Source organism: Pseudomonas sp. GM80, from assembly GCF_000282515.1.
Taxonomy (GTDB): Bacteria; Pseudomonadota; Gammaproteobacteria; order Pseudomonadales; family Pseudomonadaceae; genus Aquipseudomonas.
On sequence record NZ_AKJD01000042.1, the window covers coordinates 113,575 to 171,245 of the forward strand.

A 57,671-nucleotide genomic window follows, 5' to 3' on the forward strand; every position below is an offset into this window, starting at 1 on the left:
TGCAACTGCCGCTGCTCGCGCTGCAAAACAAGATCCGTGGCGAAGGCGGCATTGATGAGCAGGGTTATCGTTACGTCGTCGCGGTGATGAGTACCGACGGTGAAAGTCGCCGCGTCGACGATCAGGAAATCGTCATCCGGCCACTGTCGTTCGTCCTTGACCAACAGGCCGATGACGGCGCTGATTCCGTCATCAACATGTTCGTGATCGGCCCGCGTGACCCGACTAGAGGCCCGTGCCTGCTCTACCGGCCACTGCTGGATAACGCACTGACTCAGTACCCGACACCGGCGAGTCTGATCTACGCCATCAAGCATTCGAAAAAGATCCGCGAATCGGTACTCGCCTGGTTGCCGGATCGAGTGCGCGCCACTTATTCAAACTACATTTTCCACGGCGACTTGCCCGACCTCGCGGTGCTCGCCGAGCTGCTGACCAATCCGCTGCTTAACGTCAACCTCAATAGACCGGTGAGGCTGGGCGGCGACGTACTGGCCGGTGATTACCTGCCTGCTTTGTTCAAGGCCAATGCCCACGCGCTGATCGATCTCGCCGACCGGCAATCGGTATCAAACGCCGAAAGTCATTGGGCGACGCTGAAACTGGGTGCGTGGAAACTGTTTAACGCGGTGCTGCCATTTCTCAATCCGACTTTCGGCGCGGCGGTGTGGATCTGGCAGATTTTCGATGACCTGCAGCAAACACTTGAAGCTGCACAAAACGACGACCACGAACTGGCTGCCCACGCCCTCACTGACCTGCTTCTGCAATTGGCCATGGTGCTGGCCCATCGCGCGGCCACGCGGGGCAGGCCGACTCGCCGGATCGGCGAAACCGAAGCGCAGGTCAAAAACACAGTCGTTGAAACACCTGTGCACCCGGCGAAAATCCAGATGAAACAGCTCGCGGACATTTCATCCGTCGACTTGCCGGCCAGCCATCAATTGGCAATCCATAGCGATGGCGCGCTCAATCGCACGCCCGTCAGCCTTGGTCAGGCTCTGGAACGCTTTGCCATCAGCAAGCCGCCCGAGTTGGGACAACCCATCAATGAGGGCCCGCAACAACACCTCTATGCCAGCGACGACAAGCTCTACGCCAATGTCGGATCGCGCTGGTTCGAGGTTCAACTCAACGACCAGCACGATGTACAGATCATCGACTCCCGCCACCAGCCACCACGCCCGGGGCCCCTGCTGGTACATAACCTTCAGGGGCGCTGGTTCATCGATACGCGCCTGCGGTTGCGCGGTGGCGGGCTCAAAAGCCGCAGAGCCGAAGTGCTGCGCAAGAATGCACAGCGGGTCGACGAACTGCGCCAGCAACTTAAACAATTCGACAACCAGCTGGGGCCGACGAAGGCGGCGTTGGTCGCTGCGCGCAAGGCGATGCTCAGTGCGCCGGATGCGACCTATCCCGCCCACGAAACGGTATTTCTGCAAAAGCTTGAAGCACAGATCCGCGCCTACGACGGCGCCATCAGCTCGGTCAAAGAGCTGAACCGCTTCGATGCCGTTCCGCGTTACCGCGCCTCGATGATCGAGATGCTCAGAACCCAGCTGTTTTTCAATCAGTCGTGGATCGATCAGATCGAAACGGCATTCAAGTCGTCGCTGAACGAGACATTGAGGCTGCTGGCCGGTGAGGAGCTAGGGATCAAGCCGGCTGATCTGGGCCCTTACAAAGAGATGCTCAGACTGACCACCCTGATGATCCAGCGTACAGAAATGGCTCAAGCGAGTTTTCTCGAACTGAACATTCTCGGCAAAGAAGCCGCGCAAGTTGCCAGTGATTTCAAGAGAAAACTGCCGGAGTACGAAGTACCGGACATGAAAGCGCTACGGGTAACGCTGACGCGTCCGTTCTGCGTCAAAGAAGGCAACAGCGCCAGGCTGGACGCTGTTCGGGAAAACCTCGAACGTCTGGTCGACGAAGCCGATCTGGCGATTCAGAACTCGCTGGATCTGCAACGTGAGGATCATGTCCTCAGCGATAGCCAACGTATCGAGCCGCTCAATGCATTGGTCGATCAGTTCGCCATCATCGACTCGCGATTACGCGATCTTGCGCTGCAGTCAGCCGCAGAGCTGATACCCGATCAGCTTGAGCAATTGCAATTACACATCAGCGAATTCAGCCAGCAAAGCACCCACCAACTGACTCAACTGTTGCGTGACCGTGGACCTCAGCAGCCACAGCCCGGCCCGTCACGCGCGCCGGTAAAGAAAGCCATCAAAACGCGCTTCAAAGGCACTCAGCTCGCGGTGCCACGCAAAGAAGCCGAGGGTCACGTGCAATTGGCGGATGTCAAAGCCAGCCTGACCGGCAGAGTACTGGCAACCTTTCACAAAAAGGAACCGGGCGTTTGGGTGCAACGCCTGCGCAGCAAACCTCCGAAAATCCTGCCACCGATAAGTTTGAGCAGCCTGATGAACTCGGGGCAATCCTTGCTGGATGCGCTGCCGGGCTTTATCGAACGGCAAAAAAGCCTCGCTCATGAAGCGAACCGGCTGCCGATCGAAGTCGAAGAATCGCTGAACCACCACGCCAATCAGTTGCACGATACCGCCAGGGCCATCGAACAGGCGTTGCGTTCTGCGCCCTCTTCAAATGCCCAGGCGAACACCGCGACCCTGCTCAAAGAAAACCTCGACGCGGCGGTGAAGCAGCTCAAAACCGAGGGGCATTCACTGCGCGTGAGCATGACCAAACGCCAGTTGCCCACAGCGCCGCGCGTCGAATGGCTGGTGGCGCAGCAAGAGGTGACGATCGCAGTGATTGCCGGTCGGCGTCGGCTCAAAGGCCCAAGGAAAGACTTTCTGCAGGAATATGAAATTCGCGACCGCAAAACCAACGCCGTGCTGTGGTACGCGCACTTTCATTACGAGCGCGCCGACACGGTTGCCGAGTTGTTCAGCGCCGCCCACCTCAAGACCCGAGACCAGCGCCTGTTGGGCGGAGCCTACAACCTGAGCAGTGCATCCAGCACACAGGATGTGATTGCCATCTACCGCAGCGAGATCGGCGTGCAACTGGCAAAAAACCTGTTCTTTGCTGTTACCACACCTTCCACATCGCAGGCTCACGCATGAATCCGGTCATCACATTGGCTTCCAGCCCGTCCACGCCATTGCTCGATAAAAGCCGTCTGGTCAACCTGACCAGCCATGGTCCGACGCTGGCAGGTGTCGCTACGCAAATGCTCAGCGAAGCCTTGAACGGGTTATATCCCGAGCTCGCGCTGAATCCTGACAAGTGCATGATCGGTACACCGCAATGGCGTGAACAAGACCATCAGATCGTTGCCGACACCACTCGTTTTGAATCCCTGAGCCACGCGTTGGTACGCCTGAATTTGTACGGCGCCTCAGCCAACTTTCTTGCCGCTGAACACTTCCTGACCACAGAACCCGACGCGCCAACGCCGACGCATCTGGCCGTCGACATCGAAGAGATCGGCCGCCTGCTTAATGAGTACGCGCCGCTGTTGTTCGTCGAGTATCAGGAGCGCCAACTGGATTTCTGGAACAGCAGCAGCCGCTCCGAACCGCATTGGCAAGCACTTGCCGACTCTTTGCGCACAGCCCTGGACGTCAACCAGGTGCAGGGCTGGAACACCGAAGAATGTGCCTTGGCCCGGCTGATTTTCACCACGCCGGACAAGAACATTCGATTGGCAACTCAGGGTGACTTCAGCGACATTCAGGCCGGGCTGATTGATATCGACATTCTCGAAAGCGCTGGCGCAACTCATCTGTTGCTCGGTGGCGCGCTGGTCATTCGCGCTCTTCACGAAGGGCACGAGCGGGTGTTGATGTACACCATCGAGAGCGGCTACGAGTCGTTTGCGTCGATGGATGCGCTGGGGGCGTCGTTGCCCTCGCGCCTCTCCGAACAGCTGGACGGGCATCCGATGCAGTGGCGGTTGTTCGAGCCTGACGGCAACATCTTTGATCACATGGCCTGGGCATTGGTGGCTTCGCAGCTCGACGCCATTGTCGCGATCAGCGCCAGTGACAGCGACAACCCCTCCGCTGCGGCCACCCTGACGGAGTCGGTGATGCCTGTCGACGAGCAGGCCCGACTCGATCAACTCGACGCAGCAATTCCGGATTGGCTGCACAACGCCTCCGCCAAAGACCTCGCCGCTTACAGTCGATACATCACCGGCCTGGGCAAGCTGTACCGCGACCCGCGGGTCAAAATCAGCAGAGATCTGATCGAACCTATCGACCGTTTTGCCCAGCGGCTGATGCACGAAGCGATTGTTCGCGACAAACACGCCGAAGGCGCCGCCGCCCTGCCGCTGGATGATCTCGAGATCAGCATCACCAACAGCTTTACCGCCGGTGATCTGACGTTGCCCAACGTGCTCGACACCTATTCGCGCTCCCTGGGCGAATTCGCCCTGGAAAACACCACGCCTTATCAGGCCAGTCTGCGTTTCAAACACGGCGAGCCTGTGCCGGCCTGGCTGACAGTCGATCTGTTGGTGCGGCTGTCAAAGCAAGTGGATATCGGTCAGGTCTACCCGCAGTTGATCAAGCGCAGGTTACTCGACGACCCACAGGAGTCGGCGCGTCAGGCAGCGCTATATCACCAGCAGTTGCGCCTGTTGCTGCCCCTTGCCGCGCTGGAAAACAAGGTTCGCGCGCAGAACGGTTTTGATGAAACCGGTTTTGCCTACATTCGCCAATTGGTCGGCGAACCCGTTGTGTCTTCACAGCGGATTTCCATCTGCCCACTGACGTTGATCCCGCAGCATCGACTGGTCAGCGCCGCGGACACGGTCACCAACATGTTCATCATCGGCCCGGGCGATCCGGACAATGGTCCGTGCATTCTGTACCGCCCGCTGTTTGAGCCGACCTTGAGGCAATTCCCGTCGCGACAGAATCTACTGTACGCCTTGCATCAACCGGGCGAACTCAGGGATTCGGTACTGGCCTGGCTGCCCGATCGCAACCTGAGTTTCGAATACGCCCAGTACGTATTCCCCGTAGGATTGCCGTCGCCCTGGCTGATCACTCAACAGCTCTCCGATCCCAACCTGCGTCTGGGCGGGCTCGGTCACGTGAGTTTCGGCCATGTCGAAATCAACGGAGACCGGCTGCAGACGCTTTTTGAAAACAACGCTCGGGCCATTGTCGAACTGGCGGATCGTCAATCGCTGTCCAACGCCGATCAGCGCTGGCTGTTGCTGCAGGAAAGCAGCTGGAGCCTGTTCAATGTCGCGTCGAATTTTCTCAGCGGCGCCCTCGGGACAGCCGTTTGGGTGTGGCAAAGCATTGAGGAAATCCAGCAGGCGCTCGACGCGCATGAGCGCGGTAATCGCCTCGGCGAGTGGACTTCACTGGGCAATGTGCTGTTGACGCTGGGGATCATTCTGACCCACCACGCCGTGCGGCAACGACGTCGGATTTCGGGCACGGCAGGCACCCCACGAACGGTCATTGAAGTCCCGCGCAAAATCGAGGTCGCCCCGGTGAGCTCACGTTTTCAGCCAATGCCTTTGCTCAATGAACTGCCGCCTGAACACAGTTCATCGCTTGAAGTCGGCGGCTCAGTGCCACGACGCAACTCCGCCGAACTGGGGCGCTATCTGGATTCGCTAAAAGTGACACCGCCCGACCTGAAGCACGAAGCGTTGATCACGCTCAACGTAGAGCCGCCTCACCTCTACCAGCTCGGGGACAAGACCTACGCGCAGGTGCGCGAACGCTGGTTTGAAGTGCGTCTGGATCCCGAGGATCAAGTCACCCTGTGTGTGCCGGGCGATCCGACGCGCAGTGGCCCGCTGTTAACCCACGGTCTGCAGGGATTGTGGTACATCGACACCCGTTTGCGCCTGCGCGGGGGTGGCCGCAAAAGTCGTCTGCAGCATTTCAAGCACGCCAACGAACACCGAAAACAACAACTTGAAGACGCATTGAAGGCGTTCAAGGAGCGTGAAAAGATCCTCCAGGCCGAGCTGGACACGACGTTCAACGAAAAGCTCAGGGCAGCTCCAGAGGCAAGCTCAGCCGCCACGCGCGCTTACGGGCAAAAAGTGGAAACGGCCATCAACGAGTACGCGACGGCGCTGGATCAACTGCGCGAATGGCGCACCAAGGGCGGCACGGTCGGTTATGTGTACGACATGGTGCGCATGACCACAGAACTGCACAAAAACATCTCGGCCTGGTTTTTAATCAACAGGAATGCCTACGATGCAGCCACGCATGCAATGGCCTTCAACGTACCCGCCGATCAACCGATCCCCCGCCAGATCTACGTCGACACCATCACCCGTTCGATCCATCTGGGCCAGCAACTGGAAGAGAAACTGACCCTGGCTCGTACCTCCCTTGAGCAGCTCAAGGCGCTTGGTAAAACCGGCATCATCACAGCGACAAAACTTGAAAACCTCATGCCCCGTGCTACCGCGCTGGATTTCAAAGCCAATGAAATCGGCATGTCCAACGAGCTGTGTCTGGAAGACCGCGGTGGCCCGCTCATGGGTCAGGCTCGCGAAGATGTCAGTAGCATTATCATCAGTGCGGCGAGAGCAGCGCATGAGCTGGCTGTGCAGATCAATCCCGGAACACCCTCAGCGACACCCGCTGCGGAGCTGGAACGGATGAACCACTTCCTCGAAACCTTCAACGATGCCGACGAGCGCTTGCTCGAGCTGCCCGATACTCACCCGGGACTGGTCAAGCGCGCCGCGGTGATGCATCTGCGCACGGTGATCGAAGAATTTCGGCAAGTGGCGCAGACCCGTCTCGACTCTCTGCTGCTCAATGAAGAATCCCTGCAGATCACCGAGACGTCACAATCCGAGCGCCCCGGTCCATCGCGGGCGATGATCAAGGTGCACAAGTCCCGACCACGCGATCCAGCCCCCGCAGCCCCTGCGCAAAAACCCGCTGAAGCAGTGAACAAAATACTGCCAAAATCATCTTTGCCACCGACGCCGGCTCGCGACGATATCGACACCATAAACAATGCCCTGGATCTCACTCTCGATTACCCCAACTTTCTCAAGCGTACCCGCAAGGATGCGCTGCGGCCCTCACGTATTCCTGCCGACATGCAGGACATCCATGATCAGTACGCGCTGAAACTGGAGCGCAGTGCTGACGAGGTCGAACAAGCGCTGAAAAACTTGCGAGAAGCCAAAAAAGAGCAGCCTCCAGTGGCAGAGCTGAGTGCTGAACTGCGTGAAGCAGCCCGACATGTCAGGCAGGAAGGCGTGAATATCCGCGCCAGCCTGTACAAACTGCGCAAGCCGACACAAACCGCCTTCAATTGGATGTACGAGCAAGCGCAGGTCAATCTCGTACGTGATGAGCGCGGACGGATTGCAACGAAACAGTTCGGCGATTACTTTCAGGAATTCCGGATTCTGGACAAAGCCAATCACGATCGCCCGCTGTGGGTTGCCCACTTCCACTACAAAACGCTGCAGACACCGTCCGACCAACCGACGACGGCTCACCTGAAAGTCGCCGACGGCTACCTGGAAACGCTCACCGTGGATCAGCAAAAATCATTGAATGCGTTCGATCGGGTCAACGGTGTTTTGCGCAAACTGACTGATCCGGCACTGCGCAAACTGTTCCTCGATCTGCCTGTGCTGGAGGAGTCTGCCGTCGAAGAAAACCCTTGAGCTCAGCCCCGCCAAACCTTTCGTAAACGCCCGAGTGCCGCAGTGATCGCGGCCTCGGGCACGGCGGCAAAACCCAGCACCAGGCCGGCGCGCTGATCCGCCGGCAAGGTTGAATCCGGCAGCCAATAACTGCTTAAACCGTTGATCTCGACATCGACGCTGGCGGCCAGAGCAATCAACTGTTGCTCACAGGCCAATGTGTCCACGGGAATGGTCAGATGCAGACCGGCCGCGACACTCGGCAGGCTGCCAACGCCGGGGATATCGCTCGGCCAACCGGCCAGCAGCGTATTGCGCCGGCTCAACGCGGCACGACGCATGCGCCGGATGTGCCGCTGAAAATGCCCGGCCGCCATGAACTCCGCCATCACGGCCTGGGTGCTCACTTCCGAGTGGCGCACGTCCACCGCGCGGCGCTGGGAAAAGGCGTCCACCAGCGCTGGCGGCAACACCAGATAACCCAGACGCAACGCCGGGAATGCGACTTTGCCGAAGGTGCCGACGTACAACACGCGGCCCTGTCGATCGAGCGCGGCCAATGGCGCCAGCGGTGCGCCGGTGTAACGGTACTCGCCGTCGTAATCGTCCTCGACGATCCAGCCTTGCGTGCGCTCGGCCCACGCCAGCAATTCCAGACGTCGCGCCAGACTCATCACCACGCCGGTCGGGTATTGATGAGACGGCGTCACATACGCCACTCGGCAATCCGTCGCCGCCGCCAATGCCGCGCAATCAATGCCCTCCTCATCCACCGCAATCCCACGCAATCGCGCACCCGCAACGGCGAACGCGTGACCAGCGGCGCGATACCCCGGATTTTCGATTCCGACGCCATCGCCCGGCTCCACCAGCAACTGTGCACAAAGGCTAATACCCTGCTGCGCGCCACTGGTGATCACAATTTGTTCAGCGCTGCACTGCATGCCGCGCGAACTGCGCAGATAGGCGGCGATCATCGCGCGCAAACGCGCATCACCGGCCGGGTCGCCGTAACACAGCTGCTGCAAATCCGGTTTGCGCCAGAAAGCCGCGTTCAGCTTGGCCCACACCTCAAAAGGGAACAGGTCGAAAGCTGGTACACCGACGCGAAATGCGCGCGGCGGACCACTCGGCGGCTTTGCCAAATGGTTGTATTCAATACGCGAAAAAGTAGCGCTGTGGATAACTTTACTGGATGGAAGCACAGGTAAATCCAGCCAATTTGTGGATAAGGCTGTGGGTAAGCCTGTTGAAAACCCTGTGGATACTTTTGTGGATAGTTTTTTCGCCGAGGGCGGCGGCGCCGACAATTGCGCGACGTAAGTACCGTCGCCGACGCGGCCTTCGATAAACCCTTCGGCATACAACTGATCGTAAGCGCGCACCACGCTGTTACGCGAAATCGCCAATGCCGCCGCCAGATCGCGACTGGCCGGCAGCCGCGTGCCGCTGGCGAGGCGTCCATCGAGCACGCGCAAACGCAGCGCCTGATACAGCTGGCGGCTCAAACCCTGGCGCCGATCCAACTCGATACCGGCGGGATTGAAGGGCATGGACAGCGATGGTGAGTCAGGCATGGCAATGGACCTATGAAATTGGTCGGCAATGGCTCTTACAACAGACCAATAGCCTGCCTAGGATGCAGGCATTCGCCAAGGAAAATCTGTCCATGTACACGCCCCGCGCCTTTGCCATCGAAGAACTGTCCCAACTGCACGAACTGATCCTCGCCACCCGCCTCGCCATTCTGGTCACCCACGGCGAAAACGGTCTGCAAGCCAGCCACGTGCCGGTGCTGCTGCATTGTGAACAAGGCGAGTACGGCACGCTGTACGGGCACCTGGCCCGCGCCAACCCGCAATGGAAAGACCTGCGCGACGGCGCCGAAGCCATGCTGATTTTCGCCGGTGCCGACGCCTACGTCAGCCCGGGCTTTTACCCGAGCAAAGCCGAGCACGGCAAAGTCGTACCGACCTGGAATTACATCGCCGTGCACGCCTACGGCCACGCCGAAACCTTCAGCGATGGCGGACGCCTGCTCGACATCGTCAGCACCCTCACCGACCGTCATGAAGCCGGCCGTGCCCAGCCTTGGTCAGTCGCCGATGCGCCCGCCGATTACATCGACGGCATGCTCAAGGCGATTGTCGGTTTTGCCATTCCCATCGACCGTCTCGAGGGCAAGCGCAAACTCAGTCAGAACCGCAGCGCCGCAGACATTGCCGGCGTGCGTGAAGGCCTGGCCGCCAGCCCCGAAATCAACGATCAAACCCTCGCCCGATTGATGCGCTAAGGAAATCACCATGAGTCAGATCGACATTCGCCAGGTCAGCGCCGCCGACCGCGCCGCGTGGCTGCCGTTGTGGCAGGCCTACCTGCGTTTCTACAACACCGAACTGCCGGACGCCGTCACCGACAGCACCTGGCAGCGTTTCCTCGACCCGAGCGAACCGACCCACGCGGCGTTGGCCTGGGCCGATGGCAAAGCAGTCGGCATGGTGCATTACATCTACCATCGCTCGAACTGGAGCATTGAAAACTCCTGCTACTTGCAGGATTTGCTGGTGACCGAGGAAACACGCGGTACCGGCGTCGGCCGCCTGCTGATCGAACACGTTTACGCCACCGCCAAGGCTGACGGTTGCTGCAAAGTGCACTGGCTGACCCACGAATCCAACGCCACCGCGATCCAGCTCTACGAGCGCATCGCCGAGCGCCCGGGCTTCATCCAGTTTCGCAAAGCCATTTAAGGAGAGGCACCCATGATCATTTCACCGGCTGACTGGACAGGCGTCCCCGCCCCCACCGCCACGTTGCTCGAAGGCCGCTTCATTCGCCTCGAACGCCTCGACCCGGCGCGCCACGGCGAACAACTGTTCGCCGCACTCGAAGGCCCGGGCGCCGACCCGAAACTCTGGGATTATTTGCCCTACGGGCCGTTCCCGGAACGCAGCGTTTTCGACGCCTGGCTGAACAACCATGCGGCCGCCAGCGATCCGTATTTCTTCGCGGTCATCGACCGTGCGAACAATCAGGTGCAAGGCATCCTCAGCCTGATGTCGATCGTCCCGGCGCAGGGCCGCATCGAGATCGGCCACGTCACCTTCGGCGCGCCAATGCAGCGCTCGCCGAAAAGCACCGAGGCGGTATATCTGCTGGCCAAACATTCCTTCGACCTCGGCTACCGCCGCCTCGAATGGAAATGCAACAACGGCAACGCCCGCTCCAAATACGCCGCCGAACGTCTGGGCTTCAGCTTCGAAGGCGTGTTCCGCCAGCACATGGTGGTCAAAGGCCAGAACCGCGACACCGCGTGGTACTCGATTGTGGATTCGGAATGGCCTGCGATTGGCGCTGGGTTCGAGCGTTGGTTGAGCGATGAAAACCAGACGCCGGATGGCCAGGTGAAAGGCTTGGTTGAGTGCCGTAGCTGAGGCGCAAAGCAAAAGATCGTCCGCACGCGGCCCGAGCCTTCGGACGATCTTTTGATCTGTTTTTCACCCCAGCTTTTGCGCCAGCACCGCAATGTGCTCGGGGCCGATCCCGCAGCAACCGCCCAAATGGCTGGCACCGCGCTGCTGCCAATCTATCGCCCAGTGCAAGTAACCCGGCGGATCAAGATCCTCGCGCAACGGATCAAGCCCATCATTGGCCGTTGCCTCTTCTGGCTGCGGCGGAAACGCATTGGCGTAAGCGCCGATATGAATGTTCACCCCCAGGCGTTCGAAGGTTTCACGCGCCGCGTCAATCGCGGCACCGATCACTTCCGGCTGACTGCAATTGAACAGCAACGTCTCGACGCCCAACTCAGCCGCCACTGCTGCCGCTTCGGCAACCGGCTCGCCAGAGCGCAAGCGCGGTACTTCATCGATGTCTTCGTCCTTCAAGGTGAACGACAGCCAGAACGGCTTGCCGTCCTGCGGTAAACCATTGTGGATGGCTCGCGCCTCAATGATCGAGCTCTGGGTTTCCGCCAGCCACAGATCAACATGCGGCGCCAGGCCGTCGACCAGCGGCGCCAGCAACCCGGGCGCGCGTGCGGCTTCGAACAAGTCCGGTCGATAGGAGCCGAACAGCGGTGGCAACGAGCCGGCCACGCGCACGGTTTTTCCCGACGCCTGCACCGCCCGCCGCGCCAATTCACCCGCCAATGCCGCCAGCGCCTGCCCTTCAGCGGCGAAGCGCTCTGCGCCGATATGAAATGGCACCACCGCATAACTGTTGGTGGTAATTACATTGGCACCGCTGGCGATATACGCCGCGTGTACGGCCTCAACCGCTTGCGGCGCTTCGCTCAGGGCCAGCGCCGACCACTCCGGCTGCCGAAATGGCGCCCCGGCGCGCTGTAACTCACGGCCCATACCGCCATCGAGAATAATCGTGCTGCCTGCGCCCATATGCTTTTCACTCATATGCTTATGAAAATAACTCACTATCAGAGTCGTTCTTATAACTATTTAATACGCACCATTCGGTTAATAACAACCTCTTTTTTACTCAGGGATCGACTGTGAAATTTCAACCGCTACTGGCCCTGGGCCTGACGATTCTGGTCGCCTCCACGCAAGCCTTTGCGGGCACCACGCTGGACCGTGTCGAGCAGAAAAAGCAACTGGTCGGCGTGCTGATGGAGAGTTATCCACCGTTCTCGTTTCTCAACGATCAGAACCAGCTCGACGGCTTCGATGTCGATGTCGCCAAAGCCGTAGCCGACAAACTCGGGGTCAAGCTGCGCCTCGAAACGCCGTCCTGGGATGTCATCGCCGCCGGTCGCTGGAGCGGCCGTTACGACATCTGCATCTGCTCGATGACACCGAGCAAGGCGCGCGCCGAAGTGTTCGATTTCCCGGTCGAGTATTACGCCTCGCCGGCCGTGATCGTGGTCAATGCCAAGGATGACCGGATCCACCAAGCCAAGGATCTGAGCGGCAAGAAAGTCGGCCTCACCAGTGCCTCCAGCTACGAGAGCTATCTGAACAAGAACCTGGTGATCGAAGGCGCTGAAGACACGCAGTTGCAGTACCCGTTCGAGGACGTGCAGATCGCGCCGTACGATACCGACAACGTCGCGTTCCAGGACCTGGGGCTTGGCGCAGGGGTGCGGCTGGATGCGATTCTCACCAATCTCGTCACCGCGCAACCACGCCTGAACCAGGACAAACGCTTCAAACTGGCTGGCGCGCCGCTGTACTCGGAGCCGAACTCGGTCGCCATCGAGAAGGGCGACGCACAATGGGCTGCCAAAGTGCGCGAAGTGTTCGCGCAGCTCAAACAGGACGGCACCCTGAGCAAACTTTCGCAAAAATGGATCGGCGCCGATATCAGCCAATGACCTCTTTCCCTACACCTCCACAGCCACCGCAGCGGGTGGCTGAATCACGTCTGCAACGACTCTTCGGTTTTCGCACGCGGCTGTACCTGACGTGGGCGGCGATGGTCTGCCTGTTCGGCGGATTTTTCCTCAGCTTCGACCTGAAGTTCTCGATCATCCTCGACAAACTGCCCAATCTGGTCGGCCTGCATCTGGCCCCCAACGGCTTTCTGCAGGGCGCTGCGCTGACGCTTTTCCTGTGTGTCTGCTCGATTGTCGCCTCGTCACTGCTGGGCTTTGTCACCGCGCTGGCACGCCTGTCGAAAAGTGCCGTGGCGTTCGGCATCGCCAGTTTCTACGCGTCGTTCTTTCGCGGCACGCCGCTGCTCATCCAGATCCTGCTGATCTATCTCGGGCTGCCGCAACTGGGCATCGTGCCCGGCGCCATTGTCGCGGGCATCATCGCCCTGTCATTGAATTACGGTGCCTATCTCAGCGAGATTTTCCGCGCCGGTATCCTCGGCATTCCCTATGGCCAACGCGAAGCGTCACTGGCGCTGGGCATGCGCGAATCGGTGATTTTCTGGCGCATCACCCTGCCCCAAGCCATGCGCACGATCATCCCGCCGACGACTAACCAGTTCATCTCGATGCTCAAGGATTCGTCGCTGATCTCGGTGATGGGGGTCTGGGAAGTGATGTTTCTGGCGCAGTCGTATGGGCGCTCCAGCTATCGCTACATCGAAATGCTCACCACTGCGGCGATCATTTACTGGGTGATGTCGATCGGTCTGGAGTTGATTCAGGCGCGAATGGAGCGGCATTACGGCAAGGCGTACGAACGCCGGACGTGAGGTGTGCTGCAACAAGGCCGTCCACTTAACAGCCGTAATCAAAGGCTGATCGGACAGAGGCAGACGAGTTTTTGAGTTTGCCAGCGGGTTACATCTGTATTCGCTGTAGGAAAACACGCCGCAACGGCGGGGTAAAACCAGCCGTTCTCACGGTCGCGGAAATTTTCCACAGAGGAAACTGATAGAAGCCGCAAACCTGTGGGAAGCAGCTGACATCGCCCCCACAGTCCTTCCACATAGAGTTTGGCCTCCTGTCAAAAGAGGCCTTACTTGATGCCCGCTCAACACATATTTCGACCGAAACAACTGGCCTTGGCCATCACCCTCGCAGTGGGTTGCGCGCAATTTGCGCAGGCACAAGAACCGCCGGCTCCGATGCCGACGCCTGAGGAGCTGATCGGTCTGCTCGACCAATTCACCAGCGATCCGGCGACTCATAAAACATCCGTCAGTACAAAGGGCTACTCAGAGCCATTCGATGATCGGGATGACCTGATCACCGTCACCGGTCGTGGCAGTCTGGCCGGCCTACTGGATGGAGCCGGGGGCATCAACGTTCTACAACTGGATGCAGCGAAAGGTACCTTGGGGGAAACGCGCAATATTGACGGGCTGGAGGTGATGAAAGGCAAGTGGACGCTCAGCAAGGAAGGATTGGGGAGCTTCGAAAAAGGCGCGATGGTTCGGCCGAAAGCCAACCTTACTAACGAAGGAGACATCAGAGGTCATGCCATTGTCCAAGGCATTCTGGTCAACCGAGGCGGGATAGGTGGCGAAGCACTTGTGGTGGCTGGCGGTGATCTGACCAACCTGGGAATCATCGGCGGTGGGGTCACCGTCAACGAAAACGGCCACTTTGCCGGTCGAGGAGCGACCGGCACATTGAACCTGCACGGCCGCCTGACAGTTGATCACGCTTATGGCGCACCGCAAATCAACGGCGATCTGAACCTGTCGCACAGCGCAACACTGGCTTACGAGGTGGACGCTGCCGGTGTCAGTGAAACCATCCTGGTACGTGGGACAGCCAATCTCGGCGATGCGACCCTTAAACTGCTGACTGCCGGGGACTACCCTCAGAGCAGCGAGCACACCCTGCTCAAAGCCGAAAAGGTTGAAGGTCGCTTTGGTGCAATCGAACACAACCTCGCATACATGACCCCAACACCCCACTACAACGCTCAGGATGTCAGCCTGACCTACGCTCGCAATGAGGTGCCCGTCGAAAGCGCAGCAAACACCACGAGTGCTCGTGAGATTGCCAAAAGCATTGATCAGACGCCCAATGCAGCCCCCTCTGCGGTAGCGTCCGCGAAAACGACTTCCGGCGTGGCTAGCGGGGTGGCCGCATCCGCTGTGGTTTCCACTCCTGCGGCGGCCCCCAAACGCAGTGAATTTTCCCCGCCGGCCAACAAAGCCCTTGTCGCCCTGCTCGGCAGTAACCGAAACACCGCCGCCCTCGCACTTGAGCAACTTGCCGCCGGCAGTAACGCCAACCTGGCCAAAGCCACACTGAGTGCCGTGACCCCGGTCAACGACAGCCTGCTGTCGGCGATGCGCCAGTTGGACCCTGGCAAGCCATCGACCCGCGCAAACGACGACAATGGCCGAGTCTGGGTCCAGGCACTGGGCAACGGCGGCAAGATCGATCGCGACACCGACAGCACACTGAAACACGCCACCCAAGGTCTGGTCGCGGGTGCCGACTGGCGTCTCGATGAGCAATGGCATGTCGGGATCATCGGCGGCAAATCGCAGACGAAACTCGATGCCCGTCATTCGGACGGCGACCTCGACAGCTGGCACCTCGGTGCTTATGCCGTTCGCCAGGACGGCCCCTTGGCGCTGCGTTTCGGTGCCACTTACGCCAGCCACGACGGCAGCAGCAAACGTCGAGTCGCGTTCAATGGTTTCAGCGATCGTCTCAAGGGCAGTTACGACGCCAGCACCCAACAGGCCTTTGCCGAAGCGGGTTACAACTTCGGCGAGGGTGACATCACGCTCGAACCTTTCGCTAATCTGGGTTACCAGCGCTATCAACGCGACAGCTACAGTGAAAAGGGTGGTGATGCGGCGTTGAAAGTCCACGGGCAATCGCAAAACAACCTGACCAGCACCTTCGGCCTGCGTGTGGCAAAAACCAATACCCTGGACAACGGCATGCACCTGACGCCGCGCCTGAGTGCTGGTTGGAAACATACCTACGGCGAACTCGACCAGCACACCCGCCAGCAATTGCTCAACGGTGGCATCGATTTCGAAATCGCCGGAGCAGCACTGGATCGCAACAGCCTGTCAGTCGACGCCGGCCTCGACCTGGCCCTGTCTGCCAACCACACGCTGGGCATGGGCGTCACCGGGGACGTCGCATCAGACAGCCGCAACACCGGCGTAATGGGCCAATGGCGCATGGCGTTCTAACCGATCCCGGTAGGAGCTGCCGCAGGCTGCGATCTTTTGATGTTGTTTTTTAGAAGACAAGATCAAAAGATCGCAGCCTGCGGCAGCTCCTACAGGGAAAAAAGCAAAAAAAAGGGGAGCACATGCCCCCCCGAGGTTTAAAGCGTTGAATCGCGGCCGTTATCTCAGCCTTCGATCTCGATCAGAATTTCGCCCGGATTGACCCGATCACCCTTGGCCACATGAATCGCCGTGACCTTGCCGGCGATAGCGGCCTGGACTTCGGTTTCCATCTTCATCGCTTCGGTGATCAACACAGCCTGGCCGGCCTTGACGGAGTCGCCCTCCTTGACCAGCACATCAACGATGTTGCCCGGCATGGTGGTGCTGACGTGGCCCGGTGCCGAAGCTTGCTTGCGCTTGCTGCTGCCACCGCCGACGAATTCGTTGAGCGGTTCGAACACCACTTCTTCCGGCATGCCGTCGATGGACAGGTAGAAGTGACGCTTGCCTTCAGCCTTCACACCGACACCGGTGATGTCGACGCGGTAGGTTTCGCCGTGCACGTCGATGACGAACTCGGTCGGTACGCCTTCGCCGCCCGCCTTGGTCACACCGCCGGCTTCAGGAATCGGCAGCAGCACTTCAGGGGTCAGGGTGCCAGCGGCACGCTCTTCGAGGAACTTGCGGCCGATGTCCGGGAACATGGCGAAGGTCAGCACGTCTTCTTCGGACTTGGCCAGTGCGCCGATGTCGGCACGCAGCTTGGTCATTTCCGGCTTGAGCAGATCGGCCGGACGCACGTCGATGACTTCTTCGCTGCCGATCGCCTGACGACGCAGCTTCTCGTTGACCACGCCCGGCGCCTTGCCGTAGCCGCCTTGCAGGTAGAGCTTCACTTCGTTGGTGATGGTCTTGTAGCGCTCACCGGCCAGCACGTTGAAGAACGCCTGGGTGCCAACGATCTGCGAAGTCGGGGTCACCAGCGGCGGGAAGCCGAGGTCTTCACGCACGCGCGGGATTTCCGCGAGCACTTCGCCCATGCGGTTCAGCGCGCCCTGCTCTTTCAACTGGTTGGCAAGGTTGGAGATCATCCCGCCCGGCACCTGGTTGACTTGCACACGGGTGTCGACGGCGGTGAATTCGCTTTCAAACTGGTGGTACTTCTTGCGCACGGCATAGAAGTACAGGCCGATCTCTTGCAGCAGTTCGAGATTCAGACCGGTGTCGTACTCGGTTCCTTTGAGCGCAGCGACCATCGACTCGGTGCCCGGGTGGCTGGTGCCGGATGCGAAGCTGGAGATCGCGGTATCGATGTGGTCGGCGCCGTTTTCGATGGCCTTGAGCTGGCACATCGTCGCCAGACCCGCCGTGTCGTGGGAGTGGATAAACACTGGCAGCGACTGCTCGGCTTTGAGTGCGCGAACCAGCTCACCGGTAGCGTACGGGGTCAGCAGACCGGCCATGTCCTTGATCGCCACCGAGTCGCAACCCATGGCTTCCATTTGCTTGGCCTGGGTGACGAACGCGTCGATGGTGTGCACCGGGCTGGTGGTGTAAGCGATGGTGCCTTGAGCATGTTTGCCAGCCGCTTTCACTGCTTCGATGGCCACGCGCAGGTTACGCACATCGTTCATCGCGTCGAAGATACGGAAAACGTCGATGCCATTCACCGCCGCCTTGGCGACGAAGGCTTTGACCACGTCGTCGCTGTAGTGGCGGTAGCCGAGCAGGTTCTGCCCGCGCAGGAGCATTTGCAGACGGGTGTTAGGCAACGCCGCGCGCAGTTGGCGCAGACGCTCCCACGGATCTTCCTTCAGGAAGCGGACGCAGGCGTCGAAGGTCGCGCCTCCCCAGCATTCCAGCGACCAGTAGCCGACTTTGTCGAGCTTGTCGCAGATCGGCAGCATGTCTTCGGTGCGCATGCGGGTGGCGAGCAGCGATTGGTGAGCGTCGCGCAGGATGGTATCGGTTACGAAGATCTTCTTAGTCATTGGTATCTCCTCATAGCGGCAAGCTTCAAGCTAAAAGCTGCAAGAAAAAGCCAATCTGCTTTTACTTGCCGCTTGCAGCTAAACGCTCGCAGCTGTTTCATTCATAGGCCTGCGTGGGCGGCGATGGCGGCGGCGATGGCCAGGGCCAGCTCTTCGGGTTTGCGCTTGATCGAGTAGTTGGTCAGTTCAGGGTGGCTTTCAACGAAGCTGGTATTGAACTGGCCGCTACGGAATTCCGGGTTGCGCAGGATTTCCTGGTAGTACGCGGCGGTGGTCTTCACGCCTTGCAGACGCATGTCGTCCAGCGCACGCAGGCCACGATCCATCGCCTCTTCCCAGGTCAGTGCCCACACAACCAGCTTCAGGCACATCGAGTCGTAGAACGGCGGGATGGTGTAGCCGGTGTAGATCGCTGTGTCGGTGCGCACGCCCGGACCGCCGGGGGCGTAGTAACGGGTGATCTTGCCGAAGCTCGGCAGGAAGTTGTTCTTCGGGTCTTCGGCGTTGATGCGGAACTGCAACGCGAAACCACGGTGCTGAATGTCTTCCTGTTTCACCGACAGCGGCAGGCCGGAGGCGATGCGAATCTGCTCGCGAACGATGTCGATCCCGGTGATTTCTTCGGTGATGGTGTGCTCCACCTGCACCCGGGTGTTCATCTCCATGAAGTACACCTCGCCCTCGGCGAGCAGGAACTCCACGGTACCGGCGTTCTCGTAACCCACAGCCTTGGCCGCACGCACCGACAGGTCGCCGATGTAGGCGCGCTGTTCCGGAGTCAGCTGCGGACTCGGGGCGATTTCGATGAGTTTCTGGTTGCGGCGCTGGATCGAGCAGTCACGCTCGAACAGGTGCACAACGTTACCGAAGCTGTCGCCGAGGATCTGCGCTTCAATGTGCTTGGGATTGACGATGCACTTTTCCAGGAACACTTCGGCCGAACCGAAGGCCTTGGTCGCTTCGGAGATGACGCGAGGGAAATTCTGTTCAAGTTCTTCGCGGCTGTTGCAGCGACGAATACCGCGACCGCCACCACCGGAGGTGGCTTTGAGCATCACCGGGTAACCGATGCGGTCGCCCTCGGCCAAGGCCTCTTCAATGTCCGCTACGTTGCCTTCGGTGCCTGGCGTCACCGGTACGCCGGCCTTGATCATGCTGCGGCGCGCTTCGGTCTTGTCTCCCATGCGGCGAATGACTTCTGCCGAAGGGCCGATGAATTTGATACCGCGCTCAGCACAGATGTCCGCCAGTTCGGCATTTTCCGAAAGGAAACCGTAACCGGGGTGCAATGCATCGCAGCCGGTTTCTACCGCCAGGTTCACCAGTTTGCGCGGGTTGAGGTAACCGGCCAATGGCTCGGCACCGATGCTGTGGGCCTCATCCGCACGCTTCACATGCAACGCATGGCGGTCGGCGTCGGAAAAAATCGCAACCGAGCGAATGCCCATTTCGGCGCAGGCTCGCACGATTCGTACGGCAATCTCACCACGGTTGGCGATCAGGATCTTTTTTATCACTTGGAGGTTCCCTTGAGCCGGTGGCACCACGACCTGCTAGACCCAGGTCGACGCGTGACCAAATGTTTCAATTTAGTCGCAGGTCCACACTAGCGCTCATGAGGGATTAACAAAAATGAATAAAAATTGGGTCAGGCATAAGTAAAGACTTATAGTTGAAACATCAGCCCGCCGTCAGAGCCTGTAAAAAATGCGTAAGTCCTTGATGCGTATGACATTGCGTCAATTGCAGATCTTCAACGAAGTGTGTGATTTACGCTCGTACAGCCGCGCAGCCGAGGAAATGTCCCTCACACAACCGGCCGTCAGCCTACAGATTCGTCAGCTCGAAGAGCTGATCGGCCAGCCATTATTCGATTATGTCGGCAAAAAACTCTACATGACCGAAGCCGCTGAAGCCTTACAGCGCGCCAGTCGGGACATTTTCGGACGTCTGGAAAACCTCGATATGCAGCTGTCGGACATGCAGGGATCGCTGCAAGGTCAGCTGAAACTGGCGGTGGAATCCAGCGCCAAATACTTCGTCCCGCACCTGTTCGCCGCGTTCAAGCGCCAGCACCCGGAAGTGAATCTGCAATTGACGGTAGTCAACCGTGGCCAGGTCATTCGCAGGCTGTCCGATAACCGTGATGATCTGGTGATCATGTCCATGGTGCCGCAGGACATGGGCCTGGAATTCCTGCCGTTCCTTAACAATCCGATTGTCGCGGTAGCGCGCCCGGATCACCCGTTGGCGCACATGGGCCCGCTGCGCCTGCAGGATCTTGAGCCCTACACGTTGCTGATTCGCGAACCCGGCTCGGGAACGCGATTGGCGTGTGAAGAGTATTTCAAAGAGAAACGCGTGCACTTCACCCAGACCCAGGAAGTGGCCTCGGCCGAAGCACAACGTGAATGTGTGCAGGCGGGTCTGGGCCTGGCGCTGTTGACGCGCCATGCCCTGAACCTGGAGCTGGCGACCGGTGGGCTCGTCGAGCTGCCGGTCGAGGAATTGCCGCTGCTGCGTAGCTGGTGCCTGGTGCAAGCAAAAGCCAAACGCTTGTCACCGGTGGCGCACGCCTTCCTGGCGTTTATCCGCAGCGAGCGCGTGCAGATCAGCGCGCTGGTTGAGCGCTTCGACGGGAAGCTGCGGGTGCCGCCTGCCAGTGAGTGATCTCGGGAAAGTCGCCGATCTCGGCTTGAAGCTGACGGAGTTCGAAGCGATCTTCGATGGCGCGGCGAAATTCCATGCGGCGCTGGTCTTCCTGCTGACGACGGGTTTTCGCGGCGCTGTTGCGTTCTTCGTAGGGCTGAGCCATTTCGAGTCTCCCAAGGCGATGACGGGAGTTTCACGATAGGCGGGAGGGATGACGGTTTGGCTGCGTAGGGATGACAGTGCGATGAAACTTGCGCAGGGTTGCGGTGTTTTTGAGGACGCTATCGCTGGCAAGCCAGCTCCCACAGGGTTTTGTGTCGTACACAAACGATGTAAACACTCGAAAAAACTGTGGGAGCGGGCTTGCCCGCGATTAAGGTCGGAACGACCTTGCTTTAATCATCGAGGGCTTTTGCCGCTTTCGGCGACAAGCGCAAGCTGCGCAGACTGCGCTTCACGCTCTTGAGGTGGTTGACCAGACTCGGCCCACGCGCCATGGCCACGCCCATCGCCAACACGTCGATCACCACCAGGTGGGCGATACGCGAGGTCAGCGGCGTATAGATTTCGGTGTCTTCATGCACATCGATCGCCAGATTCACAGTCGACAACTCGGCCAGCGGAGTCTGGCTCGGGCACAAGGTAATCAACGACGCCCCGCTCTCGCGCACCAGATTGGCGGTGATCAGCAAATCCTTGGAACGCCCCGATTGCGAAATACAGATCGCCACATCAGTGGGCTTCAACGTCACCGCCGACATCGCCTGCATGTGCGGATCGGAATACGCCGCTGCCGTCAGCAGCAAACGAAAGAACTTGTGCTGCGCATCCGCCGCCACCGCGCCCGAAGCGCCAAAACCATAGAACTCGACGCGCTGCGCCTGCGACATCAACGTCACCGCGCGTTGCAACTCGATCGGATCGAGCTTCTCGCGAACCTCCATCAGGGTGTGCAATGTGGTGTCGAAAATCTTCAGGCTGTAATCGGCAACCGAGTCGTCTTCGTGGATCGCGAACTGACCGAAGCTGGCACCAGCGGCCAGGCTTTGCGCCAATTTGAGTTTGAGATCCTGAAAACCGGAGCAACCGATGGCGCGACAGAAGCGCACGATGGTCGGCTCGCTGATGCCGACGCTGTGGGCCAGGTCGGCCATGGAACTGTGCATCACCGCCGCAGGGTCAAGCAGCACGTGGTCGGCGACCTTGAGCTCCGACTTGCGTAACAGGTGACGTGATTGGGCGATGTGTTGCAGCAGATTCAAGGGGCTGGACTCTTCTTATGGGCAAGGATGTAGCACGCTTGTAGTTATACTACATGAATTGGCTTTTTGCCTGCTCAATGCGTAACTCCATGTCCCCATATCAGGCGCGATGAGGTGCATGTAGCCCTTAAAACGGTTTTTCCTGTTCACGCAAAAGCCCGGCCAGCGCGGCAGCCTCCACCGGACGGCTGATCAGATAGCCCTGCACTTCATCGCAACGTTCGGCGCGCAGAAATTCCAACTGATCCTGGCGCTCAACGCCTTCGGCCACCACCTTCAGCGAGAGCCCGTGGGCCATGGCAATGATCGCGCGGGTAATCGCCGCATCCTCACTGCCTTCACCCAATCCGCGTATGAACGCCTGATCGATCTTCACGTAATCCACCGGAATACGCTTGAGGTAACTCAATGACGAATAGCCGGTGCCGAAGTCGTCGATGGCCAGCTTCACCCCCAGATCGCGCAGTTGCTGGAAGGTCGCGATGATGTGTTCGACGCTGTCGAGCAACTGGCTTTCGGTCAGTTCCAGCTCAAGGTAGTGCGGCGCCAGCCCGGTTTCTTCCAGCACCTGGCGCACCAGGCTGACCAGTTTGCCCTGACGTAATTGATGCACCGACAGATTCACCGACACGCGGATCGGCTCCAGCCCCTGCCGCTGCCATTCACACGCTTGCCAGCAAGCCTGGCGCAGGACGAATTCGCCGATCGGGCCGATCAGGCCGGTTTCCTCAGCCAGCCCGATAAAGTCCCCCGGCGGCACCCGGCCCATGGTCGGGTGATCCCAGCGCACCAGCGCTTCCGCCGCGTTCAGTCGCCCGGATGCGAGACAGAGCTTCGGCTGATAGAACACTTTTAGCTGCTTTTCTTCGATGGCTTTGCGCAGCTGGTTTTCCAGTTGCAGGCGCTCAAGGGTGCTGGCCTGCAAGCTGTCGGTGTAGAACTGGAAGTTGTTACCGCCCAAGTGCTTGGCGTGTTGCATGGCCATGTTCGACTGGCTGACCAACGCGGAAATCTCCCGCGCGTTGTCCGGCAACATGCTGATGCCCATCGAGGCACTGACGACCAGCTCATGCCCTTCGACGGTCAGTGGCAAGCGCAACTTGCTCGACAGTCGGGTGGCGACACGGGCCAGGCTCGACAGGTTGCCGTAAGCATCGAACAACACTGCGAACTCATCACCGGACAACCGCGCGATGGTGTCGGCCTCCGGCAAGGCATTGACCAGCCGACGCGCCATTTTCTGCAACATCTGGTCAGCGACCTCGTGGCCGAGGCTGTCGTTGAGCAATTTGAAGCGATCCAGATTAATGTGCAGCAACGCCAGGCTACGCCGCCCGCCCTGCCGCACGCGTTGATGCGCTTCATGCAGGCGCTCGCGGAACAGTGATCGATTGGCCAGCCCGGTCAGTTCGTCGTAATGGGTCAGGTAACGCATGCGCTCTTCGGATTCGCGCCGCGCTGACAGATCGGCGAAGAAGCCGACGATATGACTTACATTTCCCCGACTGTCGCGCACTGCATTCAGCTGCAACCACTGCGGGTATAACTCGCCATTCTTGCGCGTCTCCACCAGTTCGCCCTGCCAACTGCCGTGCTGTTCCAGCGCATGGCGGATAGCGACGTAATGACGGCGCGCATCGCGGCTGCAAGGCAGCTCGACGACGTTGCGCCCGAGCATGTCGTCGATGTCGTAGCCAGTCACGCGGCTGAACGCCTGATTGATTGCGATCAGCGAGTAATTCGGGTCGAGAATCACGATACCTTCGCTGGCCGCTTCGAACACCGTCGCCGCCAGGCGTTGCTGCTCTTCGAGGCTTTTGCTGACGCTGATGTCACGGCGAGTACCGACCATGCGGATCACACGGCCACTTTCGCTGCGCTCCACGGCGCGACCACGGTCTTCGATCCACACCCAATGACCGTCGCCATGACGCACGCGGTACTCGATCTGATAATCCTCGGTGCGGCCCTTCAAATGCTCGATCAATGCGTGCTTGAGGGTGGGCACGTCCTCCGGGTGCAAGCGCGGTTTGAGGTCGCGCAGCAGTGCCGTGACAAATTCCGGGGCGAGGCCGAACAGCTCCTGAATCTGCGTGTGATGAACTTCATCGGTTTGCAGGTTCCAGTCCCACAACCCCAGTTCACTGGCTTTCAACGCCAGCGCCAGCCGCGCTTCGCTTTTGCTCAGGGCCTGATTGGCAGCATCGAGCTCGCGGCTGCGCTGGGCGACGCGGTCTTCGAGCTCGACCTGCGCTTCGCGCAACTTGCCCTCGGCACAGCGCCGGTGATCGATTTCCCGGGCCAGTTCCTGATTGAGCTGCTCGCTGCGCGATTGAGTTTGCTGCAGGTGTTCGATCAGGTGCTGATTCTGGAAGCGCCGCAGCAAGCCGCGATCGATCAGGCGATTGACCTGCCACGCGACCACGCTCAGCGAGCCGAGCAGAATCAACCCGAGCCAGCCCCAACCGCGCGCCTGTTCATCGCCGCCCCAGAATAAAAAGCCGATCGCCGGCAGCAGACACGGCAAGGTAAAGGACAGGAACGCCGGCAGGCTCACCGCGTAAGCGACACTGGCCGACAGGGTCGCGGCACCGATCAGGCCGAACACCCAGGCTTGCTGCATGAAATTATCGGCGGGCACCAATGCGATGCCGGCACCGGCCAGCGTCAGCCCGGTCAGGGTCGAGCCGAGCAGAAACATCCGCAACCAGATGGGTTGGGCCTGGCGGTCAGGGATTGCCGAGTCGAATGCCGCAACCTGAATCACCCGCAACGCCACCAGCGACAATAGCCACACCAGCCAGACGCTGACCACGAAGTAGCGCTGCGGGCTCCAGAGCAAACCGGCGCAGACCAGACCATTGATGAGCATGAAAAGAGTGGGCAACAAGGAGCCCTGATACAGCAGACGCGTGCGCTCCACCGCCATTTCGACGGCATAGTGCTTGCGGATAACCCGGGGTTCCACAGAGGGGCCCGACAGTTCGGCGCTGAGGGTCATGGGCAACGTTCTTGTTCTTATAAGGAGGGCGTGCGCCCGAAACGTGGACGGAGCATACACAAGCCGACCCCGTTGCCAAACTGCCCCAGATCATAATTTCATCGAAACTTTTCCGCCCTCAGGCCCCGGTAAAACCCGCAGAGTGAGGCGGGCTCAAGCCTGTAGCCGGTGACCGACCGGTCGTCATCGGCAGCACTTTCATCGGCTAATACAAAGCTCGGTTTGCCCGGGCCTGCGGCGCACCCTAGAATGCCCCGATGCGCGATGATCTCTCCCTTCTGCTGAACTCCCTCAACGATGCCCAACGCCAGGCCGTAGCAGCCCCCGTTGGCCGTCAGTTGGTCCTGGCCGGTGCTGGCTCCGGTAAAACCCGAGTGCTGGTGCACCGTATCGCCTGGTTGATCCAGGTCGAAAACGCCTCGCCCCACTCCATTCTGTCGGTGACCTTCACCAACAAGGCCGCTGCCGAGATGCGTCACCGCATCGAGCAGTTGCTGGGGATCAACCCGGCCGGCATGTGGGTCGGCACCTTCCACGGCCTGGCGCATCGCTTGTTGCGGGCGCACTGGCAGGAAGCGGGCTTGAGCCAGACCTTCCAGATTCTCGACAGCGACGACCAGCAACGGCTGGTCAAGCGGGTGATCCGCGAGCTGGGCCTCGACGAGCAGCGCTGGCCGGCCCGTCAGGCGCAGTGGTTCATCAACGGCCAGAAAGACGAAGGTCTGCGGCCGCAACACATTCAGGCCAGCGGCGATCTGTACCTGGCGACCATGCGCGGCGTTTACGAGGCCTACGAGGCGGCGTGCCGGCGTGCCGGCGTGATCGATTTCTCCGAACTGCTGCTGCGTGCCCTCGATTTGTGGCGCGATCATCCGGGCCTGTTGGCGCACTACCAAAAGCGCTTCCGCCATATTCTGGTGGACGAGTTCCAGGACACCAACGCCGTGCAGTACGCCTGGTTGCGCCTGCTCGGCAAGGGCGGCGACAGCCTGATGGTGGTCGGCGACGACGATCAGTCGATTTACGGCTGGCGCGGCGCGAAGATCGAGAACATTCATCAGTACTCGTCCGACTTCGCCGACTCGGTGACCATTCGTCTTGAGCAGAACTACCGCTCCACCGCCGGCATCCTCAAGGCTGCCAACGCCCTGATCGCCAACAACACCGGGCGCCTCGGCAAAGAGCTGTGGACCGATGGCGGCGATGGCGAAGCGATCAATCTGTACGCCGCGTTCAACGAACACGACGAAGCACGCTACGTTGTCGAAACCATCGAAAGCGCGCTGAAAACCGGCTTGGCCCGTAGCGATATCGCGATTCTGTACCGCTCCAACGCCCAGTCGCGCGTTTTGGAAGAAGCCTTGCTGCGCGAGCGTATTCCGTATCGCATCTATGGCGGTCAGCGCTTCTTCGAACGTGCGGAAATCAAGAACGCCATGGCGTACCTGCGTTTGCTTGAAGGTCGCGGCAACGATGCGGCGCTGGAGCGGGTGATCAACGTACCGGCCCGTGGCATCGGCGAGAAAACCGTCGAAGCCATCCGCGAGCACGCGCGCCACAGCGATGTGTCGATGTGGGAAGCGATGCGCCAACTGGTCGCCAATAAAGGCCTGACCGGTCGCGCTGCCGGTGCGTTGGGCGCGTTCATCGAGCTGATCGAGAACCTCGCCGCCAAGTGCATGGAAATGCCGTTGCACTTGATGACGCAAACCGTCATCGAGCAATCCGGCCTGATCGCTTATCACCAAGCGGAAAAAGGTGAAAAAGGCCAGGCCCGGGTAGAAAACCTTGAGGAATTGGTCAGCGCCGCGCGCAACTTCGAGAACAACGAAGAAGACGAAGAGCTGACGCCACTGGCGGCATTCCTCGGCCATGCGTCGCTGGAAGCAGGCGACACCCAGGCCGACGAGCACGAAGACAGCATTCAGTTGATGACCCTGCACAGCGCCAAAGGCCTGGAATTCCCTTACGTGTTCCTCGTGGGCATGGAAGAAGGCCTGTTCCCGCACAAGATGAGCCTGGAAGAACCGGGACGTCTTGAAGAAGAACGGCGTCTGGCTTACGTCGGCATCACCCGGGCGATGCAGAATCTGGTGATGACCTACGCAGAAACCCGACGCCTGTACGGCAGCGAAACCTACAACAAGGTCTCGCGCTTCGTACGCGAAGTGCCGAAGGGTCTGATTCAGGAAGTGCGTTTGTCGAACAGCGTCAGCCGACCGTTCGGCGGCAATCAGTCGATGAGCGGCAGCAACCTGTTCGCCGGCAGTGAAATCCCGGAGACCGGGTTGAGCCTCGGTCAGGCGGTTCGCCATTCGATCTTCGGCGACGGCGTGATCCTCAACTTCGAGGGCGCCGGTGCGCAGGCACGGGTGCAGGTGAACTTCAGCGAAGGCAGCAAGTGGCTGATGCTCGGTTACGCCAAGCTGGAAGCTATCTAAAAGCGAAAAGATCGCAGCCTGCGGCAGCTCCTACAGGGGATTGTGTACCAGTAGGAGCTGCCGCAGGCTGCGATCTTTTGATCTTTTGATCACGGCGGGTGTGGTGATGCTGGCGTTTCGTCGCTAAGTAGATTTCCCACTGAACCTGTCGCGCTTTCCTACAGCCAAAAGGTAGAAGGCCCTCTTGCCTCTTCCGAGCTGAACGCGACCTGTCAGGCAAAAGCCCGAAACACTCTCTCGCTAGCCAGTAACAGTTGAGCTGTGCAACATGGCGCGCGTGTCTCCACAAACGGGAAATCCCTTTATGAAACGTTTTCTTAGCATCGCCATGGCGTTGTGCATTGGCTTGACGATGAGTCTCGACGTCAATGCTGCCAAGCGCTTCGGTGGTGGCAAAAGCGCCGGCGCTGCGCCGACGCACCAGACCAGCCAGATGGCTCCTTCTTCTCCAGGCATGGGCGGCGCTGCAGCGACCGCAGGTGCTGCCGGTGCCGCCGGCGCTGCGGCCAAGGCCAGCGGTGCTTCGCGCTGGCTCGGCCCGCTGGCCGGCATCGCCGCCGGTGGCCTGCTGGCGTCCATGTTCATGGGCGACGGCTTCCAGGGCATGCAGATCTTCGACATTTTGATCATGGCCCTGATCGCGTTCGTGATCTTCCGTTTCATCGCCGCTCGTCGCCGCAAGCAACAGGAGCAATTCGCTCCAGCGGGCGCACCGATGCAGCGTGAAGCCTTCCAGCAGAACCCGCCTGCCATGGGTTCGATCTTCGGTGGTTCGGCTGCACCCGCTGCCGCCCGTCCGGTGATCAACGCGCCAGCCTGGTTCAACGAACAGCGCTTCCTTGAAGCTGCACGCAGCCATTTCCAGGCGCTGCAGCAGCACTGGGACGCCAACGAAATGGACAAGATTGCCGAGTTCGTGACCCCGCAAATGCTCGAGTTCCTCAAGCGTGAGCGTGCGGACCTGGGCGACGCGTTCCAGTCGACCTTTATCGACAATCTCCAGGTACAACTGGACGGCGTCGATGACCGTGCCGACAAGACCATCGCCACCCTGACCTTCAACGGTGTGTCGAAGTCTTCGCGCTTCGATCAGGGCGAAGCATTCAGCGAAAGCTGGAACATGGAACGTCCACAGGGCGACAACCAGCCTTGGCTGGTCGCCGGTATCCGCCAGAACGGCTGATCCCCTCGCGCGCTTCACTTGCTGTCATAAAAACCCCAGCCTCGGCTGGGGTTTTCTATTTCGCGGTTGCATCTATAGCGAGCTACTGTATAAACCGGCCCATATAAACCGCGCCATTCAAGCAAGAGGATCCCGGACGTGGAAGAAATCATCGAACAACTGCGTGAAGCCAACGAACCCGTGCCGGTTCCTTTGGAATTGCCTGACGAAGACCAACTGGTGGAAGTCGAAGAAGAACTCTTCATCAACATCCCGTTTGTCTTCAAAGAATTTTTGCTGACCGTCAGCGATGTGGTCTACGGCAGCCTGGAACCGGTGACCGTCACCGACCCGCAATCGCACACCTATTTGCCGGATGTCGCGGCCAATGCGTGGGACATCGGCGTACCGCGTGACCTGATCCCGATCTGCCAGGACGGCGAGAACTACTACTGCGTCGAAGAAGACGGCACCGTGGTGCTGTGGTCCGGCGAAGAAGAGCTGATCACCGAAGAATCCTGGGAATCGGTGTGGCACTGGGCGCGGGACGTCTGGCTGGAAAGCTGATCGGCCAGCCGCCCCGGTGGGTCAATGCCCCGACGACTCCTTGTGGTTGTCGAGGGTTTCCAGCAGCGCCACCTGCATCCGCGTGTGCACACGGATGAACCAGCGCCAGAGCAGCGCCGCCACGGCGGCCGCGACCACGGCGATCAGCACCAGCAACTTGTTGGTCGGCAGAATACTGGCCGACAAGGCTGCCAACAGCAGGAAAATCACCAGCAGCGAGAGAATCGGGATCACTTCTGAGATCACCCGGCGCACTCGCTGCGTGTGACGCCCGGCCATCTCCGGTTTCACGCCCATCTCCGCCAGCAGCATCGACAGCGCCTTGAGCTTGCGATACGCGGCGATCAGGAACGGCAACGACACCAGCAACGCCCCACCCCAGATCAATGCTTTCTGCCAGCTCGGATCACTGATCCAGTCCTGCAGCCACAGCGAAATGCGCTCGGCGAAATACGCCCCGGCGAAGAAGATCGCGATCACCAGCGCCAGGTTGACACCGACTTGCAGCAAAATCTTGCGAATAATCGACGCCAGCATCGCGCCCTCGCCTTGCGGCTGAATGCTGCGCAGCCATTCGCCGTACATGCCGAGCACGCGCCCGAGAGGCTTGGGCACCGCTGCCGACAATTTGAGCGACAGCGGATCAGCCGCACGAATCAGGTACGGCGTCAGCAGCGTGGTGATCACCGAAACGGCCACCGCGACCGGATAGAGGAAGTTGCTGGTGACCTGCAAGGTCATGCCCAGCGCGGCGATGATGAAGGAAAATTCGCCAATCTGTGACAGCCCCATCCCCACGCGCAGTGAGGTGCGTCCGTCGTTGCCGGCGATAAACGCTCCGAGGCCGCAGGACAACATCTTGCCGAGCACCACGGCGACGGTGATCACCGCAATCGGCCACGCGTATTCGAGAAGGATCAACGGGTCGAGCATCAACCCGATGGCGACAAAGAAGATCGCGCTGAACAAATCGCGAACCGGCTCGATCAGCCGTTCGATTTTCAGCAGTTGCCGCGACTCGGCCATGATCGCGCCGATCAGGAAGGCGCCGAGCACCATGCTGTATTCGAGCTTGACCACCAGCAGACAGAAACCGAAACACAGACCCAGCACAGTGATCAGCAGCATTTCGTTGCTTTCGAATTTGGCCACGTAAGCCAGCAGGCGCGGCACCAACAGAATGCCGATGACCAGCGCGACGATCATGAACAACGACAGCTTGCCGACCGTGGAGAACACTTCACCGGAACTGACCGTGCCGCTGACCGCGATGCTCGACAGCAGCGCGATGATGCCGATGCCGAGTATGTCCTCGACGATCAGCACACCGAAAATCAACTGCGCAAAGCGCTCGTTCTTCATCTTCAGATCATTGAGTGCCTTGACGATGATGGTGGTCGAGGAGATCGCCAGAATCGCGCCGAGGAACAGCGAGTCCATGGTGTTCCAGTCGAACCAGCGGCCAATTTCGTAGCCGATCCAGATCATCAGGACGATTTCGAGGAACGCCGCGATAAACGCCGTCGCGCCGACTTTGAACAACTTGCGCAGGCTGAACTCCAGCCCGAGGCAGAACATCAGGAAAATCACCCCGAGTTCGGCGAGTGTCTTGATGGTTTCTTCGTCGTGAATCAGGCCGAACGGTGGCGTGTGCGGGCCGATGATGAACCCGGCAACGATGTAGCCGAGTACCACCGGTTGCTTGAAGCGGTGGAACAACACGGTCACCACACCTGCGACCAACATGATCACTGCCAGGTCCTGAATAAAACTGATGGCATGCATGGCGTGGGCTCCTTGAATGACGAGGCTCGCAGTCAGACGTCAGAAAGGTCTGAGCGAGCGAAGTAAAAATCCGCTTTTCGTGTGGGAATTGCCCTTGGGAGAGGCTTTTGCAGGTTAACACCGCGACTTGCGGCTGGAAGGCGGTGCAATATATGGAAACAGATCGATCCCAGCGTGACGGCGGCCAGTCGTCCGGCGTCCCGATAACGGTGCTTTTGAAAAGTGACCAGGCACCCGCAGAGGTGCTTCCAGAAACCAGCCTTGATCCGTGAGAACGTTATGGAACCCGGAAACGCCCAGCTGTCGATGACGGTACTGATGACCCCCGACATGGCCAACTTCTCTGGCAATGTCCACGGCGGCACCTTGCTCAAATACCTCGACGAAGTGGCCTACGCCTGCGCCAGCCGTTATGCCGGCCGCTACGTGGTGACCCTGTCGGTGGATCAGGTGATTTTCCGCGAGCCGATCCATGTCGGCGAACTGGTGACCTTCCTCGCGTCGGTCAACTACACCGGCAACACGTCGATGGAAGTCGGCATCAAAGTCGTCACCGAGAACATCCGCGAACGCTCGGTGCGCCACACCAATAGCTGTTTCTTCACCATGGTCGCGGTGGATGACCAGCGCAAACCGGCCGCCGTGCCGCCGCTGCAACCGCAAAACAGTGAAGACAAGCGTCGTTATATGCAGGCGCAGCAGCGTCGGCAGATTCGCCAGGAACTGGAAAAGCGCTATCAGGAGATCAAGGGCGACGCCTGAGATCAAAAGCAAAAGATCGCAGCCTGCGGCAGCTCCTATAGGGGAATGCAAAACCCTGTAGGAGCTGCCGAAGGCTGCGATCTTTTTGAACGATTACACGATTACAGACTGATCGCGGTCGCCTCAAACTTCACCCGCGGATGCGCAATCCGATCCTGCGCCCGGATCAGTTGCAGCTCATAACTGGCACACGCCTGAGTTTCCAGCAGCACCTCATGCACTGCAGCCGCGGTGAATTCGAACGCCGCCACCAGGCTGTCACCCAGCAGCACCCGCGCCAGAAACAGGCCAGACGTCAGATCGCCCACGCCCACCGGCTGACGCGGAAACGCCAGCAGCGGACGGCGCAGATGCCAGCTGCCTTCAGCCGTCACCAACAACATCTCGAAGCCATCGGCCGGTTTGCCCGGATAATCCAGATGCTTGACCAGCACCGCTTTCGGCCCACGCGCGAGCAACGCGCGCGCCATCGCCAGACAATCGAACAGCGACTGCGGTTTGCGCCCGGAGAAGCTGTCCAGCTCCAACTGGTTCGGGCACATGATGTCGGCCACGGCCGCCGCCTCTTCCAGCAGGAAGTCGCTGACCTCGGTCGGCACGCTGCAACCCTTCTCCGGATGGCCCATCACTGGATCACATAGATAGAGGGCTTTCGGATTGACCGCTTTGATGCGCTCGACGCCGCTGAGAATCGCCCGGCCCTGCGCCGCACTGCCAAGATAACCGGACAGCACTGCATCGCAGTTGCCCAGCTCGCCAATCGCCGCGATGCCTTCGACCAATTCAGGAATCTGCTGCGGCGCCAGCACTTCGCCGGCCCACTGGCCGTACTGGGTGTGGTTGGAAAACTGCACCGTGTTGAGCGGCCAGACATTCACCCCGACCCGCTGCATCGGAAAAACCGCAGCGCTGTTGCCGGCGTGGCCGAACACGACGTGGGACTGAATGGCGAGCAGATGAGGCGTACGTTTCATTCGGGTCATTCCGTAAAACGATTGAAATTCAAGCCGCGCAGTATGCGACGAAACACAGCCTGTACGACAGACCGGCGACGCAGTTAAGCTGACGCTATCTTTTGGAGTTTGATGTTGATGCTGACCCTCGAAAACATCTTTGTGCTGATGCTGTTCGCCGCTGCCGGCGCCTGGCTATGGCACAACCACGGCTTGCGCGAGCGGGCGCTGGAGCGGGTCAAGCAGCATTGCCTGAACGTGCGCGTCGAATTGCTCGACGGCAACGTTGCCCTGAAGAAGATCGGTTTCATCAAGGACGCCAACGGTCGCCGACGGCTGGCGCGGGTGTACAACTTCGAGTTCACCGTGACCGGTGAAACCCGGCATAACGGCACCATTACCCAGTTTGGTGCGCACAGTGCGCAGATCGAACTGGCGCCCTACCCGGCACCGTTCGACGATACGCCATCGGTGGTTGAGGTGCAGAGGCCGCGTGCGGAAGTTATCGAGTTGAGTCAGTGGCGGCAGGAACATACCAAGTGGAAGCCTTGAAGATCAAAAGATCGCAGCCTGCGGCAGCTCCTACATGGGATTCCCTGTAGGAGCTGCCGCAGGCTCGGGCCGCGATCGGACGATCTTTTGATCTAATCCTCTCGACAACCCGATAACCCCCGCTGCAACTCATCGATGTTTTGCGGATCGACGAAGATCAGCTCAATCCGCGAATCCTTTCGCCACTCGCTGGCCTGCCAACTCAACTCGGCATTATCCAAGGCATTCGCAGACACCCAGCCTTCCGCGCTGTGGATAACCAGTTTCGCCCGCTGCCAATTGAGGCGGGTCAGCCAGTCAGCAATGCGTTGCTTGTCGAATATCTGCCGCGGATGCCAACGCCAACCAATGCTCCAGCCACCCTCCTGCGCCTGACTCAGGCAAATCGGCTGCGTCGGATCAGTCCAGACGGCCGGCATTGGCCCTGATCCCTTGGGGATGACCAGGTTATCCACACCGTTGAGCGCTTTTACGGCCAGGCCCGGCAGTTCGCTCAGGGCGAGGTGCGCCTGTTGCGCCCAGATCAGCGGAACGGACGGCAACTGGCTGGCGATTTTTGCCCGGGCCGCGTCGTCAAGATTTTCAGCCTTGTTCAACAGCAACAGGCCAGCGGTTTCCAACGCTTCCTGTTGCGCTGCCGGCAATGCTTTCCCCTCCTGAAGCGCCTGAGCATCCAGTACCAACACACAAGGCTGAACCGCCAGCACACCCAGCCATGGCGCCTCATTCAGTTGCTTGAGTAACTGCGCCGGATGCCCCAGCCCGGACGGTTCGATGAACAGCCGATCGGGCCGCGCTTTGCGCAACAAACGCCCGAGGCCGATCTGAAACGGCGCGCCATTGACGCAGCACAGGCAGCCCCCGGCCACTTCGCCCAGTGCGATACCATCGGCGTCGCTGGTCAGCAGTGCGGCGTCGAGGCCGATCTGGCCGAACTCGTTGATCAACACCGCCCAGCGCTCGCCCGCTGGACGCTGCGTCATGAGCTGACGAATCAGGCTGGTTTTGCCGGCGCCCAAAGGGCCAGCAATGACATGGGTAGGAATGTTCTGCAACATGGCCGGGAGATTTCTTGGGAGATGCAAAGATGCGTTGGATGGGATGGTCGTTGCTGTTGGCGCTGCTGTCGAGCGAAGCGTGGGCGCAGGCCTGCGTGGTGCACAGCCAAAGCGAGCGGCTCGACGTAAAAGTCTGCCAGCAGAATCGAAACATTCCGCAGAAACTGTTTAACGACGGCTTCTGCCAGCCATCGCTGGCCGGGCAGAAAGTCGAGGTGCAGTACGTCGATCAGTGCCCGAGTGGTGCCTTCGGTGTGTGCAGCAATGCGCAAGTCGCCAATATGCCTTATCGCCAGGACATCCACTATTACGGCGTCGCCACCGATGCGGCGTATTTAAAGCCGTATTGCGAAGGCCAGAGCCAAGGGTCGTGGCTCAAGCCTTAACCGAGCCAGTCTAGCGTCAGTATTAATCGGCGCTCGCCAGCAGCCGGTTGCGGCGAACGATGGATGAGACCGAAGCCTTCATTGCCGTGCCATTTCTCGCCTTTCAATAGCGCGACGTCTCCGCTGCTCAGTTGCTGAATGTTCGCGTGGGGTTCGGCGTTGGCCTGCCCCAGTTGCTGACGATCCATCGCACCTTCCTTGAGCCATTGGCTACCGACGCCGGCATAAGTGGTGATCAACCGAACAGGCACGTGATCGACGTGGAAACGCGGGCACATGGCTTTATCGAGTACCCGCAGGCGCAACCCGATGCGCTTGGCTCCCAGCAAGCAGGCGAAGCCGCTGACCAGCCATTTCAGATCGGCGACAAAGCCTTCGTAGCCTTCCAGATCACGGAAGCCTGAGGCCAACCCGGTCAGGTCAGGCTCGGCATCCTCTTGCGGCAACTCCAGGCACAGTGATTCCGCCAACGGTTCGTTGAGCGACAACAGTAACTGCGCAAAATCACTGATGTGCAACGGTAGTTGCCGCTGCCACACGGCGAGGTTGCTGTCGTCCTGGAGGATTTTCGTCAGCGTTTCAGGTGTCGGCCCTTGGTGCTGATGGCGCGTACGGTTTTGCATGAGTTTGAGGGCGAGCATCAGGCGGCCTCTTCATGCCAAGGGCCGAACGGATCCGCCAACAATCGCCAGCCTTCTATGCCGAGGGCCATCTCTTCATCGGTGAGCAGGCAGTCGTCCAATTCGTCGGAGAGCTGTAGGAAATCGATGTTCTGACCGATGAAAACCAGTTCCTGACGGCAATCTCCTACGCTCGGTATCCAGTTTTCCATGATCGCGGCGGTGCTTTCCTGATCCTGTGGCCATTGGTTTTTCGGTACGAATCGCCACCAGCGCCCGGCGAAACCGTGGCGCATCAAACCGCCGGCTTGCGACCAACTACCGGCGTCTGTGGGTTTGCTCGCCAGCCAGAAGAAACCTTTGGAGCGCAGCAGTTTGCCGTTCAGCCATGGGCGATCGATGAAGCTGAAGAAGCGTTGCGGGTGAAAGGGTCTGCGCGCGCGATAGGCTGTGGAAGCGATGCCGTATTCATCGGTTTCCGGCACGTGCTCACCGCGTAATTCCTGCAGCCAGCCCGGTGCTTGCGCGGCTCTGTCGAAGTCGAAACGACCGGTATTGAGGATCTTCTCCAGCGGCACTTCGCCCATGACCATCGGAATGATTTCGGCTTGGGCGTTGAGGCGTTTGAGGATGGCGATCAACTCTTCACGCTCGGGCTGGCTGATCAGGTCGATCTTGCTGATCAACAGCACGTCGGCGAACTCGATTTGTTCGATCAACAGGTCGGTGATGGAGCGCTCGTCTTCCTCGCCGAGAATCTCGCCACGGGAGGCGAGGCTTTCGGCCGCCTGGTAGTCCGGCAGGAAATTCACACCGTCGACTACAGTCACCATGGTGTCGAGACGGGCGATGTCGGAGAGGCTTTGCCCGTGTTCATCGCGGAAGGTGAACGTTTCAGCTACCGGTAGCGGCTCAGAGATTCCGGTGGATTCGATCAGCAAATAATCGAAGCGATCTTCCCGGGCAAGTTTGCTGACTTCTTCGAGCAAGTCTTCGCGTAACGTACAGCAGATACAGCCGTTACTCATCTCGACTATTTTTTCTTCTGCACGGTTTAAGCTGACATCACGCTGGACTTCGCTGCCATCGATATTGATCTCGCTCATATCATTGACGATTACAGCGACGCGCAACCCTTTGCGATTACGTAGTACGTAATTCAAAAGTGTACTTTTTCCGGCGCCCAAGAATCCTGAAAGTACGGTAACGGGCAATTCGGATGACATTGGATAATCCTCATAGGAAGGCAGCCGATTGACGCTTTTACTAGCGCTTGGCGTTTTGAGGCTTCATACGAGGGTTTCGTTGAAGCTAAACGCTTGAAATCGGCCTGCTCAGGCTCAGTTATTATTTATGTTATAGTATAACAACATGAATTAACCAGCCCTGCTCTTGTCCTGAGCGATAAACAGCAGGAAGCTGAGCCCATCCCACACCCGGAATTGGTAATGAAAACTGTGCTGAAATGCTCGTTGTTGAGCCTTGGATTGCTGATTGCTGGCAATGCATCGGCGCAGTTGCCGACGCTGGCCAGCTGCACGCGTAGCGCTAACTTGCTGGCGTGCATCGATGCCGAGGGCAACGCGTACAGCGTCAACACTGTTGGCAATACGCTCTACCTGCGTGGATTTGAAAAGATTGGGCAGCGGTATTGGGCGCAAACCAACAGCCGCTTTGGCCAACTTACATTCTTCACCGGTGTCGCCTCTGACGGTGAAGCCTGGGTTGGCTACACCCGCCGAGTCGGCTGGACGACCATCAATCGCTTCTCCAGCTCGGGTGGCAGCCGCGCGAAATTTACCTGCAGTCGAATCGCCGGTTGCTAGACCTGCGCTTTTTACCGCTCCTGCTGCCAGGCGAGATAGCTGTCGATCGGTGGGTTTTTCTCAAAGTAACGCTGCAATCCCTCAAACAAACCATTCGCCACGGCCTGTTGATGCCGCGCCGTGACCAATCGCTGACTGTCGCGAACATTGGAAATGAAGCCGGTTTCTACCAGGATTGAAGGCACATCTGGTGACTTCAAAACGGCAAATCCGGCCTGTTCCACGCGCTTCTGATGCAGGGTGGTGATGCCGGCCAGACTGCCCAGCACGGTGTTTCCAAGCTGCAGACTGGCGGCGATAGTCGCGTTCATCGACATGTCGAGAATCACCCCAGCGAGCATCGGATCCTTATCTTTAAGATTGAGCAGACTGGTAGCACCGAGCAGATCCGCACCGTTCTCACGCTGCGCCATAAAGCGCGCCGTCGCCGATGTCGCGCCACCTTCAGACAGGCAATATACCGAGGCTCCAGACGCTGTCAGCCGTGGCGCCGCATCGGCATGCACCGAGATGAATATGTCGGCCTTGTGCTGACGGGCGATCTCCACGCGCTTACGCAAAGGCACGAAAAAGTCGTCATTGCGCACCAGTTTCACGTCGAAGCCTTTCTCTTTTTTCAGACGCTTGGCGAGTAGCTGAGCAATGGAAAGCACCACATCTTTTTCCCGCTCACCCTTGGCACCGACCGCGCCGGGATCCTTTCCTCCATGCCCTGGATCGACGACTACGATGATGTCGCGCTTGGGGTGAGCACCGATCTTGGGTGTTTCACGTGGAACCATTGCTGTTACTGGCGTGGTTTTCAAACTGAATAAATCCAGAACCAGGCGATGACTTTGGCCGTCTTGAGGCGCCAAAAGGAAGCTGTTCAGCAGCACTGGATGACTCAAATCAAGAACAATCCGCGTATCGCCCTGACCAAAAGGTCCGGATCGAATCGAGCGGATCACCGTGCCATTTAGTGCCAACTGACTGAAATCACCGCTCAGATTGGCACCAGACACATCAATGATCAGCCGCTCAGGAGTACTGAGGGTGAAAGTTTTGTAACGCACTGGCCCACTTAAATCGAAAACCAATCGCAGCTTTTCATCAGATCGCCAAAGCCGCGCGTTGCGAATTTTCGCGGCCGAAACACTGAACGGAAGGGCGAAGGCAGCGCTCGCCAGAATCAAATTGAGCAAATGGCGTCTGTGCATATGAAAACCTGTTCATGAAAAAGGCATCGTGGATTGCATTGTTATAATGTAACATCCAATTCATTCATCACGATGGCTCCGAACATGAATTCGCTGACACTTCCGGATATCGCCGCGCAGTCCGCTCGCCAAGCTTTGCCCCTCGAATGGGTGGGCATGCACGGCATCGCGTTACCTGTTTTATTGGAAGGCCAACGCTTAAGTGCGAAGGCTGATGCTGGGGTAAGCCTGGATGATGGCGAAGCGCGGGGCATTCATATGTCGCGGCTTTATCTGGCCTTGGAATCGCTCGAACAACAGAGCCTTTCCCCCGCTCTGCTGCACCTGGTACTCAAACGTTTTCTGGCTAGCCACGAAGGTTTATCCAACAGTGCCTACCTGAATATCCACACCGATCTACTGTTGAAAAGACCTGCGTTGATCAGTCCCTTGGCCGGTTGGAAATCCTATCCAGCGACCATTTCAGCCAGTCTGAAAAACAAGATGTTCCACGTGGAACTCAAAATTGAAGTGCCCTACTCTTCGACTTGCCCGTGTTCAGCAGCCTTGGCTCGACAGTTAATCCAGCAACAATTCGTCGACGACTTCGCCAATAAAGCCCTTCAGCACGCAGGCGTTCTAGCCTGGCTCGGCTCAACCCAAGGCATCGTCGCCACGCCTCACAGCCAACGCAGCACCGCACAACTGCATCTACACCTCGACGAGTTCATCGATGAATTACCGCTGAGCGTGATCATCAACGACGCCGAAGCCGCCCTAGGCACCGCCGTACAAACCGCCGTAAAACGCGCCGACGAGCAAGCCTTCGCCCTCGCCAACGGGCAGAACCTGATGTTCTGCGAAGACGCCGCCCGCCGATTGAATCTCGCCCTTCGCCGGACACCGGGCGTTAACCAGTTCCACCTCCGAGTGATCCACGCAGAGAGCCTTCACGCCCACGACGCCGTCGCCGAAAGCCACTGGCAGCGTGAACAAGCATGATCCGCTGCCAATCCCTGAGCTGGGGCGCTCCCGGTCAACCGCTGACCACGCTCCTGAATCTAGAACTGGAAAGCGGCAGCCTCACGGCCATCATCGGCGCAAACGGCTGCGGCAAAAGCAGCCTCTTGAAAGTCATCGCCGGGCTGCAAAAACCCTTGGCAGGCAAAGTCAGCCTGAGTGTTCCACGTCAAAGCGGCTTGTCTTTCCTGCCCCAACAACAGCACCTCGACCGCCAATTCCCCATCAGCCTCGAGGAACTGATCGCCGCCGGTTTCTGGGGACGCCGACTATCAACCCGACTGCGCGCACAACGCCTGAAAGACGCACTGGAAAACTGGCACCTGAGCGGACTCGAACACCGCCCACTAATGGCCCTCTCCGGCGGCGAATTACAGCGCGCCCTGCTCGCCCGATTGAGCCTGACCGACGCCCCGGTTCTGCTCCTCGACGAACCTCACGCCGCCCTCGATGAACTCGGCCAACAATTGCTCTGGCAACACATCCACGCCTGGCATAACCAAGGTCGAACCATCGTCGTGGTCTGCCATGACCTCGCCGCCGTGCGCCAACACATTCCGCACACCTTGCTGATCAAAAACCGCGAATGCGTATTCGGCGCCAGCGTCGAACTGATCCAGCAAACCCCTAACACGCAGGTGGCCTGATGCACGCCGTCGCCCACTTATGGCAACCATTCAACGAGTTCGTGTTCATGCGCCGCGCCCTGATCGGCGGCCTGGTATTGGCGTGCAGTACGGCGCCACTCGGTGTGTTTTTGATCCTGCGACGCATGAGTCTGATCGGTGACGCCGTCGCCCACGGCATCCTCCCCGGCGCCGCACTGGGATTCTGGTTCGCCGGCCTGAGCCTGCCCGCGCTCACACTCGGAGGTCTGGGCGCCGGTCTGAGCATGGCCGGACTCGCCGCATGGATCACGCGCCGCACCGGTCTGCGCGAAGACGCCAGCCTCGCCGCGATCTATCCGATCTCTCTCGCCAGCGGCGTGCTGATTCTCGGCATCGCCGGCAAACGCCTCGACCTGCTTCACCTGCTGTTCGGCTCGGCATTGGCCGTCGACGGCCCGACCCTCACCGGCATGTTGTGGGTCTCGGGATTCAGCCTGATCGCCATGGCGCTGATCTACAAACCGCTACTGCTCGACACACTCGACCCACTGTTCCTGAGAACCGTCAGCCGCCTCGGCCCACTCGCCCACGGCGTGTTCCTGACGCTGGTGGTGCTCAATCTGGTGATCGGTTTCCAGGCCATTGGCGCGCTGATGGTGGTCGGACTGATGATGCTCCCCGCCGCTGCTTCGCGATTCTGGAGCCGCCGCTTACCGATCCTGATAGCCGTCTCCGCCGTCATCGGAAGCCTCTCGGTGTGGTTCGGTTTGCTCCTGTCGTTTTACTACTCGCTGCCGAGCGGCCCGGCCATCGTGCTGGTCGCAGGCGTCGGTTATCTGCTGTCGGTGGTGTTCGGGCCGGTTCACGGTTTGTTGCGCCGCCCGCCTTTGCTCACATCCCAATGAGGTGTTTCCCGATGCGCGTTCTACTCGTGTTGTTCAGCCTGATGCTGTCGATGTCATTGTCGGCGGCGGAAAAATTACCGGTGGTCACCAGCTTCAGCATCCTCGCCGACATGGTCCATCAGGTCGGCGGTGAGCATATCCAGATCACCAACATGGTCGGCCCGGACGCCGACGCGCACACCTACGAGCCGACACCGGACGATGCCAAAGCGTTGCTCGGCGCCAAACTGATCATCAAGAACGGGCTCGGTTTCGAGCCGTGGCTGGATCGACTGGTCACCAGCACCGAAACCAAAGCCACGCTCATCAGTGCCAGTCATGGCGTAATTCCGCGCTCGCTGGATGAGGACGGCGAAACCGTTCCCGACCCGCACGCTTGGCACAATCTGGCGAACGCCGAGTTGTACATCGCCAACATCACCAAGGCGCTGACCGCTGCCGACCCGGCGAACAAAGCCGACTACGAACGCAACAGCAAAGCCTATCTGAAGCAGATCTACGCCCTGCTCGCCGAAGCCAAAAGCAAACTCGGTTCACTGCCACCAGGCAATCGCAAGATCGTCACCAGCCACGATGCTTTCGGTTATCTCGGTCAGGCCTACGGCATCGACTTTATGGCGCCGCAGGGTTTGTCGACGGAGCGTGAACCCTCGGCCGCCGAAGTCGCCGCGCTGATCACCCAGATCCGTCAGGCCAAGGTCAAAGCGGTGTTCATGGAAAACATCAAGGATGCACGCCTGCTCAAGCAGATCGCTGACGAAAGCGGCGCGCACATCGGCGGTACGCTGTACTCCGACGCACTCGCCGCCAGCGGCCCGGCCAGCACCTTCACCGGTCTGTTCGAATACAACCTCAACACCCTTTACGACGCGCTGAGCCGACCATGATCCGCAAGAATCCTTCAGGTGATTTGCCACAAATTGCCGAGTCGGCTTACGTCGATAAAACCGCAATCATCTGCGGCAAAGTGGTGATCGGTGAGAACGTCTTCGTCGGCCCCTACGCGGTGATCCGCGCCGACGAAGTGGACGCCTCGGGCGAGATGGAGCCGATCACCATCGGCGCCAATTCGAACATTCAGGACGGCGTAGTGATCCACTCGAAATCCGGCGCGGCGGTGACCATCGGCGAGTTCAGTTCCATCGCTCACCGCTCGATCGTGCATGGCCCGTGCGTGGTCGGCGACCGCGTGTTCATCGGTTTCAACAGCGTGTTGTTCAACTGCATGGTCGGCAACGGTTGCGTGGTGCGGCACAACTCGGTGGTCGATGGTCGTGATTTGCCCGATGCGTTTTACGTGCCCTCCACTACTCGCATCGGTCCGAATACCGACCTTTCGTTGTTCCCGCCGGTGAGCGTCAGCGCCTCGGAATTTTCCGAAGACGTGGCGCGCACCAACGTCGATCTGGTGCGCGGCTACAAAGCCTTGCAGAACGAGTTCTGAAACCATGAGCAGCGTGCTGATTCGCAACGCCAGAATGGTTAACGAGGGACGCGAGTTCGATGGTGATCTGTTGGTCAGCAACGGGCGCATCGTCAAGATCGCGCGCAACATCCAAGGTGAAAACGCCATGATAGAAATCGACGCCAACGGCCAATGGTTACTGCCGGGGATGATCGATGACCAGGTGCATTTCCGTGAACCGGGCGCGCCGGCCAAGGGCAGCATTCACACCGAGTCGCGTGCGGCCGTGGCCGGTGGCATCACCAGTTTCATGGACATGCCCAACACCAACCCGGCCACCCTCACCCTCGAAGCCCTGGCGGATAAAAAGCGTCGGGCGGCGATCAATTCGGTGGCCAATTACGGCTTTCACTTTGGCGTGAGTCGGGACAACCTCGATACAGTGGCCGCGCTCAATCCTTGTGAAGTGGCCGGGGTAAAAGTGTTCATGGGCGCGTCGACCGGCAACATGCTGGTGGATGATCCGCAAATCCTTGAGCGACTGTTTGCCGAGGTGCCGACCATTCTCTTGGCGCACTGTGAACACACGCCGAGCATTGATGCCAACGCAGCCAACCTGCGTGAGGTGTACGGCGAACGAATCCCGCCCGCTGCTCACCCGCTCATCCGCAACGCCGAGGCGTGTTATCGATCCTCTTCACTGGCGGTTGAGTTGGCCAAACGTCACGGTACAAGGCTGCACGTTCTGCACCTGACCACGGCGCGCGAACTGGCGTTGTTCGAGGACAAACCACTGGCGCAGAAACGCATCACAGCTGAAGTCTGTCTGCATCATTTGTTGTTCGATGATCGCGACTACCCAAGCCTCGGTAACCTGATCAAATGCAACCCGGCGATCAAGACTCAGAACGATCGCGATGCCTTGCTTGAGGCTTTGAACAGCAATCGACTGGACGTTATTGGCAGCGATCATGCGCCGCACACCTGGGAAGAAAAGCAGCGGCCTTACGCGCAGGCGCCGGCCGGATTGCCGCTGGTGCAACACGCATTGCCCGCGTTAATGGAACTGGTGGCGGATGGAGTTTTGCCGATCACGACCTTGGTGGCGAAGACCAGCCATCGCGTCGCGGACCTGTTTGCGATTCCGGATCGTGGCTATTTGCGGGAGGGATATTGGGCGGATCTGGTCTTGGTTGAAGCGCAGACGCTGGAGGTGGATCGGCAACCGATTCTGTCGCAGTGCGGCTGGACGCCGTTCGCCGGGCGCAGCTTTCGGCATCGGGTGAGCACAACAATTGTCTCAGGGCAGATTGCCTGCCGGGAGGGTCGGGTGAACGAGGGATGTCGCGGGTTGGCGCTACGATTTATGCGCTGATTCAAAAACCCTGTAGGAGCTGACGAGTGCAACGAGGCTACGATCTTTTGATCTTGTTTTTGACAATCAAGATCAAAAGATCGCAGCGTGCCGCAGCTTCTACAGGGATCGCATTAAGCTCTTGGTTTTACAGCGCCGCAATCCTGGCCGAGCCAGACTGCGCGCGTCTCAAGGCTGCCCTTCTGGTTGATCCCGATCGCATTGAACGTGCCGTTGGCCACCGTGGTGAACTCGCGATCACTGAGGAACGTTGCCACGCCGGTACCCTGCGCTTTCGGGCAGCTGAAGCGGAATTTCCATTGGTTGCCGGTGCGATCAGTAATCTGTTGCTTGCAGCCCGATTGCGGGTCGGCCAATGGAATATCGTTGGTCGCCACTTGCTCTGGCGTCAGGCAGGCACGGATACCTTTGCCGCCGATATTGATGCCGTTTTTCTCCAGCGCCGCGCGCTGTTGCGGGGTCATCTGCCCTTGCAGTTGACCGAGGATCGATTGCACATCCATCGGCTGGTCATCGACCTTGACGTTGCTCGATGTCATTTCCCACAGCCCCGGCTGCAGCATCTGCGCCTGCGCAACCAGCGGCAATGCCAAACCCAGGCCCAGCGCCAAACCCAGCAGACGAACGTTCATCGAAAAACTCCTGATCAGTAGTGGCCGTTAGACGTCGGCCGGTTGCTTCGGTTCATGCGCCAATTAAATAGCGACATTCACGACAGAACATGGTCTGTTAAGCATTGAATCTTCCGGAGCAAGGCTGCCCCATGGATTATTTTGGACCGCACATTTTCGGTTATCTGATCGCCCTGATACACACCCTCGGCTTGATCGCCGCCGTTCATGCGGTGCTCACCGTGCGCACGGCTCAAGGCTCGATCGCCTGGGCATTGTCGCTGATCTTCATTCCCTACCTCACGCTAATTCCGTACCTGGTGTTCGGTCGCAGCACCTTTGATGGCTACATCAAGGCGCGGCGCCAGGCCAACGAACAAATGCGTCAGGCGATCTCCGAACTGAACTGGCGCCCATGGGTGGAAGAAGCCCTCACCGCGCGCGCCTCCAGTGCCTACGCCTCGTTACGCGCAATGCCCAAACTGGGGCGTATGCCGTGCCTGGCCAACAACGAAGTGCAGTTGTTGGTGAACGGCACCGCCACGTTCGATGCGATTTTTCAGGCGATCGATCAGGCGAAAGAAGCCGTGCTGATCCAGTTTTTCATCATCCACGACGATCGACTTGGCCAACGCCTGCGCGATTTACTGCTGAAGAAAGCCGCCGCAGGCGTCTCGATTCACTTGCTCTACGACGGCATCGGCAGCCACGCCCTGCCCCACAGTTATGTACAGACACTGCGCGACGGCGGCGTCGAGGTGAAAGCCTTCGCCACCCGCAGCGGTTGGCTCAACCGCTTCCAGGTCAACTTCCGTAATCACCGCAAAATCGTCGTGGTCGATGGCGTGGTGGGATTTGTCGGCGGGCATAACGTCGGCGACGAATACTTGGGCGAGAAGCCACCGCTGGCACCGTGGCGCGATACCCACGTCAAAGTCCGTGGCCCGGTGGTGGCGTGCATGCAGGAATCCTTTGCCGAAGACTGGTTCTGGGCCGCACGCACCCTGCCGCCGCTGATCCTGCCTGATGAATACCCTGACGATGGCGTGCTCTGCCAACTGCTTGCCAGCGGCCCGGCAGACGCCTACGAAACCTGCTCGCTGTTCTTCGTCGAGGCGATCCATGCGGCGACCGAACGGGTGTGGATCACCAGCCCGTATTTCATCCCCGATGAAGCGGTGTTCGCCGCGCTGAGACTGGCGGTACTGCGCGGCGTCGATGTGCGTTTGTTGCTGCCATCGCGCCCCGATCACCGCATCGTCTATGCCGCCTCCAGCCTTTATGCCTTTGAAGCGGTGCGCGCAGGCGTGCGCGTGTTCCGCTATGAGCCCGGGTTCCTGCATCAGAAAGTGGTGTTGATCGACAGCGAAATCAGCGCCATTGGCAGCGCCAATCTGGACAACCGCTCGTTCCGCCTGAACTTCGAAGTTATGCTGCTGACGGTCGACAGCGACTTCGCTGCCAGCGTGGAACAGATGCTCAATCAGGATTTCGAGCAGTCCTACGAAATCGCCAAAGAAGAAAGCCGGGAGATCCACCGCCTGCAACAACTTGGCATGCGGATCGCCCGGCTGATTTCACCGATTCTCTGAATCCCCTCTCCCGCACGGAGAGGGAAGCCGCTTATGGGTTATAGATGTCGTCCCGCGTCCATGGCAGTTCATGGCTGCCATCCGCGTGCGCCTTCACCGCGAGGATCTGGTGCAGATTGATCCAGCCGCGCGCAAACGCGTAGGCGCAGCCAGCCAGATACAAACGCCAGATGCGCAGGGCCTGATCCGGCACCAGTTTGCCAGCAGCTTCGAGGTTGTCCTCCAGCCGTTCGCTCCAGTGATCCAGCGTGCGCGCGTAGTGCAGGCGCAGGCTTTCGACGTCGACAATCTCCAATCCTGCTTCGCTGATCTCGGCCGAGATCATCGCCAGGTGTGGCAACTCACCGTTGGGGAACACGTACTTCTCGATGAAATCCCCGGCACCGCGACCCACCGGACGGCCATCGGTGTGCTTGGCGGTGATGCCGTGGTTCATCACCAGACCGCCCTCCTTCACCGCGCCGAACAGGGTTTTGCAGTACTCGGCCAGATTGGCGTGGCCGACGTGCTCGAACATGCCGACGCTGACCACTTTGTCGAAACGCCCGTCCTGGGGCAGATCGCGATAGTCGAGCAGTTGCAGTTCGATCTGGTCTTCCAGGCCTTCGATTTTGACTCGCTCGCGCGCCAGTTCCAGTTGTTCTTTGCTCAGCGTGATGCCGAAGACTTTCGCGCCGAATTCGCGTGCGGCAAAACGTGCCAGACCACCCCAACCGCAACCGACATCCAGCAGGTATTCGCCCGGCTGCAAACGCAGCTTGCGGCATAAATGGCGGAATTTGGCTTGCTGCGCCTGCTCGAGAGTTTCGCTGCCCGTTTCGAAATACGCGCAGGAATACGCCATGTCGCTGTCCAGCCAGAGCTGGTAAAACGCGTTGGACAGGTCGTAATGGTAGGAGATGGCTTTGGCGTCGGTTTCCTTGTCGTGCAAGGTGCGCACAGGATGACTGTCGTCATCGTCGCCGAGCAACGCATTACTCAATTCGTCGCAGACCCGGATGACTTCGCTGATCGAGCCCTCCAGTTCCAGCTTGCCCTCGACGAATGCCGCTCCGAGTGCATCAAGGCTTGGGTGGGTGAACTGGGTGACCATCTGCGGGTCCTTGACCACGATGGTGACGCTGGGCGCCGGCCCCAGATTGAACTCATGGCCGTCCCAGAGTCGCAGGCGAAGCGGTAGCTGCAGATTCTGTAAGGCCGGTGGAAGTTGCGCGAGCATGGAAAATCCCCCTTGTTTCAGACCGTCAGATCTGAGGGTAGACCATCCTGAAAAAATAGCAGGCTATCGATTTAATTAGCCAAAACTATCGTTGCAGACGCTCCAGCAGGCCTTCCAGAACCGACTGTTTCAACCCGCTAACAGCTTGCAGCGGCGCGCCCTCACCCTAAATGACTGCTAACGCGGCGCACAGTTCAGCCAATGCAGCGTGGGGGTCGAAGAGTTCAAACGATTTCCTCCTTGAGCTTGAGCAGCGGTTCCTGAAAACGCAACAATCGCCCCGCGTTGCCGAGTACCAGCAACGTACTGAGGTTATGCAACAACGCGGCGATCATCGCCCCGGCAGCACCGAGCCAGCCAAATGCCGCAAACACGACGATCACCAGCGTCCAGCCCAGACCGATGATGACGTTGACCTGCAGCGTCCTCCGGCATTGGCGGCTGAGGCGTACGCAGGTGCCGAGGCGGCGCAGGTCGCTGCCGATCAGCACAATGTCCGCCGAGGCCAGTGCGATGTCCGCCCCGCCCGCGCCCATTGCCACGCCGACTACGCCAGCCTTCAACGCCAGCGAGTCATTGATGCCGTCACCGACCACCATCGGCCGGAAGCCGTCGTCGATTTCCTTGAGCACCCGATTGAGTTTGTCTTCCGGCAAGGCTTGCGCTTCGACCTCGTGCAAACCGACGTCCCGCGCCAGCGACTGAGCCACGCTGTGCCGATCGCCCGTCAGCAACAGTTGTCGACCGAGCCCCAGTTCACGCAACTCAGCAAGGGCAAAGCGGGCTTCCGGTTTGACGCTATCGGCCAGCAGCAGCCAAGCGAGGAATTCACCGTTCAGGGCCAGCCCGGCAATCGGCCCGTCGTGTTCGGGCACCGTCGTGGTGGTGACGCCCAGTTGCGCGAACAGCTCCGGTCGCCCGAGCGCCGCTTCGCCCTGCCCGGTCATGGCAACGACACCGAGGCCCTGGCGCTCGTGAATGTCGGATAAAGGCACAGAGTGTTCCGGGCTGACCAACCCGGCCAATGCGCGACTGACCGGGTGACTGCTCGCCGCACCGAGACTGGCAGCCAGTGCGGTAATCGCGGAGGTGTCTGTGTGGGAACTGTCGATCGACTGCAAGCGCAACGTGCCATAAGTCAGCGTACCGGTCTTGTCGACGACCAGCGAGGTCAGGTCGGCCAGTTCTTCAAGGAACGCCGAACTGCGGATCAGAATCCCGTGCCGCGCCGCCACGGCTACACCGGCAATCGCCGTCGCCGGTGCAGACAACACCAACGCACACGGACATGCCGCCACCAACACCGCGAGCATCGCCTGCGCATCGTTGGTAACGAACCAGGTCACCGCCGCCAGCAGCAACACCAGCACCATGTAGCTGCCGGCGTAACGTTCGAGCAACCGGGTGATCGGGGGTTTCGAGCGCTCGGCGTTTTGCATCAGTGCGATGACTTTGCCCAGGGTCGACTCATCGCCGGTGCGGGTAACTTCAATACGCAGCAGTCCATCAAGGTTGATCGCACCGCCGAACACCGTCATGCCGACGCCCGCCTCCACTGGCACTGACTCACCGGTAATCGAAGCGGTGTCGAGGCTGGCCTGACCCGACAACACCCGGCCGTCCGCCGGTACTCGGTCACCCGCACGCACCTCGACGCAATCGCCGGACTTCAGTGTGCCGTTGTCCACTTCGATGATCGAACCATCAGCCTGAACCTTGCGTGCGTGGCTGCGGGTCAGTTGGCCGAGCGCATGAATCGCTTCCTGCGAACCGATGACGCTACGCTCCTCCAGCACATGGCCGAAGATCATGATGATCGGCAGCAACGCCGCCGTGAGCAGATCGCCCGTCGCCCACGCGCCGAGCATGGCCAAGGCAATCAGTTGATCGGTGATGCCGTGCAGACTCGGATATCGCAGGCTGTACCACGCCGAGCGCATTACCGGCACGGCGACTAATAAAGAAGCAAAACCCAGCAGCAATTGGCTGACACCGGTTTGCTCCGGCACCAGCCAACGCCAGATCAAACCCAGTCCAAGCAGTCCCAACGCGAGCATGGCGAGGGTCAGTTGCCGGGCGGCGCGGCGTTGTTCGGCCGAGGACAACAGGCTCGGTGCGGCGGTCGTCGCAGTCATTTACTGGCTCCCTGAATGATCAGGCGGGAATCGTCTTTCGGATCGACCGTGGTCACCGATCCGGCCTGGCCGAGAATCTTCGGCATGCGTTCACGGTACAGGCGCAAGAGCATTTGCGGGTCGGTGCTGCTGGCCAGACTCGACACCGTGGCGGTGTCGGCCGAGGCTTTGGCCAGGCGTTCACCCGCCTGTGCGTGAGCCACTTGTAGCGTGCGGTCGGCTTGTTCGTTGGCGGTCTGGGTGAGTTTCTCGGCGTCGGTGCGCGCGTTGGCCACGGCTTTATCGGCTTGCTGACTGGCGGTCAGCACGGCGTTGAACGCACTTACGGCAGGGTCAGGCAGACTCGATTGCACATCGACCCGCGCCACTTCGATGCCGATGCCCTGCCCGCTCGCCTTCAACTCGGCGAGGCGTTTGTTGATGCCTTGCACCAGATCACCGCGCAGCCGCTCACGGCGTTCGGCCGCTTGATTGTCGGCGCCGATCAATTCCGGGCGAGCGACCAGAATGGTGTCGAGATCCCTCGCGGCAGTCAGCGCCACGGCGCTGCGGGTGACCAATCGATCCAGCGCCGGCAGCACATGATCAGCCTGCAAGACGAAGTCGTAGGGGTCGGTAACTTTGTAAAACACCCGCACATCCAGTTGCACCACGCCAGCATCACCGGTCAATAAATAACCAGACCCAGCCAGCGCATCGCTCAGCGGTGTGGCGAACGAAGCGACACGATCAGCCTTCAGCGCCTCATCGCTGCGCAACAGGTTTTCCACTCGGCGTTCGATGACCCGATCCGCTGCAGGCAGCAAAACCACCTGTTCGAACGGCTGAGGCCAGGCCAACAACAGACCTGCGTTCTGTACGCGATCCAGTGCGCCAAAATGCAAAACCACCGCGCGATTCTGCGGATCGATCTGCCGCACATTGGAAAATGCCCACGCCAATGCGGCCAACACGGTTACCGCGTACAGGGCGAAAAATGCCAAACGCCCGGCCTGAATCCACGGACTGTTCAGCGAATGTGTTCCACGTGGAACTTCTTCACTCATGGCTGCGATCCGAATTTGCTGTCGAGTGTCGGCGGGCCATCGACCAGCACGCGGAATGGCGCGGCGTCGGTGCGCAGAATCAGTTTGGTATCCGGCGTGACAATGCTGCCGAGGGTATCCAGCGAACGCAGCAAGTTGTACAGCTGCGGCGAACTGGCGTAGGCACGACCGTAAATCTGCGCGGCTTCAACGCGAGATTGCGCTTCGATTTCTGCGGCTTTCACGGTGGCGTCAGCTTGCACAATTCGCGCATCGCGTTCGGCAGCGGAACGGATTTGCGCCGCTTCGCGTTTGCCGATCGCCGTACGTTCGGTGGCAATGGTTTCACGCTCGGCGCGCATGCGATCGACCGTGGCAGTCAGCGTCACCGACGGCAAGGTCAAACGCTCGATGCCGACTTGCACGACACGCACCCCATAAGTAGCGAGCAATTGCTGATCAATCTGCTGCCGTAACTGCGCTTCGAATTCAGCGATATGCACTTGGCTGGCATCGGTGTTGACCAGATTCGCCAGGTCGAAACTGCTCGCGGTGGTTTCCAGCGCCGACCCAACGAAGGTACGAATCTGCCGCGCCGCTTCGTCCGGCTGGTTCTGCACTGCGCGCATGAAGCGCTGCACATTGTCCGGGTCGCCCTGCACCTGCCACGCTACGTAGGCTTGCACAATGATGCGCAAACCATCCCGGGTGCCGACATCCTGCAAGCCGCTGGAAGTAGTGCGCAGACGCAGATCCACCGGGATCGCCGCCTCGAACGGTGCCGGCCAACGCCAACTCAAACCCGGATCAAGCAATACCCGCGACGGATTACCGAATCGCGTGATGACCGTGGCTTCACCGGAGCGGACTTGCACCAGGCTCGCTGCGGCAATGGCGAACGCCACCAGCAAGACTGCCCAGCCCATGCGCCGCCACGGGAAAGGCCCCGCCTCTTCCGGCGCACCGTGGTGATGGTGCCCATGATGATGGTGATGTCCATCGTGGCCGTGATCGTGGCTGCTGTGATCATGCGGTTCGTGCGTGTGCGAATGGCTCAATGGGCGACTCCTGGTTGAGCGTTGGTACGCGCGGGCGTCGGGTCAGCCGGCGGCGTGAAGGTACGCAGGTCGATGGTCGGCGCATTGCTGCTGCCGCCGAGACGATGATCGAGTACCAGCAATTGGGCTTTGCTCAGGCCTTGGCTGAGCTGCGCGAGATATTGCTCCAGCACAAAGGCCTGGCCGGCGCTGGCGTAGGCTTTTTGTTCGGCGCTGAATTTCAGATCCGCCGCCTGCGCCGTGGCACTGGTTTCGCGGGCGTTGGCGCTGGCCTGATCGCGAGCGAGGCTGGCCTGCAATTGCGCCTGATTACTTGCTTCGGCCGCTGCGCCACGCTCGCGGGAGATCAACGCCTGGGCGCCGATCTGCGCCGCTTGCACCGCGTGATAAGCATTGGCGGCACCGGCCGGCGGGTGAATGGCTTCAACCACCGTGGCGAGAATTTCCACGCCGCTGTTGAGATGTTGCAGATCACTTTGCACCGCGCGACCGATCTCTTCGCCCAGCCCTACCCGGTCTTCGCCGAGCAAACCGTCGAGCGTGCGCGAGGCAAAGTCGTGCACCAGAATCCGGCTGGCGGTGCTGCGAATCAGCGTTGGCACATCTGCGCTGTTGTAAGTCGCGGCCAGCGCTGCCTGATCAGTCAGGCCGATGCGATAGACGAAGCGCACGTCCATGTTGACGATCTGAAAGCTCTGCTGATCGCCACGGCTGCTGGCGATCACTTGCGACTTGTCGTTGACGTGACTGGCGTCCCACAAACGGTTGGCCGTCATCGGTGCCGGGCCTTCAGCGGGATCGGCTTGCAGTGGCGCCGGGTTTTCGCCGACGCTGGTTGCCAACTCATGCACCACGCCGTTTTCGACGATCAACACGCGGCCCAGCGGCCACGGCAAACCGGTGTGCAATCCGGGGCCGAACACCTGCACCGGTTTGCCGAAGCGTTCATAAATGCCGCGACCCTGCAGCGGGATTTCATGAATGCCAGTAAGCAACCAACCCACCGCTGCGACCAGTGCCAGCACCGGCAGAAACGCTCGGCGCATGTAACTGAATGCCCAGATTTGACGCAAATCGATGCCAAAGCGGTTGTGCAATTCATGCTGCAACGCGAGCAACGGCTGCGGCGGCCAACGCAGCATGTCAGCGACAAAACTGCGCGCCAGTAGCGTCGGTTCGAGCTGTTCGCGGCGTGGGCTGAAGACCGAGAGAACCGCGCGCAATAGCAGCTCGATCGCGACCAATCCCGGCAAGATGCCGATGAGTACTGCCACGCGAACCGGCCAAACCGTGTTCTCGCCAGCGAACAATAAACACAGCGCGCCGAGCACCAGACTGATGATCGCCACGCGCGCCAATTGGGCCAGTGCTCCTGCTTCCGGCCATTGCGCTGGATGTTCCTGAGCGAGTTGTCGCTCCAGCACCAGCAAACCAAACGCCAGCAGCAACGCCAACGCCGCACCGACGGAGGCGGACAACCCAACAGCAGCGGCGGGCAACGCCAAGTTCCACACCTGTTCGATGCTCAGCGCCACCAGCAACGCCCAACCGCCCAACCACAGCGTCGCTGCACCGATCTGGCCAAGCACATGCAAACCGCGCTGACTGAGTCGATCCAGCAGGCGTTCGTACCAACCTTCTGGCGCAATCGCTTGATCATCGGCAGTCGGCGTCAGCACAACAGGATTGATCACCCGCGCGCGCCATTGCGTCACCCACCACGCCGATTGCAGCCCTGCGACCAACACCAGCAACGCTGCGCTCTGATTGACCAGCAGCGGCAGCCACAATGATTGCGGCGCAAACAGCCCGACGAAAAACGCCGACACCCAGCCCGCCCCGGCCAATCCGCCAAGGCCCAACGCCCAACGCCGCAGTCGCCTGCCCTGCGTGGCCGCCTGCTGAAAACGCGGCAGTCCGGTCACTTGCGTGCCATCCACCTCCAGATCAACTTGCATATCACCCCAAAATCATTGGCTCGCGGTTCATATCGTTACGATATAACGAAAAGCGTGAAATATTCGTACACAATTACCCGTATTCAAAGACGGCCAACCTGTCGCTTGCCTGAAGCCTTGACCGAAATGCCGGTAAACGCACATATTACGTTCGTAATTTTTATCGACGACTACTTTTAGCGATCCGCATCCATTCATCAGGAGCAAGCGCATGAGCAACTATGACGTAGTGATTCTGGGCGGCGGCCCCGGTGGTTATAACGCGGCGATCCGCGCCGGGCAGTTGGGCCTCAAAGCTGCTTGCGTCGAAGGTCGGGCGACCCTCGGCGGCACCTGCCTGAATGTTGGTTGCATGCCGTCCAAAGCCCTGCTGCACGCCTCGGAGTTGTACGACGCGGCCATGGGTGCGGAATTCGCCAACCTCGGCATCGAAGTCAAACCGACGCTAAACCTTGCGCAAATGATGAAACAGAAAGACGAAAGCGTGACCGGCCTGACCAAAGGCATCGAGTTTCTCTTTCGCAAGAACAAGGTCGACTGGATCAAGGGCTGGGGCCACATCGATGGCCCGGGTAAGGTCACCGTGACTGACGATCAGGGCAACAAGGTCGAGCTGAGCGCCAAGGACATCATCATCGCCACCGGCTCCGAGCCCACTCCCCTGCCCGGCGTCGAGATCGACAACCAACGCATTCTGGATTCAACCGGCGCGCTGTCGCTCAGCGAAGTGCCCAAGCATCTGGTGGTCATCGGTGCCGGCGTCATTGGCCTCGAATTAGGCTCGGTGTGGCGGCGACTGGGCGCGCAAGTGACGGTGGTTGAATACCTCGACCGCATCTGCCCCGGCGTCGATGCCGAGGCTGGCAAGACCCTGCAACGCTCGCTGAGCAAACAGGGCATCGCCTTCAGGTTGAGTTCGAAAGTCACCAGCGCCACGTCTTCTGCCAGCGGTGTGCAACTGAGCGTCGAGCCTGCGGCGGGTGGCACGGCTGAACTGCTCGAAGCCGATTACGTGCTGGTGGCGATTGGGCGCCGTCCGTACACCCAAGGCCTCGGTCTGGAAAACGTCGGCCTGAGCACCGACAAGCGCGGCATGCTCGCCAATAAACAGCATCGCACCGAAGCCGCTGGCGTTTGGGTGATCGGCGACGTGACGTCCGGACCGATGCTCGCGCACAAGGCGGAAGACGAAGCGATGGCCTGCGTCGAGCAGATCCACGGCAAGGCCGGCGAGGTCAATTACGCCTTGATCCCTAACGTCATCTACACCAGACCGGAGCTGGCCAGCGTCGGCAAGACCGAAGAGCAGCTCAAGGCCGAAGGCCGCGCCTACAAGGTCGGCAAGTTTCCGTTCACCGCCAACAGCCGGGCGAAGATCAACCACGAAACCGAGGGGTTCGCCAAAGTCCTTGCGGATGAGCGCACGGATGAAGTGCTTGGCGTGCATTTGGTCGGGCCGAGCGTGAGCGAGATGATTGGCGAGTTTTGTGTGGCGATGGAGTTCAGTGCCTCGGCTGAGGACATTGCGTTGACGTGTCACCCGCACCCTACGCGGTCGGAGGCATTGCGCCAGGCGGCGATGAATGTCGAGGGGATGGCGACGCAGATGTAATCGTTTGGAAGATCAAAAGATCGCAGCCTTCGGCAGCTCCTACAGGGGTACGCATTTCATGTAGGAGCTGCCGAAGGCTGCGATCTTTGCTTGTCAGGCCGGAAGATGTCCCAAAGGCAACGCCCCCGGCGTTTTCACCGTGTGAATCGCGAAGTTGCTGCGAATGTCACTCACCCCCGGCAGTTTCAGCAGGCAACCACTGAGAAAACGGTCGTACGCACGCAAATCCGGCACCACCACCTGCAACAGAAAATCCGATTCCCCCGAGACCAGAAATGCCGAGATCACTTCCGGCAACGCCGTCACCGCCGCGTAAAACGCCTCGGCCTGTTCGTCGTTGTGGCGCTCGACCTTGACCCCGACAAACACTGTCAGCCCCAAGCCGACTTCGTCGCGATCCAGATTGGCCTGATAGCCGCGGATCACCCCAGCCTCCTCCAGCATGCGCACCCGGCGCAGACACGGCGAGGCCGACAGACCGATTTCATCGGCCAGCTCAACGTTGCTGAGGCGTCCGTCACGTTGCAGGGCCGCGAGAATCTTGCGGTCGTAAGCGTCGAGTTTCATGTTTGGCAAATCCACAGAGTTTCAGCACTGAAAACCAGCAGGTTATGCCAAAACAAGGTGATTTTGAAGCTGACTACGCAAGCACCTGCCCCGCCCTCCAGACCTAGACTGATGTCACCGAATCGACAACGAAAGGACGCTGACGTGGCAAATCTCTGGCTGTTTTTCCTCGCCTTGGCGGTGGTCTATCTGTTGCCCGGCCCGGACATGATCCTGCTCCTGCAAACCGGCGCACGGCAGGGTCGCGGCGCGGCGCTGGCCACGGCGATCGGTTTGGCAATCGCCCGGGGTTGCCATGTCGCATTGGCCGCGCTGGGGCTGGCGGCGCTGTTCAAGGCGGCACCGTGGACGTTTGATGTGGTGCGGCTGGCGGGCGCGGCGTATCTGCTGTGGATCGGCGTTCAATGCCTGCGCAGCTCGCTGGTGCCAGACCTGGCCACCGGCGCCCTCACCGCGACACCCGGACAATGGCGCGAGGCGATTCGCCGGGGGTTGCTGACCAACCTGCTCAACCCCAAGGCGCTGCTGTTCTGCTCGGTGCTGCTGCCGCAGTTCATCGTCAATGACGGCGCGCAGGTCCTCAACCAGTTCGCCGTGCTCGGCCTGCTGCTGGTTGGCGTTGGCCTGCTGTTCGACAGCGCCTACGCCCTGACCGGCGCCGCATTGGGCCGTTGGCTGCAACACAGTCCAACGGCGCAACGCGTTCAACAATGGCTGTTTGGCAGCCTGTTGATCGGCTTTGCGCTGCGCCTGACTTTCGTCCAGCAGGCTTAGCCCTTGCCTGCCTTGCGCCGGCGACGCATGAACAGCGCCAGCGCGACACCGATGAGCAACACAGCGGCGCCGATCTGCACCGGCCATTTGTACGGTCGCAGCGTCGCGCGCACGGCATCGGTCACTTGGGTGACGTAGCGTTTGTCGGCGTTAGCGAAGTCCGGGCTCGGGCACTGTCGGCCGAAATCCTCCGCCCACTGCACGTACGGGCCTTCCTTGACGTAACGCTGATACAGGGCTTTCTGCTCTTCCACGCTGCTGTTGAAGCTGACGGCTTTGCACAGCACCGCAGCAAACGCCTGGCTGGTGTGCGGCAGGTTATCGGCAGCACGATCGGCCAACTCGGTCGCAACGAAACGGTAGTGGAAACGATGCTGCGTCAGGGCTTCACTGGCTTTCTGCCGTTGCACTTCGTCTTCGCTGACCAGCGGCCCGGCGACCAGCTCCTTGTTGCCGAGCTGGTAGAAGCCGCCAAACGACACGTAGTCCGACGCCATCTCGTAACCGAGAATCTCGAAGCCAGACTCACGCGCAACCACAGCGGCATTGAACAGTGCGGTGGCACGTTTCGTCGGCCACCAGCTGCTTTCTGCCGCCAGACGCTGCTCACCGTAATACCTGGCTTCTTCCTGCATCGTGCTGTTGGCGAAATAGTCGACGGCTTCGGCGTAATGGCCTTCGCGCAACAAGCGCCGGGCCAGCAGATAGCGCAGGTTCTCGGCTATGTGCAGCTGCTCGGCGTCAGCTCGCCCATCGTCAATCGGCGCTGCCGGGGCCGGGACGTTTTCATCGACGTACTGCTTGAGCTCTTCGACCGTCAGCACCCGCTCGGCGACGGCGGCGGCATCGAACCAATAGATGTTGTTGCTGCGATACAACTGCACAAAGGCTTGCAGGTATTCGCCGCGTTGCAACGCCAGAATCGCGCTTTCGCCCTCGACCCGGCATTTCGGTTGCACGGTTTCAAACGCCCAGTCTGCCGTGAGCTGGTAACCCCACGATTCACTTTGCGGAAACGCCTGCGCAGCTTTGGCGTAAGCGGCGGCAGCGGCATTTTTATCGCCATCGCGCACCGCCAGTTTGGCCCGCAACCACCAGGCCAGCCCGCCATCGCCGGCATTCTCGAGGAAGGCCCTGGCGCTGGCGTAATCACCCTGTTGATAATTCATCGCCGCCAGCCGATCGGCGTTTTCCAGCGTGCCGCGCGTGCTCTGCTGCAGCAGCGTAATGAGTTTTTTCTCGTTCGGCGGCTGCTCGCCAAACGACCAGCCCATTCGGCTGACCAACGATGCGGTGACCAGTTGTTGCACCGGCTTACGCTCCAGCAGCTTCGCCAGCTCAGCCTCGGGCAACTCGGCCAGCTCATTCGTCAGTTGCTTCAACGACGTATACCCCACGGCCGAACCGTGCTGG

General features: G+C 59.9%; 46 protein-coding genes (2 of these 46 only partly in view). 25 read left to right on the top strand and 21 right to left on the bottom strand.

From position 1 onward, the window contains the following. Together PMI37_RS05180 and PMI37_RS05185 are read left to right on the top strand one after the other, a co-directional pair. Window positions 1–3,092: the 3' portion of a hypothetical protein gene (locus tag PMI37_RS05180; protein ID WP_008078801.1), read on the top strand. Its footprint begins 1,501 nt before the window's first position; 3,092 of the gene's 4,593 nt are visible here — the last part of the coding sequence; the start codon falls outside the window, past its left edge; the stop codon is at window positions 3,090–3,092. Beyond that, window positions 3,089–7,651, top strand: a complete 4,563-nt coding sequence (locus PMI37_RS05185; protein WP_008078803.1) for a dermonecrotic toxin domain-containing protein — start codon at window positions 3,089–3,091, stop codon at window positions 7,649–7,651. The genes PMI37_RS05180 and PMI37_RS05185 overlap by 4 nt, the downstream gene beginning before the upstream one ends. A gap of 2 nt (window positions 7,652–7,653) precedes the next feature. On the opposite strand, the gene pdxR is transcribed toward PMI37_RS05185, so the two are convergent. After that, entirely contained in the window at window positions 7,654–9,207 is a 1,554-nt protein-coding gene (pdxR, locus tag PMI37_RS05190; RefSeq protein ID WP_045122970.1) for a MocR-like pyridoxine biosynthesis transcription factor PdxR, read from the bottom strand. 92 nt (window positions 9,208–9,299) lie between these two features. On the opposite strand from pdxR, the gene PMI37_RS05195 reads away from it, so the two are divergent. Genes PMI37_RS05195 through PMI37_RS05205 form a run of 3 tightly spaced genes read left to right on the top strand, consistent with a single transcriptional unit; the run spans window position 9,300 to window position 11,064 of the window. Beyond that, complete coding sequence (locus PMI37_RS05195; protein ID WP_045122971.1) at window positions 9,300–9,923, top strand: FMN-binding negative transcriptional regulator; 624 nt, start codon at window positions 9,300–9,302, stop codon at window positions 9,921–9,923. A 10-nt stretch (window positions 9,924–9,933) separates the two neighbouring features. After that, window positions 9,934–10,380 carry a GNAT family N-acetyltransferase gene (locus PMI37_RS05200; RefSeq protein ID WP_008078822.1) on the top strand — a complete coding sequence of 149 codons (447 nt, stop codon included), beginning with the start codon at window positions 9,934–9,936 and terminating at the stop codon, window positions 10,378–10,380. Between the two features lie 12 nt (window positions 10,381–10,392). Continuing rightward, the gene (locus PMI37_RS05205; RefSeq protein ID WP_008078824.1) at window positions 10,393–11,064 is read left to right on the top strand and encodes a GNAT family N-acetyltransferase; all 672 of its coding nucleotides are present in this window, start codon (window positions 10,393–10,395) and stop codon (window positions 11,062–11,064) included. 63 nt (window positions 11,065–11,127) lie between these two features. Here the strand turns inward: PMI37_RS05205 and PMI37_RS05210 are convergent, their stop codons facing one another. Next, complete coding sequence (locus PMI37_RS05210; protein WP_008078826.1) at window positions 11,128–12,027, bottom strand: homocysteine S-methyltransferase family protein; 900 nt, start codon at window positions 12,025–12,027, stop codon at window positions 11,128–11,130. A 113-nt stretch (window positions 12,028–12,140) separates the two neighbouring features. Between PMI37_RS05210 and PMI37_RS05215 the strand changes: the two genes are divergently transcribed. The 3 genes from PMI37_RS05215 to PMI37_RS05225 all read left to right on the top strand — a co-directional run bounded on the left by PMI37_RS05215 (window position 12,141) and on the right by PMI37_RS05225 (window position 16,216). Continuing rightward, on the top strand, window positions 12,141–12,962 hold the full coding sequence (locus PMI37_RS05215; protein WP_008078827.1) for an ABC transporter substrate-binding protein: 822 nt from the start codon (window positions 12,141–12,143) through the stop codon (window positions 12,960–12,962). Beyond that, window positions 12,959–13,795, top strand: a complete 837-nt coding sequence (locus PMI37_RS05220) for an amino acid ABC transporter permease (protein WP_008078829.1) — start codon at window positions 12,959–12,961, stop codon at window positions 13,793–13,795. Before PMI37_RS05215 ends, PMI37_RS05220 begins: the two co-directional genes overlap by 4 nt. Before the next feature lie 273 nt (window positions 13,796–14,068). Next, the gene (locus PMI37_RS05225) at window positions 14,069–16,216 is read left to right on the top strand and encodes an autotransporter family protein (protein ID WP_008078833.1); all 2,148 of its coding nucleotides are present in this window, start codon (window positions 14,069–14,071) and stop codon (window positions 16,214–16,216) included. Window positions 16,217–16,380: 164 nt separating this feature from the next. Here PMI37_RS05225 and oadA read toward each other — a convergent pair whose 3' ends face one another. Both oadA and PMI37_RS05235 read right to left on the bottom strand, forming a co-directional pair. Continuing rightward, on the bottom strand, window positions 16,381–18,189 hold the full coding sequence (oadA, locus tag PMI37_RS05230) for a sodium-extruding oxaloacetate decarboxylase subunit alpha (protein ID WP_008078836.1): 1,809 nt from the start codon (window positions 18,187–18,189) through the stop codon (window positions 16,381–16,383). Window positions 18,190–18,290: 101 nt separating this feature from the next. Continuing rightward, window positions 18,291–19,706 carry an acetyl-CoA carboxylase biotin carboxylase subunit gene (locus PMI37_RS05235; RefSeq protein ID WP_008078843.1) on the bottom strand — a complete coding sequence of 472 codons (1,416 nt, stop codon included), beginning with the start codon at window positions 19,704–19,706 and terminating at the stop codon, window positions 18,291–18,293. Window positions 19,707–19,896: 190 nt separating this feature from the next. Between PMI37_RS05235 and PMI37_RS05240 the strand changes: the two genes are divergently transcribed. Continuing rightward, the gene (locus tag PMI37_RS05240) at window positions 19,897–20,859 is read left to right on the top strand and encodes a LysR family transcriptional regulator (RefSeq protein WP_008078844.1); all 963 of its coding nucleotides are present in this window, start codon (window positions 19,897–19,899) and stop codon (window positions 20,857–20,859) included. On the opposite strand, the gene PMI37_RS31145 is transcribed toward PMI37_RS05240, so the two are convergent. The 3 genes from PMI37_RS31145 to PMI37_RS05255 all read right to left on the bottom strand — a co-directional run bounded on the left by PMI37_RS31145 (window position 20,801) and on the right by PMI37_RS05255 (window position 25,104). Further along, window positions 20,801–21,004 (bottom strand): PA3496 family putative envelope integrity protein, encoded by a 204-nt coding sequence (locus tag PMI37_RS31145; protein ID WP_008078845.1) that lies wholly within the window; start codon window positions 21,002–21,004, stop codon window positions 20,801–20,803. The two genes, PMI37_RS05240 and PMI37_RS31145, sit on opposite strands and share 59 nt — an antisense overlap. A 232-nt stretch (window positions 21,005–21,236) precedes the next feature. Then, window positions 21,237–22,103, bottom strand: a complete 867-nt coding sequence (gene hexR / locus PMI37_RS05250) for a transcriptional regulator HexR (protein WP_008078846.1) — start codon at window positions 22,101–22,103, stop codon at window positions 21,237–21,239. Between the two features lie 127 nt (window positions 22,104–22,230). Further along, a complete protein-coding gene (locus PMI37_RS05255) occupies window positions 22,231–25,104 on the bottom strand; it encodes a putative bifunctional diguanylate cyclase/phosphodiesterase (protein ID WP_008078847.1) in 2,874 nt (957 codons plus the stop codon). 257 nt (window positions 25,105–25,361) lie between these two features. Between PMI37_RS05255 and uvrD the strand changes: the two genes are divergently transcribed. The 3 genes from uvrD to PMI37_RS05270 all read left to right on the top strand — a co-directional run bounded on the left by uvrD (window position 25,362) and on the right by PMI37_RS05270 (window position 29,274). Next, window positions 25,362–27,545 (top strand): DNA helicase II, encoded by a 2,184-nt coding sequence (gene uvrD / locus PMI37_RS05260; RefSeq protein WP_008078850.1) that lies wholly within the window; start codon window positions 25,362–25,364, stop codon window positions 27,543–27,545. Window positions 27,546–27,849: 304 nt separating this feature from the next. Further along, window positions 27,850–28,728 carry a Tim44 domain-containing protein gene (locus PMI37_RS05265; protein ID WP_008078851.1) on the top strand — a complete coding sequence of 293 codons (879 nt, stop codon included), beginning with the start codon at window positions 27,850–27,852 and terminating at the stop codon, window positions 28,726–28,728. 138 nt (window positions 28,729–28,866) lie between these two features. Beyond that, entirely contained in the window at window positions 28,867–29,274 is a 408-nt protein-coding gene (locus PMI37_RS05270) for an SMI1/KNR4 family protein (RefSeq protein WP_008078852.1), read from the top strand. A gap of 21 nt (window positions 29,275–29,295) precedes the next feature. Here the strand turns inward: PMI37_RS05270 and PMI37_RS05275 are convergent, their stop codons facing one another. Then, window positions 29,296–31,059 carry a cation:proton antiporter gene (locus PMI37_RS05275; RefSeq protein ID WP_008078853.1) on the bottom strand — a complete coding sequence of 588 codons (1,764 nt, stop codon included), beginning with the start codon at window positions 31,057–31,059 and terminating at the stop codon, window positions 29,296–29,298. 279 nt (window positions 31,060–31,338) lie between these two features. Here PMI37_RS05275 and PMI37_RS05280 point away from each other — a divergent pair, with 279 nt between their 5' ends. Then, window positions 31,339–31,821: an acyl-CoA thioesterase gene (locus tag PMI37_RS05280; protein WP_003229693.1), complete on the top strand. Its 483-nt coding sequence runs from the start codon at window positions 31,339–31,341 to the stop codon at window positions 31,819–31,821. 101 nt (window positions 31,822–31,922) lie between these two features. Here PMI37_RS05280 and pdxY read toward each other — a convergent pair whose 3' ends face one another. Next, on the bottom strand, window positions 31,923–32,795 hold the full coding sequence (pdxY, locus tag PMI37_RS05285; RefSeq protein ID WP_008078854.1) for a pyridoxal kinase PdxY: 873 nt from the start codon (window positions 32,793–32,795) through the stop codon (window positions 31,923–31,925). A gap of 117 nt (window positions 32,796–32,912) precedes the next feature. Here pdxY and PMI37_RS05290 point away from each other — a divergent pair, with 117 nt between their 5' ends. Continuing rightward, the gene (locus PMI37_RS05290) at window positions 32,913–33,326 is read left to right on the top strand and encodes a DUF3301 domain-containing protein (protein WP_008078855.1); all 414 of its coding nucleotides are present in this window, start codon (window positions 32,913–32,915) and stop codon (window positions 33,324–33,326) included. A gap of 92 nt (window positions 33,327–33,418) precedes the next feature. Here PMI37_RS05290 and PMI37_RS05295 read toward each other — a convergent pair whose 3' ends face one another. After that, window positions 33,419–34,384, bottom strand: a complete 966-nt coding sequence (locus PMI37_RS05295) for a CobW family GTP-binding protein (protein WP_008078857.1) — start codon at window positions 34,382–34,384, stop codon at window positions 33,419–33,421. 29 nt (window positions 34,385–34,413) lie between these two features. Here PMI37_RS05295 and PMI37_RS05300 point away from each other — a divergent pair, with 29 nt between their 5' ends. After that, a complete protein-coding gene (locus tag PMI37_RS05300; RefSeq protein WP_008078858.1) occupies window positions 34,414–34,770 on the top strand; it encodes a hypothetical protein in 357 nt (118 codons plus the stop codon). Here PMI37_RS05300 and PMI37_RS05305 read toward each other — a convergent pair. Next, a complete protein-coding gene (locus tag PMI37_RS05305; RefSeq protein WP_008078859.1) occupies window positions 34,767–35,411 on the bottom strand; it encodes a DUF1826 domain-containing protein in 645 nt (214 codons plus the stop codon). The two genes, PMI37_RS05300 and PMI37_RS05305, sit on opposite strands and share 4 nt — an antisense overlap. Continuing rightward, on the bottom strand, window positions 35,411–36,616 hold the full coding sequence (gene zigA, locus PMI37_RS05310) for a zinc metallochaperone GTPase ZigA (RefSeq protein WP_008078861.1): 1,206 nt from the start codon (window positions 36,614–36,616) through the stop codon (window positions 35,411–35,413). Before zigA ends, PMI37_RS05305 begins: the two co-directional genes overlap by 1 nt. A gap of 222 nt (window positions 36,617–36,838) precedes the next feature. On the opposite strand from zigA, the gene PMI37_RS05315 reads away from it, so the two are divergent. Next, on the top strand, window positions 36,839–37,216 hold the full coding sequence (locus tag PMI37_RS05315; protein ID WP_008078864.1) for a hypothetical protein: 378 nt from the start codon (window positions 36,839–36,841) through the stop codon (window positions 37,214–37,216). An 11-nt stretch (window positions 37,217–37,227) separates the two neighbouring features. Here PMI37_RS05315 and PMI37_RS05320 read toward each other — a convergent pair whose 3' ends face one another. Further along, window positions 37,228–38,415 (bottom strand): N-acetylmuramoyl-L-alanine amidase, encoded by a 1,188-nt coding sequence (locus PMI37_RS05320; protein ID WP_008078866.1) that lies wholly within the window; start codon window positions 38,413–38,415, stop codon window positions 37,228–37,230. Between the two features lie 84 nt (window positions 38,416–38,499). Here PMI37_RS05320 and folE2 point away from each other — a divergent pair, with 84 nt between their 5' ends. The 6 genes from folE2 to PMI37_RS05350 are packed head-to-tail and all read left to right on the top strand — an operon-like array spanning window position 38,500 to window position 43,707. After that, window positions 38,500–39,396 (top strand): GTP cyclohydrolase FolE2, encoded by an 897-nt coding sequence (gene folE2, locus PMI37_RS05325; protein WP_045122973.1) that lies wholly within the window; start codon window positions 38,500–38,502, stop codon window positions 39,394–39,396. Next, on the top strand, window positions 39,393–40,061 hold the full coding sequence (locus PMI37_RS05330; RefSeq protein ID WP_008078870.1) for a metal ABC transporter ATP-binding protein: 669 nt from the start codon (window positions 39,393–39,395) through the stop codon (window positions 40,059–40,061). Before folE2 ends, PMI37_RS05330 begins: the two co-directional genes overlap by 4 nt. Continuing rightward, window positions 40,061–40,927 carry a metal ABC transporter permease gene (locus tag PMI37_RS05335; protein WP_008078872.1) on the top strand — a complete coding sequence of 289 codons (867 nt, stop codon included), beginning with the start codon at window positions 40,061–40,063 and terminating at the stop codon, window positions 40,925–40,927. The genes PMI37_RS05330 and PMI37_RS05335 overlap by 1 nt, the downstream gene beginning before the upstream one ends. A gap of 11 nt (window positions 40,928–40,938) precedes the next feature. Beyond that, entirely contained in the window at window positions 40,939–41,814 is an 876-nt protein-coding gene (locus PMI37_RS05340; RefSeq protein ID WP_008078873.1) for a metal ABC transporter substrate-binding protein, read from the top strand. After that, window positions 41,811–42,371, top strand: a complete 561-nt coding sequence (locus PMI37_RS05345) for a gamma carbonic anhydrase family protein (RefSeq protein ID WP_008078874.1) — start codon at window positions 41,811–41,813, stop codon at window positions 42,369–42,371. Before PMI37_RS05340 ends, PMI37_RS05345 begins: the two co-directional genes overlap by 4 nt. A gap of 4 nt (window positions 42,372–42,375) precedes the next feature. Then, complete coding sequence (locus tag PMI37_RS05350; protein WP_008078875.1) at window positions 42,376–43,707, top strand: dihydroorotase; 1,332 nt, start codon at window positions 42,376–42,378, stop codon at window positions 43,705–43,707. A gap of 113 nt (window positions 43,708–43,820) precedes the next feature. Here PMI37_RS05350 and PMI37_RS05355 read toward each other — a convergent pair whose 3' ends face one another. Beyond that, window positions 43,821–44,339: a DUF3617 domain-containing protein gene (locus tag PMI37_RS05355; protein WP_008078876.1), complete on the bottom strand. Its 519-nt coding sequence runs from the start codon at window positions 44,337–44,339 to the stop codon at window positions 43,821–43,823. A gap of 131 nt (window positions 44,340–44,470) precedes the next feature. Here PMI37_RS05355 and cls point away from each other — a divergent pair, with 131 nt between their 5' ends. Then, the gene (gene cls / locus PMI37_RS05360; RefSeq protein ID WP_008078877.1) at window positions 44,471–45,910 is read left to right on the top strand and encodes a cardiolipin synthase; all 1,440 of its coding nucleotides are present in this window, start codon (window positions 44,471–44,473) and stop codon (window positions 45,908–45,910) included. A gap of 31 nt (window positions 45,911–45,941) precedes the next feature. On the opposite strand, the gene cfaB is transcribed toward cls, so the two are convergent. From cfaB to hflK (PMI37_RS05385), 5 genes are all read right to left on the bottom strand, one after another. After that, window positions 45,942–47,129 carry a C17 cyclopropane fatty acid synthase CfaB gene (cfaB, locus tag PMI37_RS05365; protein ID WP_008078878.1) on the bottom strand — a complete coding sequence of 396 codons (1,188 nt, stop codon included), beginning with the start codon at window positions 47,127–47,129 and terminating at the stop codon, window positions 45,942–45,944. A gap of 224 nt (window positions 47,130–47,353) precedes the next feature. Then, on the bottom strand, window positions 47,354–49,264 hold the full coding sequence (locus tag PMI37_RS05370) for a heavy metal translocating P-type ATPase (RefSeq protein ID WP_008078879.1): 1,911 nt from the start codon (window positions 49,262–49,264) through the stop codon (window positions 47,354–47,356). Then, a complete protein-coding gene (hflK, locus tag PMI37_RS05375) occupies window positions 49,261–50,310 on the bottom strand; it encodes a protease modulator HflK (protein WP_008078881.1) in 1,050 nt (349 codons plus the stop codon). The genes PMI37_RS05370 and hflK (PMI37_RS05375) overlap by 4 nt, the downstream gene beginning before the upstream one ends. Then, window positions 50,307–51,347 (bottom strand): protease modulator HflC, encoded by a 1,041-nt coding sequence (gene hflC / locus PMI37_RS05380; protein WP_008078883.1) that lies wholly within the window; start codon window positions 51,345–51,347, stop codon window positions 50,307–50,309. The genes hflK (PMI37_RS05375) and hflC overlap by 4 nt, the downstream gene beginning before the upstream one ends. Next, complete coding sequence (hflK, locus tag PMI37_RS05385) at window positions 51,344–53,305, bottom strand: protease modulator HflK (protein ID WP_008078885.1); 1,962 nt, start codon at window positions 53,303–53,305, stop codon at window positions 51,344–51,346. Before hflK (PMI37_RS05385) ends, hflC begins: the two co-directional genes overlap by 4 nt. Before the next feature lie 211 nt (window positions 53,306–53,516). On the opposite strand from hflK (PMI37_RS05385), the gene lpdA reads away from it, so the two are divergent. Continuing rightward, window positions 53,517–54,917 carry a dihydrolipoyl dehydrogenase gene (gene lpdA, locus PMI37_RS05390; RefSeq protein WP_008078887.1) on the top strand — a complete coding sequence of 467 codons (1,401 nt, stop codon included), beginning with the start codon at window positions 53,517–53,519 and terminating at the stop codon, window positions 54,915–54,917. A gap of 93 nt (window positions 54,918–55,010) precedes the next feature. On the opposite strand, the gene PMI37_RS05395 is transcribed toward lpdA, so the two are convergent. Further along, complete coding sequence (locus tag PMI37_RS05395) at window positions 55,011–55,484, bottom strand: Lrp/AsnC family transcriptional regulator (RefSeq protein WP_008078890.1); 474 nt, start codon at window positions 55,482–55,484, stop codon at window positions 55,011–55,013. A 144-nt stretch (window positions 55,485–55,628) separates the two neighbouring features. On the opposite strand from PMI37_RS05395, the gene PMI37_RS05400 reads away from it, so the two are divergent. Then, window positions 55,629–56,258: a LysE family translocator gene (locus PMI37_RS05400; protein WP_008078892.1), complete on the top strand. Its 630-nt coding sequence runs from the start codon at window positions 55,629–55,631 to the stop codon at window positions 56,256–56,258. Here the strand turns inward: PMI37_RS05400 and PMI37_RS05405 are convergent. Next, on the bottom strand, window positions 56,255–57,671 hold the 3' portion of the coding sequence (locus PMI37_RS05405; protein ID WP_008078894.1) for a hypothetical protein. Its footprint extends 722 nt past the window's final position; the window shows 1,417 of its 2,139 coding nt (coding positions 723–2,139); its start codon lies beyond the right edge, outside the window — the gene reads right to left on this strand; it ends in the stop codon at window positions 56,255–56,257. The two genes, PMI37_RS05400 and PMI37_RS05405, sit on opposite strands and share 4 nt — an antisense overlap.

Excerpts from the sequence above, each read along its gene's own strand:
- PMI37_RS05185 (WP_008078803.1), top strand. The coding sequence starts at position 3,089 with ATGAATCCGGTCATCACATTGGCTTCCAGCCCGTCCACGCCATTGCTC.
- pdxR (WP_045122970.1), bottom strand. The coding sequence starts at position 9,207 with ATGCCTGACTCACCATCGCTGTCCATGCCCTTCAATCCCGCCGGTATC.
- PMI37_RS05195 (WP_045122971.1), top strand. The coding sequence starts at position 9,300 with ATGTACACGCCCCGCGCCTTTGCCATCGAAGAACTGTCCCAACTGCAC.
- PMI37_RS05200 (WP_008078822.1), top strand. The coding sequence starts at position 9,934 with ATGAGTCAGATCGACATTCGCCAGGTCAGCGCCGCCGACCGCGCCGCG.
- PMI37_RS05205 (WP_008078824.1), top strand. The coding sequence starts at position 10,393 with ATGATCATTTCACCGGCTGACTGGACAGGCGTCCCCGCCCCCACCGCC.
- PMI37_RS05210 (WP_008078826.1), bottom strand. The coding sequence starts at position 12,027 with ATGGGCGCAGGCAGCACGATTATTCTCGATGGCGGTATGGGCCGTGAG.
- PMI37_RS05220 (WP_008078829.1), top strand. The coding sequence starts at position 12,959 with ATGACCTCTTTCCCTACACCTCCACAGCCACCGCAGCGGGTGGCTGAA.
- PMI37_RS05225 (WP_008078833.1), top strand. The coding sequence starts at position 14,069 with ATGCCCGCTCAACACATATTTCGACCGAAACAACTGGCCTTGGCCATC.
- oadA (WP_008078836.1), bottom strand. The coding sequence starts at position 18,189 with ATGACTAAGAAGATCTTCGTAACCGATACCATCCTGCGCGACGCTCAC.
- PMI37_RS05240 (WP_008078844.1), top strand. The coding sequence starts at position 19,897 with ATGCGTAAGTCCTTGATGCGTATGACATTGCGTCAATTGCAGATCTTC.
- PMI37_RS31145 (WP_008078845.1), bottom strand. The coding sequence starts at position 21,004 with ATGGCTCAGCCCTACGAAGAACGCAACAGCGCCGCGAAAACCCGTCGT.
- PMI37_RS05255 (WP_008078847.1), bottom strand. The coding sequence starts at position 25,104 with ATGACCCTCAGCGCCGAACTGTCGGGCCCCTCTGTGGAACCCCGGGTT.
- uvrD (WP_008078850.1), top strand. The coding sequence starts at position 25,362 with ATGCGCGATGATCTCTCCCTTCTGCTGAACTCCCTCAACGATGCCCAA.
- PMI37_RS05265 (WP_008078851.1), top strand. The coding sequence starts at position 27,850 with ATGAAACGTTTTCTTAGCATCGCCATGGCGTTGTGCATTGGCTTGACG.
- PMI37_RS05275 (WP_008078853.1), bottom strand. The coding sequence starts at position 31,059 with ATGCATGCCATCAGTTTTATTCAGGACCTGGCAGTGATCATGTTGGTC.
- PMI37_RS05280 (WP_003229693.1), top strand. The coding sequence starts at position 31,339 with ATGGAACCCGGAAACGCCCAGCTGTCGATGACGGTACTGATGACCCCC.
- pdxY (WP_008078854.1), bottom strand. The coding sequence starts at position 32,795 with ATGAAACGTACGCCTCATCTGCTCGCCATTCAGTCCCACGTCGTGTTC.
- PMI37_RS05290 (WP_008078855.1), top strand. The coding sequence starts at position 32,913 with ATGCTGACCCTCGAAAACATCTTTGTGCTGATGCTGTTCGCCGCTGCC.
- PMI37_RS05295 (WP_008078857.1), bottom strand. The coding sequence starts at position 34,384 with ATGTTGCAGAACATTCCTACCCATGTCATTGCTGGCCCTTTGGGCGCC.
- PMI37_RS05300 (WP_008078858.1), top strand. The coding sequence starts at position 34,414 with ATGCGTTGGATGGGATGGTCGTTGCTGTTGGCGCTGCTGTCGAGCGAA.
- PMI37_RS05305 (WP_008078859.1), bottom strand. The coding sequence starts at position 35,411 with ATGCTCGCCCTCAAACTCATGCAAAACCGTACGCGCCATCAGCACCAA.
- zigA (WP_008078861.1), bottom strand. The coding sequence starts at position 36,616 with ATGTCATCCGAATTGCCCGTTACCGTACTTTCAGGATTCTTGGGCGCC.
- PMI37_RS05315 (WP_008078864.1), top strand. The coding sequence starts at position 36,839 with ATGAAAACTGTGCTGAAATGCTCGTTGTTGAGCCTTGGATTGCTGATT.
- PMI37_RS05320 (WP_008078866.1), bottom strand. The coding sequence starts at position 38,415 with ATGCACAGACGCCATTTGCTCAATTTGATTCTGGCGAGCGCTGCCTTC.
- folE2 (WP_045122973.1), top strand. The coding sequence starts at position 38,500 with ATGAATTCGCTGACACTTCCGGATATCGCCGCGCAGTCCGCTCGCCAA.
- PMI37_RS05330 (WP_008078870.1), top strand. The coding sequence starts at position 39,393 with ATGATCCGCTGCCAATCCCTGAGCTGGGGCGCTCCCGGTCAACCGCTG.
- PMI37_RS05335 (WP_008078872.1), top strand. The coding sequence starts at position 40,061 with ATGCACGCCGTCGCCCACTTATGGCAACCATTCAACGAGTTCGTGTTC.
- PMI37_RS05340 (WP_008078873.1), top strand. The coding sequence starts at position 40,939 with ATGCGCGTTCTACTCGTGTTGTTCAGCCTGATGCTGTCGATGTCATTG.
- PMI37_RS05345 (WP_008078874.1), top strand. The coding sequence starts at position 41,811 with ATGATCCGCAAGAATCCTTCAGGTGATTTGCCACAAATTGCCGAGTCG.
- PMI37_RS05350 (WP_008078875.1), top strand. The coding sequence starts at position 42,376 with ATGAGCAGCGTGCTGATTCGCAACGCCAGAATGGTTAACGAGGGACGC.
- PMI37_RS05355 (WP_008078876.1), bottom strand. The coding sequence starts at position 44,339 with ATGAACGTTCGTCTGCTGGGTTTGGCGCTGGGCCTGGGTTTGGCATTG.
- cls (WP_008078877.1), top strand. The coding sequence starts at position 44,471 with ATGGATTATTTTGGACCGCACATTTTCGGTTATCTGATCGCCCTGATA.
- cfaB (WP_008078878.1), bottom strand. The coding sequence starts at position 47,129 with ATGCTCGCGCAACTTCCACCGGCCTTACAGAATCTGCAGCTACCGCTT.
- PMI37_RS05370 (WP_008078879.1), bottom strand. The coding sequence starts at position 49,264 with ATGACTGCGACGACCGCCGCACCGAGCCTGTTGTCCTCGGCCGAACAA.
- hflK (WP_008078881.1), bottom strand. The coding sequence starts at position 50,310 with ATGAGTGAAGAAGTTCCACGTGGAACACATTCGCTGAACAGTCCGTGG.
- hflK (WP_008078885.1), bottom strand. The coding sequence starts at position 53,305 with ATGCAAGTTGATCTGGAGGTGGATGGCACGCAAGTGACCGGACTGCCG.
- lpdA (WP_008078887.1), top strand. The coding sequence starts at position 53,517 with ATGAGCAACTATGACGTAGTGATTCTGGGCGGCGGCCCCGGTGGTTAT.
- PMI37_RS05395 (WP_008078890.1), bottom strand. The coding sequence starts at position 55,484 with ATGAAACTCGACGCTTACGACCGCAAGATTCTCGCGGCCCTGCAACGT.